This window comes from Pseudoalteromonas sp. GutCa3 (assembly GCF_002836155.1).
Taxonomy (GTDB): domain Bacteria; phylum Pseudomonadota; class Gammaproteobacteria; order Enterobacterales; family Alteromonadaceae; genus Pseudoalteromonas; species Pseudoalteromonas arctica.
This window is the reverse complement of the sequence record NZ_PJBK01000047.1, coordinates 57,672-115,342: the sequence shown is the minus strand read 5'-3', so window position 1 is coordinate 115,342 and position 57,671 is coordinate 57,672. Positions and strand designations below refer to the sequence as shown.

Genomic DNA, 57,671 nt, shown 5'->3' with positions numbered 1-57,671 from the left:
CTCAATGATGAGCTCAGCACATTGATCTCTTTCTTGTTGATCAACCTCATACTGCAATAACTGCGCCGCTCCGCGAATTCCACCTAAAGGATTTTTAATTTCGTGAGCTAACCCTCTAATTAGGTTTCGGGCAGCTTGATATTGATGCATTTGATTAGACGCTTGGTCGTGCTTAATTTCGTCATCGGTTTGGCGCCACTCAAATAAAATATAAAGCGAGCCATTAAACTTAATTTGTCGTGTACTTACGGCTACTTTTGCATGGCGAGAATCGCTAAAAACCACGTCAGCTCTATGCTGCTGGCAATCTACGCCTTCAACTAATGAGTATTGTTCTATACGCTGTAAATCGATTGAATGGTAGTTAAAAAGGCTATCAAACGGTTGATCTAATAGGCGCTTATTACCAAGGCCAAGCAGCTCGCTAGTACTAGTATTGGCATATACAACGGTGAAGTTTTTATCAAGTAACATGATAGCGGTTGTTTGATTTTGCCAAATGGCATCGAGTAGCTCAGGGCTAAAGTTTTTATTATTAATCATAGCTGCACCATTTTAGTGCGTGGATGTTTGCAAGCAAGTTATATGGTTAAATACACTGCTGCACGTTTAGTAATGCCCTAATTTAGTTGCCTAGGTTTAGCCCTTTTCGGTGCATAAAAAATATGCAGGGTTCGCTTGTAGCAATAACTTGGTTTTTACTATTAAAAAGCTTTAATTGTAGTGTGTGCTGACCACGTTCTACATCTCTAATTGCAAAGGTTGAGCTGTCACTGGCTGGGCCGTGTGCTTTACCATCAATAAAAAGTTGTATAGTAAAACCAGTTTCAAAGCGTGGTTTTATTCGGCTAGTTACATAAACAGTGCCGGTATTTTCACGAATAGTCTGGTTATGATCAGGTGAGGAAATAGCAATACTAAAGGCCGCTTGTTGAGGCTGAGGTTGCTCGTCAAAAATGTCAGTATTTGTTGCAGGCATATTAAGATCTTGGCTGGTGAGCTTTACCTCTTGAGCCCCTTTATGAGGGGTGTCTGAGAACACTAATACGCCATTTTTATCTTTCCAAGCGTATATTTTTGTTTCACCGGCATAACCATAATTACTTAATCCTAAAGTAATTAATAGTAATAAAATCTTGTTATTCACTCTGCAGCCCTGCATTTTTATCGGTAACTTAACTTTAGTGGAGATTGACTAATTTTACCATTAAAAAAGCCCGCAAAGCGGGCTTGAGAACACACATATTTTTTACAGCTTAATTAACAGCTGTAGTACATTTCAAACTCAACTGGGTGAGTTGTCATGTTAAGTTTTTCAACTTCTTTAGACTTAAGTTCGATGTAAGCATCGATTAAGTCATCAGTGAATACGCCACCTTGAGTTAAGAATTCACGGTCTGCGCTAAGTGCAGATAGTGCTTCGTCAAGTGATGCTGCAACAGTTGGAATTTCTGCTGCTTCTTCAGCTGGTAAGTCGTATAAATCTTTATCCATAGCATCGCCAGGGTGGATCTTGTTTTTGATACCATCAAGGCCAGCCATAAGCATTGCTGAGAAAGCAAGGTATGGGTTAGCAGTTGGATCCGGGAAGCGTACTTCAATACGACGACCTTTTTCAGATGGAACCACTGGGATACGGATTGATGCAGAACGGTTACGTGCAGAGTATGCAAGCATAACGGGTGCTTCAAAACCTGGTACTAAACGTTTGTACGAGTTAGTAGACGCATTTGCGAAAGCGTTAATTGCTTTAGCATGCTTGATGATGCCGCCAATGTAGTAAAGTGCATCTTCAGAAAGACCGCCATACTTATCGCCAGCAAAAAGGTTAACACCGTCTTTAGCTAAAGACTGGTGACAATGCATACCAGAACCGTTATCACCAACAACTGGCTTAGGCATAAACGTTGCTGTTTTACCGTATAAGTGAGCCATGTTATGGATAACATATTTCATTTCTTGAATTTCATCCGCTTTTAATACCATTGTATTAAAGCGAGTAGCGATTTCGTTTTGACCTGCTGTTGCTACTTCGTGGTGATGTGCTTCTACTACTTGGCCCATTTCTTCTAGAACTAGACACGTAGCTGAACGCCAATCTTGGAAGTCATCAACTGGAGCAACTGGGAAGTAACCGCCTTTAACACCTGGACGATGACCAGTGTTGCCATCTGCATATTCTTTATCTGAGTTCCAAGCAGCTTGCTTAGAATCAATTTTGTACATAGAACCAGACATATCTGATTTGTATTTAACATCGTCAAATACGAAAAATTCTGGCTCAGGGCCAAATAAAACAGTGTCTGCAATGCCTGTAGAACGCATGTAATCTTCAGCACGCTTAGCAACAGAACGCGGGTCGCGCTCATAGCCTTGTAGTGTAGAAGGCTCTACTACGTCACAACGTAAAATTAATGTCGCTTCTTCAGTGAAAGGGTCTAGTTTGATTGACTCAGGAACTGGCATTAATACCATGTCTGATTCGTTTATGCCTTTCCAGCCTGCAATTGAAGAACCGTCGAACATTTTACCGTCTTCGAAAAAATCTTCATCAACTTGGTGATGAGGAATCGATACATGTTGCTCTTTACCCTTAGTGTCAGTAAAGCGTAAATCAATGAACTTGACGTCATTTTCTTTAATAAAATCTAAAACCGATTGTGACATGTGTCCTCCAACTATTGGGTTTTGTTATTGCTGCATAATTGCTTTGGTATTTACTAAGCTGATTTTGTGCCATTATTGTAACTGGCTGTTTATAAATTAAAAAAATATCATTGCATCAAAATGGAATATATAAACGCACCATCTTGGTGCGTAAATATTCCATTTCGGTGCAAAATTTACAGAGCGTAATTTGTTGTTAATTTAATCAGCTGAAATTAGCATAACCTAAATGTAAAAGAGTAACAAAAAGATCGGAAAAATAGCCAAAAAGACTGTTTTTCAAAAAAATATTGAAATTTAATTCATATAATTGTCATATATAAAACAGATACTTAGTAAAAGTATTGAGAAAGTTTTAAAATATGTATTGGATAAACTTTCATCCATGTCATTAATGAGGGATAATATGCGCCCTTTTAAATCCTATGCTGGGACATCTCGCGAAAGCGTGGATGAGTGCGTAGATCTTGCAGGATCATTGAGAATTTAATTTCTCTGAGTAAATATATGAGCATCGAAAAGTTAAGAAATATAGCGATTATCGCGCACGTTGACCACGGTAAAACAACTCTGGTTGACAAACTACTTGAGCAATCAGGTACATTAGAAACACGCGGCGGTAACGAAGAGCGCGTGATGGACTCAAACGACATTGAGAAAGAACGTGGTATTACCATTTTGGCTAAAAACACAGCCATCTCTTGGAACGACTACCATATCAATATCGTAGATACTCCGGGACACGCCGATTTCGGTGGTGAAGTTGAACGCGTACTTTCGATGGCTGACTCAGTATTATTACTTGTTGATGCTCAAGAAGGTCCAATGCCACAAACGCGTTTCGTTACGCAAAAGGCATTCGCGCAAGGCTTAAAGCCAATCGTAGTTATCAATAAAATTGATAAGCCAGGTTCACGTCCTGATTGGGTTATGGATCAAATCTTTGATTTATTCGACAACCTTGGCGCAACTGACGAACAGTTAGATTTTAAAGTAATCTACGCTTCAGCTATCAACGGCTGGGCAACACTAGATTTAGACGAGCCATCAGACAACATGGAACCTATGTTCAAGATGATCGTTGACGAAGTATCACCACCGGATGCAGATCCTGAAGGTGACTTCCAAATGCAAATTTCTCAACTAGATTACAACTCTTATGTTGGTGTAGTTGGTATTGGTCGTATTAAACGTGGTTCTGTTGCTCCTAACCAACAAGTTACTATTATCAGTGCTGATGGCACTACACGTAATGGTAAAATTGGCGCAGTACAAAGCTACCTAGGTCTTGAACGTATCGAAACTGATAGAGCTTACGCTGGTAACATCGTAACTGTAACAGGTATTGGTGAGCTTAAGATTTCTGATACAGTTTGTTTCCCAGGAAACGTTGAAGCATTACCACCACTAAGTGTTGATGAGCCAACTGTAACAATGACATTCTCTGTAAATAACTCACCTTTCTGTGGTAAAGAAGGTAAGTTTGTAACGTCACGTAATATCCGTGAACGTTTAGACAAAGAATTAGTACACAACGTAGCACTTCGCGTTGAAGATACTGGTAGCCCAGATAGCTTCCGTGTTTCTGGTCGTGGTGAATTACACCTAGGTATCTTAATTGAGAACATGCGTCGTGAAGGTTACGAGCTTTCAGTTTCTCGTCCAGAAGTTATCTTACGTACTGTAGATGGCGTTCTAGAAGAACCGTTTGAAACAGTTACTATTGACTGTCAAGACGAGCACCAAGGTTCTGTTATGGAACAAGTTGGCCTACGTAAAGGTGAACTTACTAACATGACTCCAGATGGCAAAGGCCGTATGCGTTTAGATTTCATGATCCCTAGCCGTGGTTTAATTGGTTTCCAAACTGATTTCATGACGCTTACTTCGGGTTCTGGTCTTATGTACCATACGTTCGATCATTACGGTCCTCACAAAGGTGGCGACATCGGTGTTCGTAAGAACGGCGTAATGATTGCAAACGCAACTGGTAAAGCACTTACTAACGCATTATTCAACTTACAAGAACGCGGCCGTTTATTCATCGGTCACGGTGTTGAAGTATACGAAGGTATGGTTATCGGTATTCATAACCGTGATAACGACCTTACAGTTAACGCCCTTAAAGGCAAGCAGTTAACTAACGTACGTGCATCTGGTACTGATGAAGCGCAAACGCTTTCTCCACACCTTAACTACTCACTTGAGCAAGCGCTTGAGTTCATCGATGATGACGAGCTAGTTGAAGTAACTCCACTAAACATTCGTATTCGTAAGCGTTACCTTACTGAAAACGAGCGTAAACGTGCAGGTCGTGGACCTAAGTCATAATCTATTAATTTAGAATAATGATTTTAAAAGCCGCTGTATTGAAAAATACAGCGGCTTTTTTGTGTTTGGAAACAAGAGCTGTAGGCTATAAGTCGTCAGCTGACAGTATTTAGCTTAAAATTATATAGCTACCGTTTTGTTATGAAATTTCCATAATATATTTACCTCTAAAAGCGCAGCGCCTCTTAACCTCTTTGTGAATAATTTATTTAAAGATTTTTTGCACAAGGAGAAGGGAATGAGAAGAGGGAAAGTTGAAACAGCCGATAATGCAAAGTATCAGTGTTTGTTGGTGGGATGTTTTTGCGTTGGGTTTCGCTTCGCTCAACCCAACATACGTGTTCAATTATTTTATTGGTAGTAACTTACTTTTTAGGAAGTAGGGTGATTTTGCCAAATACGTCGGCATCTATAAAACCACGGTTTCTGTCGCCATTTACTGGCTGTACTTCGTGTGAGCCCATAAAATGCTCGCGCACGTCACTGCCATCGTTATCGCAATACGCTAACATAAAGCCTATTACTTGTTTTTCGCTAAGTGTAAGTGGGGTGTTTTTAGCCCCTTCTTTATAATCATTAGGGTAGAGTTTTATCGCTACTTCCCAGGTAATGTTAAAGGGCGCGGTGGTGTTACGCTTCCAGTTACTCACTAGGTGGTCGGTATACAAATGGGCTTGTTTATCAGGTCCGTAATCGGCGGCTTGGTTATCAAGGCCAATATGGTACGCCAAAGCGGTGTGATTAAATTGATGATTTCCGCCTGATGCATCGCTATCAATAAATACTTCAAGCGCATCGTCATCCCAATATTTATAGGTTGGGTCGGGGTGTGTATCTATTAAAACGTCATCCACAATATCGGCTTGTAGGTATAAATAGTTTTGATCCCACAGTAAGCGATAACGCCCTTTAAAGTCGGCATCGTTTGATGGCAGTGTGCCATCCATTAAATAAGGCATATCGTGCCAAGCGGCTTTATCCCACGCACTTTCTGATACGCCATCAATAGTAATTGGAGTTGATGTATGTTCAACATCAATAGCCATTGCTGGCGTGCTTAATAAAAAGCTTAAGGCGAGTGCTAATTTTTTCATTAATTTCTCAATTTTATTGTGGATTTGTCTTAATGTAATAACAATCTTAAAACAGCTAAGTAAATAGTTACAGTGAAATACTTTCGCCTTCGTTTAAAATATACAGCGGTGTTTTAGCATCCATTTTTTTAACCATGTGTAATAAACGTAGCAAAGCAGAGTGGCTAGTATGGTCGCCCATTTTCCAACTTGAGTTACCGTATCCCCACGGTATCATTACTTTGCAGTTAAGTTCTTGTGCTGCGTTAAGCGCGTCTTCTGGTGTGGTGTGAACGTAGCGATAAAATTTACCACTTTCTTTACTGTAGTAAGATGCGATTGGTATTAAGCACACATCTATATCGCCATATTTTTGCTGTATGTCTTTAAAGTGTTTTGAGTAGCCCGTATCGCCTGCAAAAAATAAGGTACTGCCGTTTTGTTCAAGCAGCCAGCCATTCCATAAGTCTTTATTGTTATCTTCGTAAATAAGGGGCACCAATACACGAGCGCTAAAATGATGAGCTGGCACGGCATTAATAACTAAGTCGTCAATGTTGGTTGTTGAGTACCACGGCATTTCGCTAATACTAAAACCGCCGGTGGGGAAGTTGTCGGCCATACCGAGTGGTGTTAAATAGCGAGGTTTATTGCCAATGTTTTGTATGTCGGCCTTATTAAAGTGATCGTAATGAATATGCGAATACATTACCGCATCAATATTTTCCAGTTCTTGCTCACTAGGCCAAGCCCCTGCTTTACGATAAATACCGCCGCCGAGTTTAAAGCCAAGTGCGACTGGAGAATCAAACTGATTTTTTACCGGATCAAACAGCACACTTTGCCCATTTGGAGTGTTAATTACAAAACTAGCGTGGCCAAGCCAGCGTACGGTATAGCCGGTACTAAGTTGTGGTTTAGTTTGCTGGCCTTGGTACTGGCAGTTTTCGCTGCCGGTTTTGCATAGTAAGTCTGGGTGGGCTGGGTAGCAGTTTTCAGTACAGGTAGTGGGATATGTTTTTTCACCTGTGTATAAATTTTTATAACGACCGTTCTTATCATTAATAACAACAACTGAGTCAGAGCTGGTAATACGATTAATATTATTAGGTGCACCGCAGGCAGTTAGTATACATAAGAGCATTGTTGCGGTTAAAAAGCGTTTCATTGTAAATCCCTTTTAGCATGCCTTTAACATAAAAAAGCCTGCAATTAAGCAGGCTTGTTAAAGTAACAAATAATTAGCCAGCGCTATTCATTTGTTCAATAAATTTGTTTGAATCGGCAATCGATTTGTTCATGTCGTTCATCAACAATTGAATATCGCGCTTAAGGTTAGTGAATTCACCTTTAATAGCCGATACCGCTTGTGCATTTAAGTTATGCTTTAGGTATAAAACGTTATCATGAAGCGAGGTTAATACTGGCTCCATTTTACTCTCTGCGCTGCGCATTGAGCGTAATAGCTGATCAAATTGACGCTTAGTCGCGGCTAGCTTTTTGCTGCTTTCACGCTTAAGTGATGCGCTTTTGTATTGCTCTAGCTCATCGCCCCACTCATCAAATAGCGCTTCTGCCACGTCTTCTACTTTATTGATGTTAGTTGACACTTCGTTAGCGGCATTTAAGCTCGACTCGTAATCATCGTTTAGTTGATTGTAAGTGTCTTGTAGTTCGCCACCATTAAAATCGATTAGAGTAGTTAAGCGCTCTAGTGCCGATTTAAATTCTTCTTGTGACTCTTGTTGCGAGTCTTTGGTTTCTTCTACGCGATCAATAAGAATATCGCGTTTGTGAACACCCACTTTTTCCATCGCAGAATAATAAGCTGATTGGCAGCCAGTTAAAGTAAGTGTTACTACAAGCATTGAAACACTGAGTAATGTTTGTTTTTTCATTTGAATTCCTGTTTACGAGCGTTAGTGCTGTAAATTATGGCGCTGATTGTTATTATAATCAAAACTATATAAGCACAAGTCAATTGTATGAATGATAAGCTCTCACATTACAAACAGCAAGTTAAGTCCTTTATACGCCAGCAACCTGGTTGGTGGATGCAGTATTTTAATCGTTGTATAGACGATCAAATAACGGTTAATGCAGGTTACCTTGCTTACGTAACCCTTCTTTCTTTAGTGCCATTAATTGCGGTGGGTGTTGCTATATTTTCAGCCTTTCCGGGCTTTGAATCTACTCGCATGGAAATTGAGAGCTTTTTGTTTACCAACTTTGTCCCTACCTCTACCGATGTTATTAGAGAGCATATTAGCTCCTTTGCGGGCAATGCCAACCAAATGACGGCGGTGGGTATTGGCTTTCTAGCTGCAATAGCCTTACTGTTAATACGCAATGTAGATGCCACATTAAACCGAATTTGGCGAATTAAGAAAAAGCGCCCAATGATGATCTCATTTGCTGTGTACTGGATGGTTTTGAGCTTAGGGCCTATGTTGCTCGGTGCCAGTATTGGTGTTACCTCTTATATTGTATCTTTGGTGTCGTTTGCTGATCAGGGAATTCCGGGGTTTAGTGGGTTTTTGTTAAAGTTATTGCCGTATGGGATTTCGATGGTGGGCTTTATTATGCTCTACACCTTAGTGCCTAATACGCGGGTGTCGTTCAGAGCGGCAATACCTGGCGCTTTTTTTGCGGCACTTTTATTTGAGCTGACCAAAAAAGGGTTTGCACTTTATATTAGTCATTTTCCGTCGTACGAAGTTATTTATGGCGCAGTAGCAACCATTCCTATTTTGTTTGTATGGGTGTATTTGTCGTGGGTAGTTGTTTTGCTTGGCGCTGAATTTACTGCGTGCATTAGCCCAAATGATATTCCAGAAACACCAGAGCTTGAACTAGAAGATGATGAACCAGCAATAAAGGACACAGTTTAAATGCTAGGTTTAATACAACGTGTAAAGCATGCCAAAGTAGAAATTAACAACCACGTGGTAGGCGAAATTAGCCAAGGTATATTGTTGTTGCTGGGCGTTGAAAAACACGACGACAAACAAACGGCCGATAAGCTTTTACACAAGGTAAGTAATTATCGTATTTTTACTGACGAAAACGACAAAATGAACTTAAGCCTTAAAGATATTAAAGGTGAGTTACTTGTTGTTTCGCAATTTACGCTAGCGGCTGATACTAAAAAGGGTATGCGCCCTAGTTTTTCATCTGCGGCAACGCCAAGCCAAGCTAACGAGCTTTACGAATACTTTGTAGCTCAAGCTAAAGAGTTGGGGCTTACAATAGCCACAGGTGAGTTTGGTGCTGATATGCAAGTAAGCTTGTGTAACGATGGGCCCGTTACGTTTAACTTATCTGTTTAAGTTTTTGGTTACCACGACAATATGATTTACATAGCCCGTAATTTTTTGCGGGCTAATATTACAACCAAATACATCGAGTAATAGCTGCTGAAGTTGCTTTAATTGCGACTCATGCTGCGATAAAAAGTTAATAAATAGCACGCCGTTGTTATTTAAAGCCGAGTAGATTTTTTTATAAAATGCCTCTTCAAATAAAAATCGAGGCGCGTCTATTTGGCTAAATAAATCTAGAATAATCCAATCAATATTTTGCACACTTTCTAAAATCTGTTGCGCATCGGCGCACAGCAGTTGCTCATTCTTATTTGACGAAAAAAACTGGGTATAGCAATCAATAATATCGGCGTTTTTTTCAACCGATGTTATTTGTGCTTTAGGGTATTTGTGTTGTAAATAGTTACGAATTGCACCGCCGCCAAGGCCGAGTTCTAACACTTTTTGTGGCGCGCTAAGAGCTTGCCAGTGCTTATCTAGGTACAATAAGTGTGGAAAAAGTAATAAATCCGGGTTATTTAAATCAATAACAGATTGAAGAGTGTCGTTAATAAGTAACCAGCGTAACTGCTCGTGCTCACGTACTTGAATGTGATCGCCACTGCATTTATGCCAATAGATTAACTGACCAATGCTGTGGCTATTTTCAATAAATTGATCGCTTAGCAAACCCGTCAGTGAATTTATATAATTGATTTTTTCAGTCATATTCTCAGCATAAACTAGCAACGTTAAAGCGCAATGGCCTTTGTCATTATTTTTTTACGTTATTTTACAGCCATCACCAAAGTCGTATTTGCAGTTTTTTTAAGATGGAGTATGGTATTTGCCATAATAATGCCAATCAATTTAATTATTTTATTTTTTTAGCTTGGTAGATAACCAATACTATTAGTATAGCGCCGTAGCCTTTTTTTTGACTTTTATTTACGGCTTATATAACAACAGGAGTATGTATGTTTCAGGTAAGCACCCCACAAAGTAGCGAAGATTGGCAAGCGTATTACCAATTGCGTTGGCAGGTATTACGCGCGCCTTGGGGCGAGCCTCGTGGCTCTGAACAAGACGATATGGAACAAGACTCTGAGCACCGCTTTATAAAAAATAAAGAAGGCGAAGTGCTAGGTGTAGCACGTTTGCACTTTAACAATCATGAGCAAGCACAAGTGCGCTACATGGCAGTTGCAGAGGGGAACCGTAATCAGCATATTGGTAGTCGTTTGCTTCATGAGCTTGAAAAAATAGCATGGACACAAAATGCCGATGAACTGGTTTTGTTTGCACGCGAACGTGCGCTTGAGTTTTATAAACGCCACGGTTACGAATTAAAAGAAAAAGCGCACTTAGCGTATGGCGATGTACAACACTTTAAAATGGTAAAGCAAAAACCGTGTGAGCCAGGCTGGTTCCGTCATCCAAATTGGACGCAAGTACTACAAAATACGTGGCGTGAGTCTATTCCAATTAGTGACGCGATGGGTATTAAGGTAGAAAGCTATACCGATTGGCAATTTACAACCAGCGCCGACCTAGACGCTAACTTAAACCTACATAACACCATGTTTGCAGGCTCTATTTATAGCTTGGCCACGCTAACAGGTTGGGGCGCTACGTACTTAGCGCTTAAAGAAGCTGGGCTTGAAGGTAATATTGTATTAGCCGATGCTAACATTAAGTACTTAAAGCCGCTTACTACCGACCCACGTGGTTGTGTTGATATACAAACCTGTAAGGGCAAGTTAAGCGATTTAGAAACCGACGGTAAAGCAAGTTACGTAGTGCCTGTAACTATTTACGATGGTGATAACGTGGTTGCAGAATTTGAAGGGCAGTTTGTAGTAAAAAAATAACTGTTTAGCTGTTCAAAACACAAAAAAGCCAAGCGATGCTTGGCTTTTTTGTGTGTAAAACTTAGAGAAGTATCACAGCAGATCGGTTAATAATATACCTACACCAATACGTTCTACATCCGCATTGTAATCAATTAAGCTTTCGCCATAACCGTTAAAGTATTGTGCATAACCACGAACGCGGCCCCATAAAGGAAACGACCAGTCGAGTTGAATTGCACCACGATTATCTGAATTTAAGTTGTTACGTGTCATAAAGCTAAATTCATGGTCATGAAAACGATACGCGCCGCTAAACTCAAAGTAACCCATGTATTTATATATGTCTGGGTTGTCGTCGCCATTGGCTTCTAAAATATCTTCTTTTTCGTCCTCAGCTATTCGGTACCAAGGTTTAAAGCTAAAAACAAAGCCTCTGTTTTCCCAGATAAAGTCTGCATAAATACGGTTCCACGAACGTGAGTTTGGTTGGCTTCGACCATTTGACTGATGCGAAATACCTAAAGCAATTGCCATTTCGTCGCCCCATAATACGTTTTCTGGGTCGAGGTAATTTATCCAAAATATCTCTGGTTCGTAGTTAGTCTCACGAAATGGAGAAGAAATTTCTGAGTTATAAAGCTGCCAATATGATTGCAGTGTAAAGCCAAAAAATATGGCTTGGTCTTTATCCGAAAAATCATCGTAAAGAGGTACTTTTATCGATAGCTGGTATTTTGCTTCTAAGTTGTCGAGCGGTTCACCGTCGTTGTCGTCGGTTAGTGCGTCAAAGCCATCAAATGGGCGATCGTTTGGGTGTGATACGTACGAAAGCGGTAAAATATAGTTACGCTTATGTGGCGTAATTACATTTCTATTTTTTTTACCTACTTCTTCACGAGCTTGGCGTTTATCAAGCGCGGTAAGTTGTTTGTCTTCTTCAAGAGCTGAACACTTTTTACGAAGATCGTCTAATGTTTGTTTACCATCTCCGCCAATTACCTCATTTAAAATACACTGCTTTACAAGTTCGATGTCGTTGTCTTGCTCATTTGTAGCAACTTCTTCTTGTGCGAAGGTAGCTGTACTTATTAAGGCAGAAAGTGTGATCCAGTGGCGCCAGCTCATTGTAATTCCTTGTGGGTTCGGGTTGTGTTGTATGCGTTAATTTAATTATAACGTCTTTTTACATATGTAACGGTGAACTTTTACTGAATTTGTATTTATAACAAGGACATTACGTATACAAAGTAAATATAGATCAGAAAAAAAGCGGCCTAGGCCGCTTTTTTAATGCACATTAACTATGTGCTCTCACGCAATGAGAAGGGTGAGCTAAAGCTCAAATATGTTAGTAAAAAACTTATAAAGTTCGGTGCCTTGGTTAACACTCGCCGAGGCAAAGTGCAAAATGGCAATTGCATCGCAATCGAGAGTAAGTGTTTGCAGTGGTTGCTCGCTTAAGTAGCGCTCCATGCGTAAAATATTAGCAATAGGCTCACCGGCTTTAATGTGCCCACCAAGTGGGGCTAAGTATTCAACCATGCCGCCAATAGGGGCGTAATAAGCAAAGTAGTCATCTAAATTACATGCATAGCGAGTCATATTGGCTGGCGTATGCGGTGCGTTTTGTAATACGCCTTTGTGATTTAAGTAACTTAAAATGCTGTTAGCATCGTTTAGTGCTTCTTTTAAGTCTATTTTTTCTTGGCTGCCTAGCTCTACAGTAAATGCTTCTACAGGTATTGATAATTCACGACCTTGCTCGCTAAGTGCATCACTCAAATGCCACCATGGGCAAAAGTTAGCTTCATCCATAGCACCGTCAAAATCACTAGGAATAAGCAATACATGCTCAATATTAAAGTAACGCGCGCTGTCGGTTGCATAGGTTGGGCAGTACAAATGCTTGCTTGAAATAGGACCTGTGTGTAAATCGAGTACTATATCAGCCTGATGAGCGAGCTTTTGTAGGTTAAGTGCAATGCGTTTACCCGTATTAAGTAAATAAGCAGGGCCGTTAAGTTTGCTGTCTACTTCGTCAATAAGCGCCTGTTTGAAGTTACTTTTTAATGTAGCGTCGTCATACTGGGTATGATTTTGTGAAAACTGTGCCACTAAATTTTTATTGTAGTGATACATGCGATTCCAATTAGTGCCCGTAATCGGATCGAACCTGCCAAGGGTAAACTCGCCAGATTTTTGATTACAACCAATTGGGTTAGCATAAGGTACTAATGTAATATCGCCATTAAGGTTTAGGTGTTTTAATTGCTCAAGTAGCTGAAAAATAACTGCGTTACCTTGCACTTCAGCGCCATGCATATTGGCCTGAACATAAACACTAGGCCCTGTGCCATCGCCTTTTAAGCGATAAACAGGAATTGTAAGCGGTAAGCCGTTTGCAACTTCCCCTACTACAATGTTCTCTTGGCCGATGTGTGTTGTATTACTCATGCTTATTACCTTAAGTAGTGGCTGGCATTTTCGGCTTGGCGAACACAGGTAAGTTCACCGTTTTGCAATGTGTACTCGCCGGCGAGCTCGTGGCATAAAAAATACGGCATACTTTCGGTAAAGCCGTAAGCACCGCATTGGCTAAACACTAGCCAGTCGTGCTCATTTAAATCGCTTGGCAGGTTATGCTCACCTAAGCAATCAAGCGCTGTACAAAGCGGGCCGTATAAAGTGACCGCTTGAGTTTTAGCACTGGATTCACGCAGTAACGCAGCAGGAAAATCTTGGCTGGTAACAGCAGGGCGTAATAAGTGGTTTATACCGCCGCTTAAAATTACTTGCTGTTGATTATAGTTTTGTTTGCGCTCTATTACTGGGTTTGCGTAATGACCACATTCGCCAACGGCATAACGACCAAGTTCCATCCATAACTCTTCTACGCCCGCATCATTTTTAATTTTAGCGAGTGCAGCTATTAAGTCATCCCAATCAAGTGTTGTTTCGCTTTGTGTATAAGGAATACCTAAGCCGCCACCTAAATCGAGAATTTTAAGGCTAATATTTAAATCGCTGGCAAGTTGGCTAAGTGGTGCAATCATTTGTGACCACAATTCGCTTAGCTTTTGCGTGCTAAGCATGTTGCCCCACTGAAAAATATGTAAGCCGTCAAACTTAAGTGCAGGGTAGTCGGTTACATTGAGTGCTTGCCACTCATCACAACCCAAACCAAATGGTGTGAGGCTGTCGCCGCCCAGTGGGTTTTTTTCACCTTCAGGCCAGCGTAATTGCACTCGCAGTAATACTTGTAACTGCGTATTTTGTAGTTGCGCTTGTTGGTTTAACCAACGTACTTGATTGAGGCTTTCGGCTACGAATATACGTACTCCGCGCTCAATAAAGTGTTTAATTTGTTTAGGGCTTTTTGCAGGCCCTGTGTTGAGCACGCGCTGTGAGCTAATACCTTGTGCTAGCACTTGCTCAAGCTCACCTTTACTTGCTACGTCAAAATTAAAACCAGCGTTGTCTAAGCTTTGAATAATTTTAGACAGTGGATTTGCTTTTACCGCGTACCACAGTTTTACATCGGTTTGCGCAACTAAACGTGCAAGATGCGCGTTTAGTTGATCTAGGTCGTAAACAAAAAAAGGTGTATCAAGTTGTTGTGTAATTGTATTTACAGCGGTTTTGATAGGCGTGCTCAAAAAGCTCATTATCGTAAAACCTCTTCAAGCAATAACGATGCATCGCTTTTCTCGTCGCGGTATTTAACAATTAACGCACACGACATGCTTAAGCCTTGCTCGCGCGCCCACTCGTTTGACGCAGGGCGAGAGCCTGGTATTACAATCGCGTATTCTGGGATTGGCTCGCCTTTATCTAGTTGGCGCTCGTTTACGCAGTCGTATACCGGAATAGTCGCCGATAAACGCACGCCTGGGGCAAGTACTGCACCTTTTTTAATGACTACACCTTCAACAATAATACAGCCAGCGCCAATAAAGGCGTCGTCTTCTACAACTACTGGGCTTGCACCAATTGGCTCAAGTACACCACCAAGCTGCACTGCAGCACTTAAATGTACGTTTTTACCTACTTGTGCACACGAGCCAACTAATGCGTGGCTATCTACCATTGTGCCTTCGTCGATGTATGCACCAATGTTTACATACGCTGGTGGCATAATAATCGTGCCTTTAGCAACATAAGCACCACGGCGAACACTAGAGCCACCCGGCACCATACGTACGCCATCGTCAGTACTAAATTCTTGCGGAGCTAAGTTATGTTTATCAACAAAACCACCTGCAAACTCAGTATTAGTGCCATTTTTGAAGGCATCCAAAATGCCTTGTTTTACTTCTACGTTAGCTTGCCATTGGCCGCTTTCGTTTTGTGATGCTGCGCGTACTGCGCCCGATTCTAAATTATTTAATAGTTCTAACCAGCTCATTATAAAAACCTGTATTTAATGCCAAGATAAAATGGTGTTGTTTGCAGTTGTGATGCAATCGGTTTGAGTTAACTCAAGGTGTGTTAAAGGTGGACGAAGTTGCGGGCTGCTTAAGCGGCCTTGCAAATGCATCAATACCTTTACGGGAATAGGGTTTGCGACAGCAAATAAGCTATTAATAGCGCTTGACCACTGGGCAAATAAATTAGGGTGTTGGCCACTTAAGCTGCGTTTAACAAACTCGTGAGTTTGTGCGGGCCATGCATTTGCAGCTACCGACACTAAACCTTTTGCGCCAGCTTGAGCAAAATAAGGCATCAGCGCATCGTCGCCACTAAAAATAGCTAAATTAGGCGCAGCTTGGCGGTAAGCTTCAAACTGAGCAATGCTGCCGCTCGCTTCTTTTAACGCCCATAAATTTTTATTATTTTGTAAGTTTTGAATTGTTGCCGTTGGAATGCTAACAGCACTTCGACCCGGTACGTTATAAAGCATACACGGGTGAGCACTTGCATTAAGTAGGCTTTCAAACCAATGAGTTTGACCTATAGCGCCGGGCTTTGCATAAAGCGGTGAGCCAAGTAAAAAGCTATGAATTGGGAGTGTATTACAGTAGTTAACCCACTCAATTTGTTGCTTTAAGTTACTACCGCCCACAGCAACCATGAGTGGTACTGCTGGTTTTAGTTGGCATACGTGTTCAACAATGGCTTGTTGTTCTTTTAGCGTGAGTGCTAAACCTTCGCCCGTACTGCCAAGTAGTAAAATACCGTTATGCGCTGCTTCTTGCTCGCTAACCAGCTTAGTTAACGTGTTGTAGTCAACATCGCCGTGTTGATCAAATGGCGTTACGAGCGCGGTCCACAATGAGTAGTCGTTTAAATTGAAGTTGTTGATCATCTCTCACGAACTTATAATTTGTACCAACTTTATTAAAAACGTGATCATTTTAGCGATAACTAATTTAATGCAATTGATATTATTCGAAGAGTTAAAAAGCTTTATGGAAGGAGCCGCATTAACGTCGTTCGAACTAATAATTCGAAGAGCGAATGGGCTTAAAATAATAGGGCGCACGGCCTTAATATTTAAGACCAGAAGCTCTCCACCAAACTAATAAGCTGCTTTTTATAAGCAGCTATTGGTGACAGTCGCTAGGGTTCAACCTAGTCGCCCGAAATAAACACCTCGCAAAAGTGGTTACTTCTCGGCGTTAATTCCCCTCACGTATGCTCACTGGAGTTTGCGCTCCTAACATACGCTACCTGAATAACGCACCTCTTCTAGCCCTTTGCACCTGTTTGTAGAGTAAAACTTACAAACCTGTGCAATTTAAATAGGGTAATTACGGCGATTAAAGCATTTTAGCCATCTGGGTGTCAAGCTACTAAATACAGATTAATTCACCGAAAAGAGGGGTGGTTACGTATTGGGTGCTTTTCTCGTACACTAGACCCATAGTAGAAGTAAGGTATTAATCAGATGGAAAAATTTAGCGATATTTATAAGCGAGCGGTAGAGCGAAAAGGCTCTGAAAAAATGCTTAAGTTATTACTCGCAAAACCGCTATCTAAAAAACAACTAAGCACGTTAAGTGACGACGATTGGCTTGAGGAATTTACTCGAAAAGTATTTCAAAGTGGCTTTTATTGGTCAGTCATTAATAATAAGTGGCCAGGCTTTAGAGAGGTTTTTTGGGATTTTAGCGTTGATAAGTTATTAATGATGCCACCTGATATGCTGGAACAAAAAGCAACGGATGAGCGAATTGTTCGTAACTATAAAAAAGTAAAAACAATTACCGAAAATGCTTACATGATCCACGAAATAGCAGGGGAACATGGCAGTTTTAGTCAGTTTATCGCTAATTGGCCAACAGACGATATTATTGGTTTATGGGCGTATTTAAAAAAGCATGGTGCGCGTTTAGGCGGAAATACAGGGCCTTATGCACTGCGAGCACTTGGTAAAGATACTTTTTTACTATCACGCGATGTAGAGAATTATTTGCGTGCCCATAAAATTATAGACGGCGGCTTACAAACTAAAAAATCACTGAGTGCAGCCCAAGCCTTTTTTAACGAAATGCAAAAGCAAAGTGGCTTAAGTATGCAAGAGTTGAGCTTAATTGTGGCCTATGGCGTAGGTGACAACCGTGTTGGTATAAGTCAGCAATAATAGGAATTACCATGAAATTAGTGCCAAGATACACAGACATTACGGAAAACTTTGCGATAGAAGATTTCCCTGCAAGTGTTGCCTTTCCTCAGTTATTACTGTGGAACGAGAGCTTAGCAAAAGAGTTTAATATTAACGTTGCAGCTGATTTGCGTGCTAGCACTTTTAGCGGTAACGAAAAACAGGCGATTCCTGCAGTAGCACTTGGTTACTCTGGGCACCAATTTGGACATTTTTCACCACGTTTAGGCGATGGGCGAGCGCATTTACTGGGCGCTATTAATGATGATAAAAACCAGTTGTGGGATATTCAATTAAAAGGCTCTGGTGCTACTCCTTACTCAAGAGGGGGAGATGGGCGTTGTGCTCTTGGTCCTGCTATTCGTGAATACGTAATGAGCGAGGCAATGCATGCACTAGGCATTAAAACCACACGCTGCTTAGCGGTTGTTGGTAGTGGTGAAACGGTTTATCGTAATCCGCCACAAGCAGGCGCCATAGTGACTCGTTTAGCAACGAGCCATATTCGTGTTGGCTCGTTTCAATATTTAGCGACGCAAGGCGATGTTGAAGGACTTAAAAATTTAGCCGATTTAGCTATAGAGCGACACTACCCAGAAATAACAGATACAGGATCGCAGCGCTATTTAGCATTTTTAGGCGCTGTGATTAAAAACCAAGTTAAGCTAGTTGTGAGCTGGATGCGTGTTGGCTTTATTCACGGAGTAATGAATACCGATAATACGCTAGTAAGCGGAGAAACCATTGATTACGGCCCGTGTGCCATGATGAATAGCTTTGACTTTGATACTGTATTTAGCTCTATCGACAAACAAGGTCGGTATGCATTTGGTAATCAACCTAATATAGCTAACTGGAACTGTGCTCGTTTAGCTGAAAGTTTAATACCGCTTATCAGCGATGATGACGAACAAGCTGTTTCGTTAATGACGCCATACATTAATAGCTTTGCTGAGCAATTTAATACTGAGTTTACGGCTATGTGGGGACAAAAGCTGGGTTTAAATGAATCTTGCAATAGTAGTGGCGAGTTAATCGCAGAGTTGTTAGCACTATTAAAAGATAATCAGCTCGATTACACCAATACCTTCGATGCGCTTACTGAATCTTTAAAAGAAGAAACAGTAATACCTGAGTCGCTAATTGAATGGAGAGCTAAGTGGGTAAGCTTAACCGACGATAATAGTTATGAAATAATGAGAGCTGCAAATCCTCGTGTAATACCGCGTAATCATGTGATCGAAGAAATAATTGCACAATATAACGCTACAGGGTCTAGTGAGTTACTACAGCGCTTTATAAAAATAGCCAGTAACCCGTATTCTGACAGTGAAAAATTATCAGAATTTCAGGCTGCACCGATAAATGATAATGATTACCAAACTTTTTGTGGTACTTAATACTTAACTTTGAGTATAACTACATGATTAAAAAGAGTCATTTTTTAATCAAATATGTGCATATACCTAGGGTAATGTTAATTCTGGTGGTATTATGCGCCGAATTAAAGCCAAGCAATATTTCTTTGCATTTATAAGTGCATTTAATTTAATTGCTCTTACATTCCTTGCTAAGTACTAATTTACAACAAACTACTATATTTATTTTTCAATAAAGTTTTAATTTCGCCTATAGTAAGTGGATGTGTGTTGTGACGAGGCATAGAAAAAAGTTATAAACTTTATTTTTCGTTAAGTATTGATTAACAAAGGCTCAGTTAGTCTATATAAAACTGATTGAGCTAGTATCGATTAGCTACAATTTAAAATTGTTCAAATGGGAAGAAAACAATGAAATTAAAATCACTTACAATTGCAATCGCGTTGGCTGCAACTAGCGCATCTACATTCGCTGCTGATAAAGAAGAAGGTTTCTACATTGGCGCATTTGGCGACTATTATGACGCATCTTGGAAAAACATGCGTGCTCAAGCTGGTCTTGATGTAAATGAATCAACTGGCTGGGGTGTTGAAGCCGGTTACCGTTTCAGTGATTACTGGAGCGCACGTCTTGAATATGCAGATATGGATTTTAATGCTTTTGATAAAGTTGCTGGCAACCGCAACGGTATTGATGGCGAGCGTTACGGTATTGATGCTCTTTACCATTTAAATGGCGGTCCTTTCTACGGTCTTTTCGGTATTAAAGAAATAGACGTAGTAGATGACAATACATTCTTAAATGCAGGTGTTGGTTACCAACATTTCATTACAGATGGCTTATTTGTAAATGCTGAAACAGCTGTATACCAAGGTCTTGACCGTGGTTACACAGATGTAGGCGCTAAAATTGGTATTAACTACTTATTTGGCCAAAATTCAGCTCCTGTAGAGCCAGTTAAACCAGCTCCAGAGCCTAAGGTAATTGAAGTAGCTGTAGCTCCTACAGATAGCGACAACGACAACATTCCTGATGCAGATGATAAGTGTGCTAACACACCTATGACTGATGCAGTTGATGGCACTGGTTGTACTTTATATGAAGATAAAGAAGTGACTGTAAGCTTATTAGTGACTTTCCCTAACAATGCTTCAGCAGTATCTACTCAGTACTTAAACGATATTGAAAAAGTATCTGCATTCTTAAAAGATTACCCAGATACAACAGTACTTTTAGAAGGTCACACTTCTTCTGTAGGTAAAGCAACTTACAACAAATGGTTATCTAAAAAACGTGCTGATGCAGTAGCTAAGCAATTAGTTACTGATGGCATTGCTAAAGACCGTATTACTACAGTTGGTTTAGGTGAAGAGCGTCTTAAAAATGATGCAAACACTAAAGCTGCAAACGCAGAAAACCGTCGTGTAGAAGCGCATATCAAAACTATCAAAAACGTTAAAGTTTTACGTTAATTAAATAGTTTGTAATAAAAACCCAGCCAAGTGCTGGGTTTTTTTATGCCTGTAATAAATTAGTATTGTTTAATGGTAATGATTCTTACTTAACAAGTATTCATGAAAATAGTTTTTACTACAACCACTATTCATAGTATTTATAATCGGTATAATCAGTTGCGTAACTGGATGGATTTTCATCTATCCATAAAAGCTTTATAATTACGCGTTAGAATACTATAAGTATTGGGTAACTTATTTGCGCTTGAAGCGCTACCGGATACTTTCACGTCACCAAGAGGGCAATATTGTGCTACAAGAATATCGTAAACACGTAGAAGAACGTGCCGCGTTAGGTATCGTACCAGCGCCATTAGATGCTCAGCAAACTGCTGATCTTATTGAATTAATCAAAACTCCACCTGCAGGTGAAGAAGAATTCATTTTAGATTTGTTCATTCAGCGTATACCAGCAGGTGTTGATGATGCTGCTTATATTAAAGCGGGCTTCTTAGCAGCTGTAGCTAAAGGTGAAACTAATTCTCCACTTGTTTCTAAAGAAAAAGCGGCAGAATTATTAGGTACAATGTTGGGCGGTTACAATATCGCACCAATGATTGACCTACTTGATGACGAAACACTTGCACCAATCGTAGTTAAAGGCCTTTCAAATACATTACTTATGTTTGATGCGTTCTACGATGTAGAAGAAAAAGCAAAAGCAGGTAATACATTCGCTAAGCAAATTATTGAGTCTTGGGCAAATGCAGAATGGTTTACTAATAAGCCAGCTGTTGCTGAAAAGATCTCAGTTACTGTATTTAAAGTAACTGGCGAAACAAATACTGATGACTTGTCTCCTGCACCAGATGCATGGTCTCGTCCAGATATCCCACTTCATGCTTTAGCAATGCTAAAAATTGAACGCGATGGTATTACACCTGATAAAGCGGGCGAAGTAGGTCCAATTACTCAGATTGAAGAATTAAAAACTAAAGGTTTACCACTTGCTTACGTAGGTGATGTTGTTGGTACGGGTTCTTCTCGTAAGTCTGCAACTAACTCTGTACTTTGGTTTATGGGCGATGATATCCCATTCGTACCAAACAAGCGTGTTGGCGGTGTATGTCTAGGTAATAAAATTGCTCCAATCTTCTTCAATACAATGGAAGATTCAGGCGCATTACCAATCGAATTAAATGTTGATGAACTCAACATGGGCGAGCAAATCGACATTTATCCGTACGAAGGTGTTGTTAAGCAACATGGTACTGATAAAGTGATTTCTACTTTTGAGCTTAAATCTGATGTGATTTTAGATGAAGTTCGTGCTGGTGGTCGTATTCCACTAATTATCGGTCGTGGTTTAACTGACAAAGCGCGTACATCTCTTGGCTTAGGTGCAACTGATACATTTAAAGTACCAACAGCAACAGAAGTTTCTGATAAAGGCTTCACACTAGCGCAAAAAATGGTTGGTAAAGCATGTAACGTTGCAGGTATTCGCCCAGGTCAGTACTGTGAGCCTAAAATGACAACTGTTGGTTCGCAAGATACAACAGGTCCTATGACACGTGATGAACTTAAAGATCTAGCATGTTTAGGTTTCTCTGCAGATTTAACAATGCAGTCATTCTGTCATACATCAGCTTATCCTAAGCCTATCGATGTAAGCACTCACCATACGCTTCCTGATTTCATCATGAACCGTGGCGGTGTTTCACTTCGTCCAGGTGATGGTATTATTCACTCGTGGTTAAACCGTATGTTATTACCAGATACCGTAGGTACTGGTGGTGATTCACATACACGTTTCCCATTAGGTATTTCATTCCCAGCAGGTTCGGGTGCAGTAGCATTCGCAGCAGCAACTGGTGTTATGCCGCTTGATATGCCTGAATCTATTTTGGTTCGTTTTAAAGGCGAAATGCAACCAGGCATCACTTTACGTGACCTTGTTCATGCAATCCCTTACTACGGTATCAAACAAGGTTTATTAACAGTTGAGAAAAAAGGTAAAATTAACGAATTCTCTGGTCGCGTACTAGAAATTGAAGGCGTTGAGCACCTAACTGTTGAGCAAGCGTTTGAATTATCAGATGCATCTGCAGAGCGTTCGGCAGCAGGTTGTACTGTTAAGTTATCTAAAGAGTCTATCTCTGAATACCTAGAATCAAACATTGTTATGCTTAAGTGGATGATTTCTGAAGGTTACGGCGATGTACGTACGATTGAACGTCGTATTACTGCAATGCAAGATTGGTTAGCTAACCCAGAACTAATGGAAGCTGACGCTGATGCAGAGTACAAGCATATCGTTGAAATTGATTTAGCTGAGATTAAAGAGCCAGTTCTTTGTGCTCCAAATGACCCAGATGATGCGCGTCTTCTTTCTGATGTTGCTGGCGAGAAAATTGATGAAGTATTCATCGGTTCTTGTATGACTAACATTGGTCACTTCCGTGCTGCTGGTAAGTTGCTTGATGGCTTTAAAGGTCAACTTCCGACTCAGCTTTGGGTTGCTCCACCTACTAAGATGGACAAAGACCAACTTACAGAAGAAGGTTACTATGGTATTTTTGGTCGTGTTGGCGCACGTATCGAAACTCCAGGTTGTTCACTATGTATGGGTAACCAAGCACGTGTTGCAGATAAAGCAACGGTTGTGTCTACCTCTACACGTAACTTCCCTAACCGTTTAGGTAATGGCGCAAACGTATTCTTAGCATCATCTGAGCTTGCTGCAATTGCTGCAATCATTGGTAAATTACCAACAGTTGCTGAGTATCAAGAATATGCTGCGAAGATCAATGCAACGGCGTCAGATACATACCGTTACTTGAACTTCCACCGTATGCCTGCTTACACTAAAAAAGCAGACAACGTGATTATTCAACAAGCTGTATAATTTTTAGAGTTTGTTTAAAAACCCGCTTAGGCGGGTTTTTTATTGGCTAAAATAAATATTAGATAGTTCATGCTTCTTTTTTTATATTATTGTATTAAATCTAGTCTTAAGTTGCTTTTAAAGTAAGTAATCGCGCAAAAATTCCTATCAAAATGCATTAAAATCCTCATCAATATTCTCATTATTTTAGGCGAGATTTTATGACAGCATTAAACAACCAGAATTTACTGCAACTACGTTTTGTTAACCAAGCAAATATTGATTTGGTTAAGCCTTCTTTTGATAACCTGCCTGCAAATCCTTATGCAGATGGCGCCTTTCGTAAACGTCGTTACTCAGTAGTTAAAATGCAAAATGGTGAAATAAAGTTACAACAAACCAAAGCATTTGTTCAAGACGATTCAATTAATACTTTTCAAGGTAATGTAGAGCGTACTTACGAAAACCTAGAGCAAAGTTTACTTGAGTCAGAAGGCATGAAAAGCATTGTAAATGAGTTTCGCCAACTTACCGGTATTGATGAACAGCGTGATATTGAAATTCATCAGTTCCGTATGCTTGCAATTAACAGCGATACGCCGGCAGCGCCAGAAGGCGTGCATCAAGATGGTTTTGACCATGTATGTATATGCGGCGTTTCTCATGAAAACTTAGAAGGCGGCGAGCTACTTGTATACGAAAACAAGCAAGCTGAGCCTTGTTTTAAAATGGAAATAAAAGACGGCATGTTTGCATTAATAAACGACCGTGAAGTGTGGCACAACGCAACACCTATGAACAAAATTGATGCTAGCAAACCAGGTTACCTGGATTGTTTTGTATTAACGTCTTAAGGAATAAGCATGAACATAACGCAATTACGTGAGCAGTTTCCTGCATTAATGCAAAACGTTGATGGTAAATCGCCAATATTTTTAGACGGACCGGGTGGCTCGCAGGTACCAACATCGGTGCTTAATGCGATGACAGCTTATTTAGGTCATTATAATTCAAACTTAGGTGGCGCGTTTTTTTCAAGTGATAAAACCGTTGAATTGATGGCGAATGCGCGTCAAGCAGCCGCTGATTTACTTAATGCACCTAGCTCACAACAAATTGTGTTTGGTCCAAACATGACCAGCCTAACATTTAGCTTTAGCCGTGCTATTTCACGCGACTGGCAGGCTGGTGATGAAATAATTGTAACCAATGCCGATCATTTCTCAAATGTATCGTCGTGGCAACAAGCCGCAGAAGATAAAGGCGTAAAGGTAAATACAGCGCTTATTAACGAAGCAGATTGCAGCTTAGATATGGCGCAGTTTGAAAGCTTATTAAACAGCAACACTAAGCTTGTAGCGGTAACGTATGCGTCAAATACCACAGGTTCAATTAATAATATTAAACGTATTGTTGAGCTTGCTCACGCTGTAGGCGCACTTGTTTATGTTGATGCCGTACATTACGCACCGCACGAACTTGTAGACGTACAAGCACTTGATTGCGACTTTTTAGCCTGCTCTGCATATAAGTTTTTTGGCCCGCATTTAGGTATGGTTTACGGTAAAAAAGAACATTTAGACGGGTTTACGCCTTATAAAGTTGAGCCAGCTAAAGACGTAGCACCAGGTCGTTGGGAAACCGGCACACAAAGCTTTGAAGCCATGGCGGGTTTTATCGCGGCTGTTGATTACATTGCAGCAATTAGCGAACTTGACGATAGCCATTCACGCCGCGAAAAGTTAAGTGTGGCTTTTGCTAAAACTAAACAACACGAAATGGCGCTTAGTGAGCACTTTTTAACGCGCTTGGTAAACTACCCACGCATTAAGTTGTTTGGTATTGATGACTTTGATCGCTTAAATGAGCGTACACCTACTTTTGCTTTAATTTTTGAAGGGCTTGAGCCACGCGCCGTTTCAGAATTTTTAGGTAAGCAGCATATTTGTGTGTGGGATGGTAATTTTTACGCGCAAGGTTTGTGCAAGCAATTAGATGTGCTTGATAAAGGCGGTGTAGTGCGCATTGGTTGTATGCACTACAACACCATTGAAGAGCTAGATCAGTTGTTTAATTTATTTGATGAACTGCTCGGTTAAATAATACTGATTTTGGTGCGCTAACTCTTTGGCGCACTATATATTTGTTCTGCACGATTAAACAACACCCACGATGTTAAAATATACTTATCGTTTGATACTGGCTTATTGCCTCTATGAGTATGTGTAAAGTAGCCTGGGGCTATTACCATAGTGCCTTTTTTAGGGGCGATTTTACGGTTTTGATAGTAAAACTCCGTTTCACCGCCTTCATCAACATCGTTTAAATAAAACATAAATAACAACACGCGATGCAGTGCTTCATTATGCTGTAGCTGCGGGTAAACTTCACTATGCCAGTAAGGGTAGCCACCTTTATTTACTTCGTATTTTTGCGCTTGAATATTACCAAGTCTAAAAATTTGCTGAACTAGCAAAGGTAATTGCGGTTTACCCACTTCTTCAAAATTCTCTTGGGTTAAATCGACAACGTCACCTGTTTTTGGGTGATAGACCTTTAAGCCAAACGCCCCAATCATCATAAAAATATGTTCTTCAACATACTTAAAAACATGCTGTGCAGTCGTTTGTTGTATATGTTTTAATTGTTGTGCATATTCGGGGTGATTATTTAAGTGTAGGTCGTGACTGTCTTTTTTCTTTAAGTCGACACCGCCCGATGTTACCCCTTGTTTTACATGCGGGCTTTGCGCGAATGTGGTAATAAATTCATCGCAAAACTCATCGCTTAATGCGTTATCAACAACGCGTATAAAGTCCGTCATGGTTTACCTTTATATAATTATTATTGGATTTTTATGTTTATTGAAAAAGTGATGCCGCGCTTTAGCGAAACAGATGCACTCGGACACATTAACAATACCGTACTACCTGTATGGTTTGAAGTCGCACGTGGACCTATTTTTAAGTTTTTTACACCGGACTTAAATCCACATGATTGGAAATTGATTATCGCCAAAGTTGAAGTGTCGTTTGTGGGCGAATTATTTTATGGCCACGAAGTGACCGTAAAAACCTCTGTAGAGCATATAGGCACTAGCTCTTTTACGCTGAGACAGGAAGCATGGCAACACGATAAATGCTGCGCAATAGGTAAGGCCGTTATGGTGAGGTATGATTTTATTGCTAAATCAAAACAAGCGCTTAGCATTGACGAAAAAGCAGCGCTTAACGAGCACATTTACCAAAGCAGTTAACCTTACGAGGCTTATGTTTTACATAAGCCCATACTGAGCTGAATTATTGTAAATATATGATGGCAGCTGTAAATATTTGTCGAGAAATTTCAACGTATTTAGATTGAGTTACAGGCTTCAATTATATACTATTTATATTATATATTGTTGCGCCGTTATAACAGGAAATGTTAATTCGGTAATTTGATTGGAGAATGCGTGTGACATCTATTGCCAATAACCAACCTTTACAAGTTATTCAGCTCAGTGATGGTCAAAATTTAACAGCTGAAATTTTGCCATTTGGCGCAATAATAAAAAGCATTAAATTTAAAAAACAAGAAATGACGCTTAGCGTCGATGATCCTCAATACTATCTTGAAAACCCATTTTATCTTGGCGCTACAGTAGGTCGATACGCTAATCGCATTGCAAAGGGGCGTTTTAACTTATCTGGTACGCAGTATCAACTAGAAGCAAATAACGGCCCTAATAGCCTGCACGGCGGCGTTAAAGGCTTTAATAAAGTACTTTGGCAAGTAACCAAACAAACTGAAAGTGAAGTTGAACTTTATTATTGCTCGCCCGACGGCGAACAAGGTTTCCCCGGTGAGTTGCAGGTTTGGCAAACGATTAGCGCTAAAAACGGCGAGCTTACTCTGCACTTTAAAGCGCTAACCAATAAAGAAACGCTCGTTAACTTTACCAACCATTGCTATTTTAATCTTGATGGCAGCGAATCAATTAATGAACACCTTGTTCAAGTTAATGCCAATTACTATCTTCCTATTGATACAACTAGTATTCCACTTAATGAATCTGCATCAGTCACCGGTACCTGCTTTGACTTTACTAAGCCAGCTCAAGTTGGTGAGGCCTTAAGCGCCGTTCATCCTCAACTAGAAGCTGGAAATGGCTTTGATCACTGCTATATTTTTAATGATGACAGCAGTTTAAAGACGATGGCTACATTAACTTCGCCACACACGAACGTTAGTTTAACCCTTAAAAGTACGCAGCCAGGCATGCAGTTATACACCGCTAACTTTGTAGGTGCGCCTTTTAAAGCACGACAAGCTTTGTGTTTTGAAGCGCAAAATTGGCCAGATGCGCCAAATCGTGAAAATTTTCCAAAAGCTAATTTATTACCGGGAGAGGATTACGAACAGGTTATTATTTACTCTTTTTCTGAGTGAATACAGCATTCTAATGTTAATTTAAAGAAAATTAAAAGCAAAAATACAGTGATTAAATGCTATCCATAATTCAGGAAAAGGTTGCACTTTTTGCTGGTTTAAAGTATTTATAATATAAATAGTATTTGAAACTATATGCACTACCACAACGACACAACGACTACACACAATCAGGAGTTTTTAAAAAATGATAATTAACAATAAGTTATCGTTCAACAAGAAAACCGCGATCAGTATTGCTATCACAGGCATATTGGCAAGCGGAAACGTTGCAGCTCAAGGCGCTGAAGGCAATACGCCTACAGTAGTAAATGAAGATGTTGAAGTTATCGCAGTAACGGGTATCCGCAGCAGCTTACGTTCATCAATGTTAGATAAAAAAGCATCTAATGTTGTTACAGACGGGATTAAAGCAGAAGATCTTGGTAAATTTCCTGATTTAAACGTAGCAGAATCTCTGCAACGTATTACAGGTGTAGCAATTGACCGTAGTGGTGGTGAAGGCCAAGCGGTAACTATTCGTGGTTTTGGTCCACAATTTAATACTGTACTTGTTAATGGTCGTCAAATTGCGACAGACAGTGCAGGTCGTGAATTTAACTTTGATGTATTGGCTGCGGATCAAATCACCGGTGCTGATATTTATAAAAGTAATACAGCAACTCTTCAAGAAGGCGGCATTGGTGGTACGGTTAACGTAACTACAGCACGTCCTTTTGATTTTGGTGGTTTACATATTTTAGGTTCAGTTAAAGGTATGTACGAAAGCCTTTCTGAAGAAGTATCTCCATCAACATCATTCTTAATAAGTAATACGTTTAACGATGACAAGCTAGGTGTGCTTTTTGCCATCACTAATCAACAACGTAAACTTCAAAATAACCAAATTTTAACGGCTGGTTGGCGCGGTGGCCAAACAATTTCTAATCCAACGGATGGTGTATTGTTTGAAAATGCTTACATTCCTCGTAACTGGGACCAAGTAGTTGATGAGCAAGACCGCGAGCGTACAAATGCAAGTTTAGTACTTCAATACGCACCGTCTGACGATGTTACGATTACTGTTGATGGCATGATTTCAAAATTCGAAGTTGACTCAACAGTACGCGATTTAGCATCTTGGTTTGAACCAGACCGCGTAGGCAGTGCAACGATTGATCCAGAAACAGGCACTCTTTTAACTTTCTCTCAAGAAGTTGGTTTAGGCGCGCCAAGTGGCGACCCTGCAAGTGACTTTGTATCGCATACACGTAATTCACGTGATGTAACTAATAAAGCATTTGGTATTAACGTTGATTGGCAAGTAAACGAGTCATTAAAAGCTAAATTTGATGTATCTCGCTCAACAGCCGAAAATGACCGAGCAGGTACTGACCGTTTTAACGTTGTAGGTATTATTAATAGCTATACTTTTGACGGTACTGGCAGTATTCCTACTGTACAGCATGACGGTTTTGAAAATGGTTCATTGCCTGATCCAAGCCTAGCGAGACTTCATTACAACGAAATTGGTAATCAATTTACAGATGAAGATGAAATTACTGAAGTAAAAGCCGATTTTGAATACGTGCCAGATAAAGGCCCAGTTGATCGTATTAACTTTGGTGCTTATCGCCAAGAGCGTGAAAAATCAAGCTTTCAAATCTTTGGTAGTCAATGTCAGTTCTGTGGTTACGGTACACAAGCACCACTTGATGCAATTGATTTTGAAGCATACCAAGCAAGCAATTACTTCCCAGGCTTAATCGATACATTTTATAGCTACGACGGTGATAAAATGCTTGATTACCTAGCCGATCAAGGTTTCCCTGTAGAGCCAACACTACAAAATAACCGTTATACAATTAACGAAGACATCACTAGCTTATACATGGACTTTACGCTTGGTTTTGACCTTTCAGATATGCCCGTAACAGTTAACTTTGGCGCGCGTTACTCAGAAACTGATATTGAAGTTGCTGCAATACAAAGCTTTATTAGCGATGTAATACCAACATCTGACGCAACATTGTTTGCTAACGTATTTGGCCCGGCTACAAGCATTGAACAAGGTACTAGCTACTCAAACTTACTCCCTTCTTTAAATGTTAAGTTAGAGCTGCAAGATAACATGATTTTACGCTTTGCAGCGTACGACAGTATCACTCGCCCAACTATGTCTCAGCTATCTCCTGCGACAAACTTTAACGAGCCACGTCGTCAAAATTTAACGGCAAGTGGTGGTAACCCAGCACTTAAACCATTCCAGTCTGAAAACTGGGATATTTCTTACGAGTGGTACTACAACGATGCTAACTTATTTAGCTTTGCAGTATTTAGTAAAGAAGTAGATGACTTTATTGTTACCCTAACAGGTGCAGAAACATACGAAATGTCTGACCGTTCAGGTCCTGATTTTGCGTGTACTACATGTACAGACCAAACAGATGACGAACTTGTTGGTAGTTCAGAAGTTTACACTGTAAGTCGTCCTCAAAATGGTGAGTCTGCAACTGTAACCGGTTTTGAAGTCGGTGTTACTCACATGTTTGAAAATGGCTTTGGTTTTATTGCCAATGCAACTGTTGTGAATAGCGACATTAGTGTGGGTGACGATACTACACAAACATTTGCACTAGAAGGTCTTGGGGATTCACAAAACTTAATATTTTTCTATGAGCAAGATAACTGGCAAGCACGTGTTGCATTTAACAACCGTGAAGGCTTTTTACGCTTAGTTGATAACGGCTTTAACGGTGAACCAGTTAACGTAGAAACTTACGGTCAGTGGGATATTAGTGCAAGCTACGATATTAACGAAAACTTCACTATTTTTGCAGAAGGCATCAATATTACTGAAGAAGAGCTAGTACAAACAGGTCGTTTTGCTAACCAAATCTATTCAGTAGAAGATAATGGCTCACGTTACGCGTTTGGTATTCGCGGATCGTTTTAATTAATGATGGAGGCGTATTTTTAGCCTCTTAGTTTTCATTACAGCACCAAGGTGCTAATACCAATTAGGTTAATTTAGCAGTAATGTATATTAGTTAACCTAATTGGCTAAAATGAATACACATTAAATCAAAATGCCCTAACGGGCATTTGTTGTATAAAACGTTATTAAAAATACTCAAAGAGTAGTCCATTATGAATAAAGCAATAAAAACAGTAGCGGTAGTTGGCGGTGGTACAGCAGGATGGCTGAGCGCTGCAATTATAGCTTCGTATCACCAAGGTCAAAATGGTGACGGCTTAAAAGTGATGTTGGTTGAATCGTCAGACATTCCAACTATTGGCGTAGGTGAAGGTACCTGGCCCACGATGAAAAACACACTTCAGCAAATAGGCTTGCGTGAAGTTGATGTGTTTAAAGCCTGTAATGCTACCTTCAAACAAGGCGGGAAGTTTGTAAATTGGACTCATGGCAATAACGACTTTTACTACCATCCATTTACTGTACCGCTAGGCTACGGCCGTATAGATTTAGCCCCATATTTAGATAATGTTGAAGACTTTGCACAGCAAACTAATTTTCAACATGATATTTGCGAAGCAAGCTTAGCCCCAAGAGGTATAGCGCAGGGTGAATATCAAGGTAATTGTAATTACGCTTATCACTTAGATGCCGGCGCTTTTGCAGAAATGCTTAAACAGCATTGTAAAAGTAAGCTTGGCGTAGAGCATATTATTGGTACTGTTGATCAGGTAAAGCTTGATGGCGGTGGTGCAATAAATACGCTGACATTAAAAGATCAAACCCGCACCATAAATGCCGACTTATACATAGACTGTACTGGTTTTTCATCATTGTTATTAGGCCAAGCGCTCAACGTACCGTTTAAAAAAATGGACCACGTGCTATTTAACGACAGCGCACTGGCTATGCAAGTCCCTTACGATGAAAACGAGCAGCTTCTTGCCAGCCATACCATAGCAACAGCGCAAAACGCTGGATGGATTTGGGATATAGGTTTAACGCACCGCCGAGGTGTAGGGCATGTCTATTCAAGCAAATTTTTATCAGACGATGAAGCAGAGCAAAACCTAAGAGACTATTTAGGCGATGCAGCAAACGGTTTAACTGCCCGTAAAATTAGTTTTGAATCAGGATACCGTGAGAAGTTTTGGCATAAAAACTGTGTTGCTATTGGTATGTCAGCAGGATTTGTAGAGCCGCTTGAAGCAACCGCTATTATGCTTGTTGAAATTTCAGCACGCTTTGTAGCAGAGCACATGCCAGCAGACACACAAGTAATGTCTATTGTAGCTAAACGCTTTAACGAGCAAATGGATTACCGCTGGCAGCGTATTATCGACTTTTTAAAGCTTCATTACATGCTAACCAAGCGCTCAGAGCCTTACTGGCAAGCACATGTACAGCCCAATACTATTCCACAAACCCTGCAAGAAGATTTACTTCTTTGGGGAAGCCGTGGCCCACTTATTCAAGATTTTCATGGCGCATTAGAGTTATTCCCTGCTGCCAGTTATCAGTATGTTTTGTACGGTATGGGCTTTAAGCCTGACTTTACTAAACAAGCATATTTGTATTCACAACATGTGCAAGCCAAACAAATAATTGAACGTAACAGCCAGCTTACACAGCAGATGTTGCAAACTTTGCCACCTCACCGTGCTTTTATAGAGCAGTGGTTAGCAGCTAACCCAGTTTAAGGATGTGTAACTATGGCTATTAGTGAACTAGTAAACACCAAACACCAAACATTAAAAATTAACCCTAATGCCGCTGTTGAATACGCAAAAAAACAGCATTTAGTTAATTTAAGAGCAAATGAAATAGCAAAAGCAGCCTGCGACTTACCTGTTTTTTTAGCACGTAACGCACAAAATGGCAGCTATACCGTATCAGCGTTAACAAGCTTTAGTGCTGGGCAAAGTCTATTGGTAAATAACAACCAATGGCAGGCACTTTACACACCCGTATGCATGCAAACCCAGCCGCTTTACTTAATGACTCGAGAAGCAAATAGTAGCGATTATTTTATTGCGATTGATGAGCAAAGCTCAGCCGTAAACACCGAGCAGGGTGAGTCACTATTTGATGCTAAAGGTAACCCAAGTTTATTTTTAAGTGCACAGAAAAAGTTGTTAGAAAGCGATTTAAAAAATGATTACCAAACGTATCAATTTACCCAAGAAGTTGCGCGTTTAGGACTCATTAAAAACATAAATATTGTATTGCAGTTTGAACAAGGCGAAACCCAAACTATTCAAGGTTTGAGCACCGTTGATGAAGACAAATTGCAAACATTAGATAGCAATACCATTGCAGAACTACAAAAGCAGGGTTACTTAAGTGTGCTTAACAGTATGCTTATTTCTTTGTTTCAGTTAAATGCATTGGTAAAGCTGCATAACCAACGTCCCGAACTTATGCCTTTAAAGCAGATTAAGTTAGAACTAAGTCGAGATGCGCACGCGCTGTAGCGTACACTTTTTTATTACACAGACATTGCGCATAACGCGCAGGAGACACACACATGTCAGATAACATTTTACAGCTGGTGGTTTTTGTTTTTGTCACCGCTTTAATTGGTGGCCTTACTTATTGGAAATGCCGAGGCCAAAATCGCAATAACGGACAAAGCCAAACCAAAGAGTATTTTTTAGCGGGCGGTGGCCTTACTTGGATGTTTGTTGCAGGTTCAATCACATTAACTAATTTAAGTACTGATCAGCTTGTAGGTATGAATGGTAACCAAATGGCTTTACTGGTTTGGTGGGAGCTTGCAGCAATTATAGGTTTGATTATTTTAGCCAAAGTGTTCATTCCTGTTTATTACAAATACAACTGTACAACGACCACAGAGCTTTTAGAAAAGCGCTATAACAACAAACATATTCGCGCTGTTATTGGTGGTTTATTCTTTTTAGGTAATGCACTTATTTATATGCCAGCGGTTATTTATTCTGGCGCGCTATTTATGCAAACCATGTTTAAGGTTGATATTCCGCTAATGTATATCGCCACCGCATTTGCCATTATTGGTGCTGTTTATGCGTTTTTTGGCGGTCTGCGAGCAGTTGCTGTATCGGATACCTACAATGGCATACTTGTACTAGGCATGGCTGTTTTAGTCGTGTTTTTAGCACTTAATGCGATTGATTATGACTTTACGGGTATTCCTGAGGAGCGCTTAACACTCATAGGCGATGCTGACTCACCTATTCCGTGGCCAACACTTTTAACCGGTATGATCTTTATTCAAATGTATTACTGGGGTACTAACCAAACAATCACACAGCGAGCAATGGCAGCACCTAATGTTAAAGAAGCGCAAAAAGGTATATTTGCAGCTGCGGGTATTCGTTTTTTAATCGTCCCTGCAATTGTGGTATTACCGGGTATTATTTCGTTTAAACTTTATGGCGATATTGGCGACGCTGCTTATGGTCGAATTGTGGGTGATGTAATGCCAGCATGGTTAACCGGTGTGTTCGCAGCGGCAATGGCAGCAGCTGTGCTTTCTACTTACAACAGCTTATTAAATTCAGCTACAGCACTATATGTGTGTGACATTCACGAAGCGTACTTTAATAAAGAGCCAAGTGTTGTAAAGCTAAGTGGTTACGTAACATTGCTACTCACAAGCTTAACACTGGTACTTGTACCAATTTACCAGCAAGCAGATAGCATTATTAACTTACTACAGCAATTAAATGGCTTATTAAGTATGCCTATATTCTCAATTTTTGTAGTGGGCTTATTATTTAAAAATGTGGATGCACGTGCAGGTATTGCAGCAGTAATTTTAGGTGTTGTAATGTACGGCATGCTTACATTTGCAAACTCACCACTACATACTGACATTCATTACATTCACTTAATGCCAATTACACTGATTGTATGTGTAGCCTTTGCATTGATAGTAAATAAAGTGGTATTTGGTTTGAATGCGCAGTGGGCAGGTAAAACACCGGCACTTGATGACGCAGGACAAGTACAAAAATAGATTATAAATAGTTTAAGCTGACAAAATCGGTCATGGGGAAACTCTGGCCGATTTTTTATATGTATTAAAAGCAACATGAGAACTTCCAAGCGAAGGTTAGTTTAATACTTTTTATTACAGTGGTACTTCCAGTGAGTTTATCTGACTATTTGCGATGTAAAGACTATCAAAACCTAATTTGTATGATATATACTATTATTATTGAGTGTCACCATCTGATAGATTGTGGCTCAAGCAAAGAGATACATTTAGTAAATAGTGTAGCTTACTAATTTTCGTTATATTTATAACTCACACAATGAACAAGAGGATAGGAAAATCATGGCCGACACTAAATCATTTTATCGATTAGACAGTGTAAACAGCACCGTTATTTTCGACTGCCAGAGCAAAACACCGGCGTTACTGTACTTTGGTAAACGCCTATCTGAGCAAACAACAGAAACAATGCTAACTCAGCTTGCTACGCGTCAAGAAGTAAAATGTGCCGTGGTTGAAGAAGCGCCTATTTCTCTATCTCCGTTATTAGGCGAAGGCTTTACTGGTGCGCCAGGGCTTGAGCTAGTAAATGATTCAATCGCATGGTCAGTAGGGCCACAACTTCAAGAAGTTCGTCAGCCTTCAGCCGCAACACTTGAATTTGTAAGCGTAGATAAGCTTCGTGGTATTGAAGTCGTGCACAGCATTACACTTGATAAAAGCACTGACGTACTTAGCGCGCATACCGTATTAACTAATTTAGGTGACTCACCACTGGGCGTTAATTTTTGCGCCGCGCCAACATTTCAATTGCCAGATAGCGTAAGCAAAATAGTGAGCTTTGAAGGTCGTTGGTCAAATGAATTTCAACGTCAATCGGTTGATTTAGTCTTAGGCAGTTTTGTTCGTGAAAACCGTAAAGGCAAAACATCACACGATGTATTCCCTGGTTTATTAGTGCATAACGAAAATGCAGGCGAGCAGCACGGCGAATGTTACGGCTTTCATTTAGGTTGGAGTGGTAATAATAAACTACGCGCAGAGCTTTTAGCTGAAGGTCGTCGTTACGTGCAAATGGGTGAGCTATTACTTCCTGGTGAGCTTACGCTTGCTAAAGGTCAAACGTATCAAAGCCCGAGCATTTATGGCTCGTTTTCGAGTGAAGGTTTTAGTGCGCTTTCTCGTAATTTTCATCGTTTTGTTAAAGCTAATTTACTTAGCCAAGCACAGCGTGAAAAAACGCGTCCTGTGCATTACAACACATGGGAAGGCATTTACTTTGATCACGACGTAGATACGCTTAAGCAACTAGCCGACAAAGTGGCCCCGCTAGGTATTGAACGTTTTGTACTTGATGATGGTTGGTTTAAAGGCCGCCGTGGCGATAACGCTGGCTTAGGTGATTGGACAGTAGATTACAAAATTTACCCCGATGGTTTATCACCAGTTATAGATCATGTGAATAGCTTAGGTATGGAGTTTGGTATTTGGTTTGAACCAGAAATGGTTAACCCAGATAGTGATTTATACCGCGCGCATCCTGATTGGGTTTTAGGCTCTCAAAACAACGAACAGTTAAGCTTTAGAAATCAGCTAGTACTTGATTTAACGCGCTCTGAGGTTGTTGAGTACCTATACAAAGCAATTGACGATATTTTAGTTGAATACCCAACTATTAAGTACATTAAATGGGATATGAACCGCGATATTAACCATGCGGGTAATTTTGATGGTAAGCCAGCAGTGCACCAGCAAACATTAGCACTTTATCGTTTAATTGACCGTATTAAAGCGGCGCACCCAGGGCTTGAAATAGAAAGCTGTTCGTCAGGTGGTGCACGTGTAGATTACGGCGTACTTGCACACACAGACCGTGTATGGACGTCAGATTCAAACGATGCGCTTGATCGCCTTGAAATACAGCGTGGATGTTCGTTCTTTTTCCCATCGTCGGTTATGGGTGCACACGTAGGCCCACGCGATTGTCATATCACAGGGCGTAATGTAAGTATTGAAATGCGTGCTGCGGTATCAATGTTTGGCCACATGGGAATCGAAATGGACCCACGTGAACTGAACGATCACGAATACAATTCACTTAAGGCGGCAATAGCACTTCATAAAGAGCATCGTGACTTTATTCATAGCGCCGATTTGTACCGCCTTGATAGCGACGATTTATCAATTAACTTTGGTTTAATCGATGAGCAAAAAACAAAAGCGTTATTTGCGTATAACAGTGTTCGCGAAACACCGCGTACAGCGCCTAATAAATTACGTTTTGTTGGCCTAGATGCCGATGCGCAGTACACACTTAACTTAGTGTGGCCGGTAAAATTTGAAGAGTATCGCCCATCTTCTATTGCTGCGGTAAATGGTCAAACATTTACAGGTGAAGCGCTAATGCAGTTTGGTTTACAAATGCCAATATCATTCCCGCAAACATCGCTTATATTTGAGCTTAACAAAGCTTAAATTTAACTAAGAGCAGTGAAAGGCGCTAATCGCTTTTATGCTGCTTAGCTTAGATATCAGTAGTCAGCTCTATATTGTTTAGGGCTGGCTTTTTTATATCCTTTGTAAGCTAATTTAGTAAATTAACTTAGTAAACTCAAAAGTATCGAAAATAGAGTGGTTACGCTTGCGCGTAATTTTGCTTGTTACCCAACCAACGTTGAATTAGTGGGTCAACAACCTCTGGGTGTTGCTTAAGCATTTGCTGTGCAATCGGTCTAACTTGGTTAAGTATGTGCTTATCGCGGGTAAGATCGGCAATTTTAAACTCGGCTAACCCTGTTTGTTTTGTACCGAGTACTTCACCAGGGCCACGAATTTCTAAATCGCGCTCTGCTATCACAAAACCATCGTTACTATCGCGTAGTACACCTAATCGCTTTTGAGCAGTATGAGACAGTGGTGCGTGGTATAAAAGCACGCAATGCGATGCAGTAGCGCCACGGCCAACCCGCCCACGTAACTGATGCAGCTGTGCTAAGCCTAAGCGCTCAGGGTTTTCTATAATGATTAAGCTCGCATTAGGGACATCTACACCAACTTCAATAACCGTAGTGGCAACTAAAACATGTATATTACCTGCTTTAAACTCGCTCATAATGGCTTGTTTTTCAGCTGATTTCATTCGCCCATGTACTAAACCTACGTTTAGCTCTGGTAATGCTTCTTTTAACTGCAGTGCGCTGTCTTCGGCGGCTTGGCATTGCAGTACTTCAGATTCATCAATAAGTGTACACACCCAATAAACTTGGCGGCCTTGCTCGTTACACGCTAATTTAACGCGGGCAATAATATCGTCTCTGCGAGTATCAGGAAGTGCTACTGTTGTGATTGGCGTACGCCCAGGTGGCAGCTCATCAATCACAGAGGTTTCTAAGTCGGCATAGGCGGTCATGGCGAGCGTGCGTGGAATGGGTGTTGCGGTCATGACTAGTTGATGAGGGTAACAATCACCAAACTTACCTTTTTCACGCAGTGATAAACGCTGGTGGACACCAAAGCGGTGTTGTTCATCAATAACTATAAGCACTAAGTTATTAAACTTAACTTCATCTTGAAATAAGGCGTGAGTACCTACAATCATTTGCGCTTCACCAGAGGCTATTTTTTCAAGTGTTGCTACGCGCTCTTTGCCTTTTGTTTTACCGCCAAGCCAAGCAACTGTTATACCTAGTTGATTAAACCACGTTGTAAAATTAACACCATGTTGCTCTGATAAAATTTCAGTAGGAGCCATTAAAGCGACTTGAAAGCCCTGCGCAATGGCTGTTAGTGCACTAAGTGCTGCTACTAGGGTTTTACCAGAGCCTACATCGCCTTGTACTAAACGCATCATGGGATACGCGTGTTGCATGTCACCTTTAATTTCAGCAACTACGCGGCTTTGCGCATTTGTGGGTGCAAAAGGAAGTTGCTCTAAAAACTGGCTTTCTAATGTGTTTACCGGATTTAATGCCACGGCTTTAACTTGTTGCCCTTGCTCTCGTACTTTTAATAAGCTGAGGTTTTGAGCAAGTAACTCCTCAAATACAAGGCGCTGTTGAGCAGGGTGAGTACCTTGCTCTAATGCAGTTACATCAACATCATTTGGTGGGCGGTGCAGTAATAATAAGGCGTCACTTAACGGCATATTTGATGGCTGCCACTGTGAAGGCATTAGTTCTTCTACTGAGTATTTATTTAGTAAATCAATAGCCTGTTCGCTTAAAGCTCTAATCGATAGTTGCTTTAAGCCTTCGGTTGTTGAATAAACGGGCGTTAATGTTGTCGCTACCGGCTGCTCGTTAGAGGTATCGCTGATGCTGTATTCAGGATGACTCATTTCAAAGCCAACACGGCCACGGCGCACTTCACCAAAACAACGTATTATTTTGCCAGCGCTAAATGCGTTTTTTTGTGCGGCGGTAAAATTAAAAAATCGTAGTGTTAGCCTACCAGTACCATCATTGATTTGGCAAACAAGCATGCGCCTTTTTCCAAACGTGATTTGGCTTGTTTCAATTGTTGCTTCAACACTCACATGGCTATGCAGCGACAACTCATTAATCGCGTATAAGCGAGTGCGATCTTCGTAGCGAAGTGGCAAATGAAAAAGCATATCTTGCACAGTTAAAATACCTAGCTTTAACAAACGCTCAGCCATTTTTGGGCCGACCCCTTTGAGCTCTGTAATTGGGTATTGATTTAAGCTAGGTTTAGACAAATTATATCAATCTTATTATTTGTGAATAAGTTAAGTGTACTTACAGAGCTTTAGTCCATCAAGTATGTTTTAAAGTTTGCCAAAATTGCTCGTCAGCGACTATTTCGCCGTTTTCATCAAGTGCAGGATAAGGTAATTTTTTTTGTTTACACTGCCTTGCGATAATAGGGTGGCAGCCTTCAAAGTAAAGTGGATGTTTAACTTCGGCGCTCAACATATCTCTATTATATAAACCAGCCAGCTCGCGTTGGCGCTGTGCTTCAAACAATATTAGCGCAGCAGCAACTGAAACATTTAGTGATTGCACCATGCCTTGCATTGGAATAATAATATTTTGATCGGCATATTCTAGGGCTTTTTCTGATATCCCCGTTTTTTCTTGTCCAACAATAATAGCCGTTGGCTTGGTGTAATCTACTTCTCTAAAATCAACAGCATCTTCTGATAAGTGAGTCGCTAATATTTGTATTTCTGGATTGCGTTCACGCATTGCAGTAACGGCATCATCAATATTTCTATGTAAGTGCGTCTCTAGCCAGTTTTTACTGCCGCCTGAGGTATTGTTTGTTAGCCATTTTTGCTTTTCAGGCCATACAGCATGTACGTGATGGCAACCAACCGCATCAGCACTTCGTACTATTGCAGATAAGTTATGGTGTTTGTGCACGTCTTCTAAGCACACGGTTAAGTCTGTTTGACGGCGCGAAAGTACGTCTTCGATTCTTTGATAGCGAGTTTGCTGCATGGTTATCCTCTTTTTTCGGCAATTATACGAGATTTTTACAGTTAAGGCATTACCGTGCGGCTAATTGGGTTTTGTAGAGAAATTAGTGTTTCTGTTGATTGAATGGCTTCTATTGCCTGTATTTTATTAATCAGCACATCTTGTAAGTGATCAATGGACTTTGTCATTACCTTTATAAATATACTGTAGTTACCTGTTGTGTAATAAGCCTCTACCACTTCCTCCAATGCTTCTAGCTTTATAAGCGTTTGCGGGTAATCACGTGCGTTATTTAAATTAATACCTATAAAGCAGCATACATCGTAGCCCAGCTGTTTAGTATTAATCGTTAATTGGGTGCCTGTAATGATCCCTGCTTGCTTCATTTTTTCAATTCTTACGTGAATTGTTCCTGCGCTTACATTAAATCTTTTTGCTAATTCGGCGTACGCAGTACGGGCATTTGCCATTAACGCATGAAGTATCTGTTTATCGAGATTATCGATTAAATAATTTTCCATTATATTTTTCTCATAAAATTATCGAATATATGGTTTTTATACCACTTAATTGATGGTTTTTATATATTAAAGCTATTTTTGTTATGGGATGTTGAATTAATCCTTTAAATCGTTACATTAACTTCATTAGGGGCGTTAATTAGATCGCTTTTTATCAATTAAGCAAGTAACAATAACTGGGAATGAGGCCAATTATTATGAGTTCACACTATGTGCAGCAACAGCAGCAAATAAGTAAAGTTAAGCAATTTTTTTCACAACAACTAGAAACCCAACTTGGGCTGGTTGAGGTTCAAGCCCCAATTTTGGCTAAGGTTGGCGACGGCACGCAAGATAACTTAAGCGGCCATGAAAACGCAGTTGCTGTAAATGTGAAAGCGATTACAGATAGCCGCTACGAAGTGGTGCATTCGTTGGCTAAGTGGAAACGTAAAACACTGGCAACTTATGGCTTTAGTGTTGGTGAGGGTATTTACACTCAAATGAAGGCTTTGCGCCCAGATGAAGATTCATTAAGTCCTATTCATTCTGTATATGTTGATCAATGGGATTGGGAAAAAGTAATTAGCGAAACGACAGAGCGTTCGCTGGCAACACTAAAGCAAACTGTTCAATCTATTTATAAAGGGATAAAAGAGACGGAAGCTTTTGTAAGAGAGTCTTATGGCTTAACGCCTTTTTTACCGGACGATATTAAGTTTGTACACAGTGAAGAGCTACGTAAAATGTATCCTGACTTTAGTGCTAAGCAACGCGAAAAAGCCATTGCACAAGAATATGGTGCTGTATTTTTAATTGGTATTGGTGGCGCGCTTGGAGATGGCAAAATTCATGATGTAAGAGCCCCAGATTACGATGATTGGTCTACGCCAACATGCGATCAATATATGGGTTTAAATGGTGATATTTTAGTATGGAACCCAGTACTTGAAGATGCATTTGAAATATCATCAATGGGTATACGTGTAAGCCCTGAGGTTTTAAAAGCGCAGTTAAGTACAACTGGAGATGAAGACCGCTTAGAGTTTGATTGGCATAAAGCGCTACTACAAAGTAAATTTCCGCAAACGATTGGCGGTGGAATAGGGCAGTCGCGGCTAGCGATGCTATTGCTACAAAAGCAGCATATTGGCCAAGTACAAGTGGGTGTATGGCCAAGTCAAACTTATGATACGGTAAGTGGCTTACTTTAAATGTGAATAAATTTGAGTGCTCAATAGAGCACTCAGTTATTAGCTTGTTTTGAACTCTATTTCAATTTTGTTATTCAAAAGTTTAACGTTGCACGGAGGGTAATTGCGGATTGTTTTGAGTACTTTATCAAAAATATGAATCTCTACACCTGAATGCAAAACAGAATTCACCGTTAAATTAGCGTCGCTAAGTAAATCGTGTAAGTCGTGATCTAAGTTTGAAAGACGTTTTTCTAATAGCTCTGCTTGCTCACAGTAATGTTTCTGAGTAGCTCCAATTTTAGTAATTAATATTTTCTTCTTTTCGGCATCCTTCACTAAATCAGTTTTTTCTAGCGCTGCTTGCAGCGTATCTAATTGTGCATCTGTTTTAGCTAAGTCTTTAAAGCAATTATCAGTATCCGCTGTTATTTCAGCGCCAGAAGCCGCTAGGTTAATAATCATTTTAGCGCCTGATTCATTCCCTATTTCGCCAGCAATGAGAGTTGTTGCATCAAGTATTTCACCACCAAATATTTTACCCTTAGGTAAGTCTGATTGACCAACTTGCAGTAAGCGCTTAGCTTTTATTACACAATGGCTTGTTTGGCGATCAATAAAAATATTATTTGCATCGAGGTAACAATACTGCGAGTGAGATACATGAATATCACCTAGCGCAATTAGCTTGCAAGAAAGTGACTTACTATCCATTTTTTGATGGCCAATAATGCCTTGTTTAACCGTGATGTTTCCTCCTGCAGTAAGCTCGCCAGATTCAACCGTGCCAAATATAGTAATATCGCCTTTGGCAGTTACTTTCATCCCTGGGTCTATATTGCGAGTAACAATAACACTGCCTTGAAAGTCAATATGGCCGCTTTTTACATTTACATCTGAAATGGTAAAAATATCGTCGACACGCATACCATTATTAATTTCAACCGGAACACCAGCAATAGTAGAGACTAACTCAAGCGGATTCATTTTTGATATTTCAGTGCCTTCGCCTGCCACTAATTGTTTATTTTCTCCGGGCTTTGCGGGCAATATGTCACCTATTACGGTAAAGCCTTCTTTACCGGGGGTTGCTGGTTGCTGGCGAATAAGCACAGAGCCAGGTTCTACGCTTGCAAGCTTGCCAAAGTCGCGCATGTCCACACTGCCATCTTCTTTGAGCTTGGGCGCTTTTAAGCGGTCTTTTAAAGTCTCTACGGTTGTTATTAGTTTAGTGGCTAAACCATCGCTTGGGAGCCTACCTTTAGCTAATATCCCTTTAACTACAGATCCCGCAGAGTGTTCAGATTGTTTTTGTAGCAGCTGTTCTAAAAAAGCTTGTTTATACCCACGCACAATGCCTGCTTTAACGAGTTGTTTTTTTGCATCTTCTAAACTTAATAACTTTCCACCTTGGGCAATCGTTAGCTCGCCAATGGCCAGCATTTTATCGTCGCTAATTGTTACATTTAAAGTGGCATTGTGTTTTGTTGCTACAACGAGAGTTTGTTGTGTGTTTTCGTTTTTAAAAAAATCATTAATAGCGTCATGATCTATTTTACAGTCGCAAAAAGCTGACTTTTCGAGAGCCTCTAAAATAAATGCAGCGCTGGGAGGAATATGTTCTTTTACATCAAATAAAACATTTCCATTGTTGGCAAGCTTAAACACGAGTTAATCCTTTTTTACTACTTAAGTTAAGTTTGTTTTTTAAAACACAACTACAGATTGCTAGAAATTTACATTTGAGTCAAGAAGTCAGATAAAACGAAGTGCTTAGAGGAGAATAAAGGCTATAGAGAGGCTCTATAGCCTGTAATACTTAATTGGTAGAAGGTAATTCCATTATTCCGTCTATTTCAACTTGTGCACCTTTTGGTAGTGCACGAACACCTAATGCAGCTCTCGCTGGGTAAGGTTGTTTAAAGTATTGGCTCATCACTTCATTTACAGTGGCGAAGTTAGATAGATCAGTTAGGTAAATATTGATTTTAACTAAATCGTGAATTTTTCCGCCTGCTTCTTCACATACCGCAGCAATATTTTTAAATACTTGATGCGTTTGCTCGCTAAAATCTTCTGAAATCATTTCCATCGTTTCTGGAACTAATGGAATTTGACCAGATAAATAAACAGCGGTACCTACTTTAACTGCTTGGCTGTAAGTGCCAATAGCTGCAGGTGCTTTGTCGGTAGAGATAAATGCTTTATTCATGTGTTTCCTATTTTATTTTTTACGATAGACTTTTTGTACATCAGGCATAACGCGAATGCGGCGCATAATGTTAGCAACGTGGATACGGTTTTTAACGGTAACCCCTAAATCTATCACGTATAAATTACTTTCTTTTTCATCGGTGGCAATTTCGACAATATTGGCTTGGGTTGTAGCGACAACATTGGTTAGCTTAGCTAACGCGCCTTGATGGTTAATAATTTCAACTCTCAGAGCTGCAATATATTCTTTTTCTGGGTTATCGTCCCATTTTACAACTAAGTATTTAGAGCGCTCATTTTCCCAACCACGAATGTTTTTACATTCTTGGCGGTGAACGGTCAGGCCCTTACCTTGGCTTATATGAGCTGTAATGGCATCGCCTGGTACAGGTCGGCAACACTTAGAGTAATTCACTAACATGCCTTCAGTACCAATAATGGTCGCTTTAGCTTGGCTTGTTATATCAGTTAAATCGTCATTGTCATTTTGCAATAAGCGCTTGGCAATTAACATACTCATTAAGTTACCAGAGCCAATTTCTACAAGTAATTCAAGAAGAGTAGTTAGTTCGTGCTCTTCAAGTACTCTCGCTATATTTTCATCAGCAATGCTATCTAGTTTGTTTTCGCCTAATGCCGAATCAAGTAAACGACGTCCTAAAAGCATAGCCTCTTCATGATGCTGGCTTCTAAGGTAATTACGAACACCTAAGCGTGCTTTACCAGTAACAATAAAGTTTAGCCATGTTGCATTAGGGTGGGCACCTGAGCTTGTTATTATCTCTATGGTTTGCCCTGTATCTAATGGCCTACTTAAAGGATGTGGCTTGCGATTAACGCGAGCGCCTACACAAGTGTTGCCTACATCAGTATGCACTGCATACGCAAAATCGACTGCGGTAGCGCCCATTGGTAGCTCAACAATACGACCATCAGGTGTAAATACGTAAATTTCTTCTGGGAATAGCTCAGTTTTTACGTTTTCAATAAATTCAAACGATGAACCCGCACTTTGCTGAAGCTCTAATAAGCTTTGCATCCATTGGCGAGCACGTTGCTGCGAAGTATTACCGGCACCATCACCTGATTTTTTATACATCCAGTGCGCCGCTACACCTTTGTCGGCCATCTGATCCATATCGTGAGTACGAATCTGAATCTCAACAGGTATCCCGTGTGGGCCAACTAATGAAGTATGAAGCGATTGGTAACCATTAGTTTTTGGTACAGCAATATAATCTTTAAAGCGTGTTTCTATAGGCTTATAAAGACTATGAGCCACACCTAATACGCGATAACACGTATCCATAGAATCAACTGCAATTCTAAACGCGTAAATATCCATAACTTCGTTAAATAGCAGTTCTTTATTAAGCATTTTTTTATAAATACTATATAAATGTTTCTCACGGCCTGACACAGTCGCTTTAATGCCTGACTCTTCAAGACGTGCTTCTATTTCATGTTGGATATTAGTGATAACTTCTTTGCGATTACCACGTGCTTTAGCTACTTCAGATTTAAGTGCGCGATGACGCATAGGATATAAAGCTTGAAAACCTAAGTCTTCAAGCTCATTTTTAATATCGTGAATACCTAAGCGGTTTGCTATTGGCGCGTAAATCTCAAGCGTTTCACGTGCTATTCTGCGGCGCTTATCTGGGCGCAGTGCCCCTAAAGTACGCATATTGTGCGTTCTATCAGCAAGCTTGATTAAAATAACTCGAATATCCTGAGTCATTGCCATAATCATTTTGCGGTAGTTTTCAGCTTGGAATTCTTTTTTATCTTTAAAGCTGAGCTTATCGAGCTTACTTACACCTTCAACGAGTTCTGCCACAGTTTCGCCAAAAATTTCGGCTAAATCTTGTTGGCTAAAATCAGTATCTTCAATTACATCATGCATTAGCGCGGCCATGAGCGTTTCATGGTCAAGATGCATGCCTGCAAGAATTTGGGTTACTTCTACTGGATGAGTTATGTAAGGTTCGCCACTTGAGCGAGTTTGTCCTTCATGGGCCTCTCGGGCTACCACGTAAGATTTTTGAACCAGCTCTACATCAGCAGCGGGCAAGTATTCTGAAATTTTCTTTTTAAGACCTTCAAAAAGATACATTCACACTCCAATGTTCTAGTGAAGCAAATTAGGTAAGCTACGAATATACGATGAAATGAAAGGATTGCCAACGGCTATAGTAGAAATACTGCGCCGTTGGCTAAATCAGACCGGGAGGTCGATTATTGGTTGCCACCAACAATGGCAGCAACAGCAGCTAATTCTGCTGCTTCTTGGTGTTGTTGTTCTTCACGGTCAATTAAGTCCATTGAAGCGCTATCAACTAAACCTAATTCAATTTCACGTAAAGCAACTACCGTTGGCTTATCGTTTTCAGGGTCTACTAGTGGAGTTTTACCACCAACAGCAATTTGGCGGGCACGACGAGCCGCAACTAAAATTAAGTCAAAACGATTACCAACTGCATCTACTGCATCTTCAACTGTTACGCGGGCCATCACAGCACTCCAAAAATAATTTAAAAGCAAAGACGTAGTTTACTCCAAGGAGCCACTTTCGCCAATAGCCAGTGTTCAATTTTTATCAGTTTTACTTGCCTAAGCCTAATTTAAGTAAGCTTAAATTATTTAAGCAGACTATTTAGTAAAACTTGGTGACGATCTTCTTGCGCTTTTAGTGTTAAGCGCTGAGCCATTACAATTATTTCTATGTCGGCAAGTGCGCTCTCAAAGTCATCATTAACAATTACAAAGTCGTATTCGTTATAATGTGATGTTTCAGATTGTGCTTTTGCCATACGAGAGGCAATAATTTCAGCCGAATCTTGGCCACGGTTATTTAAGCGTTGTTCTAATTCTTCTTTTGAAGGAGGTAGAATAAAAATAGTTTGTACGCTTGGCATAATTTTGCGCACTTGCTGAGCGCCTTGCCAATCAATATCTAAAAACACATCAATACCGGCATCAAGTTGCGACTCAATAGCCTGCTTTGATGTGCCGTAGTAATTATCGAATACTTGAGCCCATTCAAAAAAGTCATCTTTGGCAATAAGCGCTTTAAATTCGTCTGTAGATACAAAGTGATAATGCACGCCATTTTCTTCACCTGGGCGAGGGGCGCGAGTTGTATGTGATACAGATACTTTCATGTCAGCGTGTTTTTTTAATAACGCATTGATTAAGCTTGATTTACCAGCACCAGAAGGGGCTGACAAAATAAATAAGTTACCGCGAGTTTGTGCCATGTTTTTCTCTACCTAAAAATAAACAGGCTTGGGTTACAAGTAAGCCAAGCCTTTAATTAACTGCATTGTACTTTAATTAGCTCACCTTGCTCAAGTTAGTCGTGCTCATGTTGGTCATGCCCAAATTGGCTCGGGAGTGTTTTACTAAGTTACGCTTTAAATAAAATTGCAGTTTAAAATTATTAACAGAACTAGCCGCTAGATATAAGTATTTGATAAGGTGAAGTATCACCTATTACAGGATCCGTCATGCTCAATAAAACTTTATTTACCGCACAACAAGTAAGAGATAGTGAAGCTTTAGCTGCTAAAAATAGTCATTGTGATTTATTTACCCTAATGCAGCGTGCAGGCGAGGCCATATATAAGCAATGGCAGTTATTTGATGCACAGCATACATTAGTTATTGTTGGCCATGGTAACAACGCTGGAGACGGTTACATTGTAGCTAGGCTTATTATGCAATCAGGTAAAGAGGTAACAGTATGCGCAGCTGAGCCTAATAAAGTATTAACCGGTGATGCAGCAAAAGCGCAGCAGTTATGGATTGAAGCGGGTGGGGTGGTTTCTCATTTTACAAAAGACACTCTTAATAAGTGCGATATAGTTATTGATGCGCTCCTTGGTACTGGCCTTAAAAACGCAGTGCGCGATAATTTTGCGAATATAATAAAAGCTGTAAATAACAGTGATAAGCCCGTAATAAGCATTGATATTCCATCAGGTATTGAAGCAAATACAGGGCAGCCTTTAGGATGTGCAGTACAAGCGACTTCAACCGTTACTTTTGTGGGCATTAAGCAAGGGCTCGCAACGACGGCAGGTAAACAATATAGCGGTAAGTTAGTATTTGATGATTTAGCAATTGGCGATGCGTTTACTTGTATCGCTCAATCTTCAGGAACCCTTGTTAATATCAATAGCTTTAAAGGAATAGCCACGCGGGCAATCAATAGTCACAAAGGAAGCCACGGTAAACTTTTATGTGTTGGTGGCAATCAAGGTACTGCAGGTGCAATTAGGTTAAGTAGTGAAGCAGCTCTTAGAACGGGTGCTGGCATGGTAAGAGTGTATACACACGAAAGCTCAATAACGCCTATTAGTATTGGCAGACCAGAACTTATGGTAAGCAGTAATAACTTACATCAAGCGCTAGAGTGGGCAAGCTGCGTTGTTATTGGCCCAGGGCTTGGGCAAGACGAGTGGGCACAACAAACATTCGATGAAGTAATGCAATATTGCCAAAACAATAAAATGCCATTGGTTATAGATGCAGATGCCCTTAATTTACTGGCTAAGCAAGCTTCATCATACACGTTAGAGCAATGCGTACTTACTCCACATCCCGGCGAAGCCTCTCGACTGCTAAGTGTTAGCACCAGCGACATAGAATCAGACCGTTTTAATTATGCTCGCCTTTGCTCCAAGCGCTATACCGCGACTTGTGTATTAAAAGGGGCTGGAACATTAATAGATAATGCTGAGCAAACGTGGGTATGTGAAGATGGCAACCCGGCATTGGCCGTTGGCGGCAGTGGCGATGTACTCACTGGTATTATTGGGGCATTGCTTGCCCAAGGTTTAACTATTGATGAAGCAGCACGCTATGGTGTAACACTGCATGCTAAAGCCGGTGATATTGCAAGTGAGCGAGACGGGCAAAGGGGAATGCTACCCAGTGATTTATTCGCAATTGTAAGAGAGTTAGTTAATAAAGTGACGTGAGTTTAAGCGTCACTCAACTATCAGTGTTCGGCTTTAAATTGTGGAACGTTATTGCATCCACTAAAAAGCATACACCTACATAAAGCCAAACACTGCTCGCTATAATATTCCACGTATCGGCTCGTATTAATGCAGGGATAATTATTAAGCTTCGTATGATACACAAGGTTGCAATAGCAGTTAAAGCGGTTCTAGTAAGTACTATGTTACGCACTAAGCCAATTGCTGATAAGGCAAATGCAGTACAGGCAAACATGAGTCCAGCTATTGCAATACTACCTAAAGGCGCAAGGAATGTACCTTGCTGTGATGATTCTATTATTTGTATTGGGGCGCGAGCAAATATAAACCAACTAGTGCCACTCCATATACAAAGTAAATGCCATACAGCCGCTGCAGATGCAATAACTCCTGCGCTTAATAAAAATTTTGCTTTTATATTTAACAGCATTTTATCTCACTGATTATTAAGCTGTAATAAATCCCATTTTGTACCATACAAGTCTTCAAAAACCGCTACGGTGCCATAGGGTTCTACTCTAGGCTCTTCGTTAAATGTAACGCCTTTAAAAAGCATTAAATTATAATCTCGCCAAAAGTCATCAGTATGCAAAAATAAAAATACGCGCCCACCCGTTTGATTACCAATAGCGCTGATCTGTTCGGGTGTTGTGGCTTTAGCAAGCAGTAGATTAGTCCTGCTCGAATTAGTCCCATTTGAACTAGCCCCGTTTGAATTTGGAGGTGAAATTAACACCCAGCGTTTACCCTCTCCTAAATCAGTATCCTCAACTAACTCAAAGTTAAGCTTTTGAGTATAAAACTCAATGGCATCGTCGTAGTCCTTAACAACTAATGCAATGCTGCCGATATGCTGTTGAACGTTAGTCATGTTTAGCTCACTCCGTACTATTAAATAAATGTGCTTTTTATCATATTTAGTAAACGATTACGCAGGTATATGCCCGCAGTATGTAATATGAATTAACTTACGAGTTCGTCTTCATCATCGGGTGGATCACCTGAGTCTTCTTTGCGTTTTCTTTGTTCTTGTTTTGCTTTTTGTACATTTTCGTATGTAGGCGGTGGGATAGGAATAATAGAAATAAGCGGAAAGAATGCTAAAAATAAATAAGCCCCCTTAGACATACTTTTACCCCACGTGACCATTTTGAGCATAGCCCAAACTACGAATGAAAATAACCCAGTCACAAGGGCAACAAAAACAAAGAAGATGAATATTCCGTTATTATTTAATAAATCCATTTAATATAAATCTTAGTTATACATAACTTAGATGTGGGTATAAATTAAACAATATCAATCTGCTTTATAATAAAAAGCAAAACCCAGCCGAGGCTGGGTTTACTTTAAATCGATTTTTAGTACTAAGTGCATAAAGTGTTTATCTGTGTAATTCACCAGCACGTTCTGGTTGATAGGTTACTTCTTTTATTTTTACCTTTATTAAGCCGCCACTCGGTTTAGGCCACTCAATTTCGTCGCCTTGGTTTAGCCCAAGTAATGCGCTACCAACGGGTGATAATATCGATATTTTATCGCCGCTAGAGTCACTGTTCTTTGGGTACACCAAGGTTAACGTAAATTCTTCTTTAGAAGACTCAACAATAAAGTTTACAGTTGAGTTCATCGTTACAACTGACGATGGCATATCTTTAGGTTCGACTATTGTAGCTCGTGCCAGTTCAGCTTCCAATTCTTCTTTATTAGCAAAGCTACCTGCAGGCAATGATTCCATTAAGTCATACAATCTATCTGCATCGAGTGATGAGATGATCAGTTCAGGTTTTTTATTCATCTTAATATCCTTAATAATTTTTAATAAATAAAATTAACTCTGAGTATGGCTTGGCATGCATTTAAGAAGCAAAGGGATACGCGAAGTCATTTTATTAATTAGCCACACCTGTGGCTTTTACTTTATTTGTGCCCAATAGCTAAAAACCCAGCCGAAGCTGGGTTTTTATTTGAGCTAGGTGTTTAGGGGATGATTACATCATTCCGCCCATACCACCCATTCCGCCCATGCCACCCATATCAGCGCCACCAGCTTCATCTTTTGGGATTTCAGCTACCATTGCTTCAGTAGTGATCATTAGACCCGCAATAGACCCTGCAAACTGTAATGCAGAGCGTGTTACTTTAGTTGGATCTAGGATACCCATTTCAATCATGTCGTTGTATTCGCCAGTTGCTGCGTTGTAACCAAAGTTACCGTCGCCGCCTTTAACTGCGTTAATTACAACTGATGCTTCTTCGCCAGCGTTAGTTACGATTTGACGAAGTGGCGCTTCCATCGCACGAAGTGCAACTTTAATACCGTGGTTTTGATCTTCGTTGTCGCCAACTAAATCTACCAGCTTGCTAGCTGCACGTACAAGTGCAACACCGCCACCAGGTACTACGCCTTCTTCAACCGCTGCACGAGTTGCATTTAATGCATCTTCAACGCGGTCTTTTTTCTCTTTCATTTCCATTTCAGTAGCAGCACCTACTTTGATTACTGCAACACCGCCAGCTAATTTAGCCATGCGCTCTTGTAGTTTCTCTTTATCGTAGTCTGATGTTGCTTCTTCGATTTGTGCTTTAATTTGTGAAACACGGCCGCTAATACCCGCTTCTTCACCAGCACCATCAATGATTGTTGTATCATCTTTAGTGATAATTACGCGCTTAGCTGTACCTAGGTCTTCAACTGTTGCTTTTTCAAGCTCTAAGCCTATTTCTTCAGAAATAACAGTACCGCCAGTTAATACAGCGATATCTTGTAGCATTGCTTTACGACGGTCGCCAAAACCAGGTGCTTTAACTGCTGATACTTTAACAATACCGCGCATGTTATTAACTACTAATGTAGCTAGTGCTTCGCCTTCAAGGTCTTCTGCGATGATTAGTAGTGGTTTACTTGCTTTAGCAACCGCTTCTAATGTTGGTAATAATTCACGGATGTTAGATATTTTTTTATCTACAAGTAGAATAAATGGGTTATCTAGCTCAACTGTGCCTTTTTCTGGGCTGTTGATAAAGTAAGGAGATAAGTAACCACGGTCAAACTGCATGCCTTCAACAACATCTAGTTCGTTTTCAAGTGATTGACCTTCTTCTACAGTAATAACACCACTGTTACGGCCTACTTTTTCCATTGCTTGTGCAATGATATCGCCAATCTCTTTATCAGAGTTAGCTGAAATAGTACCTACTTGTGCAATTGCTTTAGTATCAGAACAAGGAACAGATAACGCTTTAAGCTCTGCAACAGCAGCAATAACTGCTTTGTCGATGCCGCGCTTAAGATCCATTGGGTTCATGCCTGCTGCAACAGCTTTAAGGCCTTCATTAACAATAGACTGTGCAAGTACTGTAGCGGTAGTTGTACCATCGCCGGCTGCATCATTTGCTTTAGATGCAACTTCTTTAACCATTTGTGCGCCCATGTTCTCAAACTTGTCTTCAAGTTCGATTTCTTTTGCTACAGATACACCATCTTTAGTGATAACTGGTGAGCCAAATGATTTATCTAGTACAACGTTACGGCCTTTAGGACCTAATGTAACTTTTACTGCGTTTGCCAGGATGTTTACGCCAGTTAGCATTTTAGCGCGTGCGTCACCTGCAAAAAGTACTTCTTTTGCTGCCATGTTTTAAATTCCTCTAAATTCTTAAATGTTTATAAACGAAAAGTAGGTTTAGCCTACAATGCCTAAAATATTATCTTCACGCATGATCAGGTACTCTTGACCTTCGATCTTTTCAACTTTTTCAACATATGAGCCAAATAACACAGTGTCACCGGCTTTAACTTCTAACGCTCTCACGTCACCGTTTTCTAAAACGCGACCATTACCTACGGCTACAACTTCTCCGCGAGTTGATTTTTCAGCTGCAGAGCCAGTTAATACAATACCGCCAGCAGATTTTGTTTCTTCTTCTAGACGTTTAACGATTACGCGATCTTGTAAAGGACGAATGTTCATGTTTTTTAGTTCTCCTAACAGTTTCTGAACAGTACAGAAAAAAGCTTTTCTAATTTGCATTCATTAATGGGGGTAGAGTGAAAAATTCCAAGAGAAAAAACGATAAATTTTTAATCTTTTCTCTCATATTCACCATCAATAGTAGTTGGTCGTTCCATTTGCCCTTGCTCTCGTTCAGCATGTTGCTGCCCAGCAAACGGCGATGGCCCTTGTTGCATGCCTGCGCTCATTCTAACAGTTGCTTGGCTAGCAAGGCCTGCAGCCAATTTGTTACGAATTGCAGGGGTTAATAATAGTAGCCCAAATACGTCAGTCATAATGCCAGGAGTAAGGAGTAATACACCTGCAATTACAACGCATATTCCGGTAAATAATTCTTTGGCTGGCATTTGCCCTTGCGCCATTTGCGCTTGTACGTTTTGCAGCGCCCCCATACCTTGTGTTTTAACCATTTTGGCACCTAAAATCGCCGTAATAACAACAAGTGCAATTGTTGCAAATCCGCCAATCACGTCGCTTACTTGAATCAGCAAAGCGATTTCGATAATAGGGATGATAATAAACAACACAAATAAAAATCTAAACATAGCGCTCTCTAAATAATGACACTCAAAAGAGTTGATGAAATATAAATGAGGGTGACGAGGTCTCTTTTCAAGGTTAGGGCATAGGTATCGTCATTTTACTGATATTTTAGCGTCTACACATTGTATCGGCTATCAGATACTATGATGATAGACACTGTCCAATAAGTATAGGTTCATAATGACTACGCATTTTAAAATGATTTTTACGACCTGCAAAGACGAAGCAGAAGCACGCACACTTGCAAGGGCGTTGGTAGAAAAAAAACTAGCTGCTTGTGTAAATATTTTACCTAACATGGGCTCTATTTATATGTGGGAAGGCGAAGTTGCAGAAGCAACTGAAGCTAAGCTACTTATAAAAACGAAATCAGATAAAATGAACGATGTGTTTCTAACAATAAAAGAGTTACATAGCTACGAAGTGCCAGAGATTCAGGTTTTAGAAGTTTCTACGGGAAATTTGGCGTATTTTAATTGGATGGACGAGGTACTGAATTAATGCGTTTTTTCTTTTTATTGTTGGTTACATTATTAACCGTACCTGTAAAGGCTGCGACTAATAATGTGCTTGGTGATCTACTTGGGCCTCCTCAACACACTTTTTTACCTGTAGACCAAGCGTTTGTATTTGACTTTGACCAGCAAGGCAGCACCTTGTTTGTAGGTTGGGATATAGCGCCAGACTATTATTTATATAAAAAGAAAATAGAAATCATTGTCAAGGGCGCAAACATCCAAGTAGGTGATTCTGGTAGTGGCGAAATTATTGAAGATGAATTTTTTGGTAAAACAGAAGTCTTTTTTAATACCGCGAGCGTTGTTAGTAAGTTAAGTAATATTACTGAGGGAGCGGTTGTTAAAGTTCGCTATCAGGGCTGTGCAAAAGCAGGGCTTTGTTATCCACCAGAAGTGATTAGCATTCCACTTAGTGTAATTAGTGGCGGACAGATTAAAAATGTAGATCAAAATAGCGCTACAGATGAAGCGGCAACAGCGCAAAGTACATTTGCAGCACTCAACGAGCCAACGACTGAACCTACAACAAATTCGGATGATACCGAAAAAGAACTGACTTTTACTGAGCAATTAGCCAGTCAGGGCTTAATAACTAATTTACTCATATTTTTTGCTGTTGGTGTAGGCCTTGCTTTTACGCCGTGCGTATTTCCTATGTTTCCTATTTTGTCGAGCTTAATTGCGGGTCAGCAAAACCTTTCAACTAAAAAAGCGTTTGCGTTGTCGTTTGTATATATACAAGGCATGGCAGTTACCTATGCAGCGCTTGGCTTAGTTGTTGCTGCGCTTGGTGGGCAAGTGCAGGGGTATTTACAGCATCCATTTGTGTTAATCAGCTTTAGTTTATTGTTTGTATTATTGGCTATGTCGATGTTTGGTTGGTACGAAATTAAACTGCCAAGCAGTATGATGAGCAAGCTAACCCAAGTAAGTAACAACCAAAAAGGCGGCAACTACGTTGGCGTATTTTTAATGGGCGTACTGTCGGGGTTAATTGCATCACCGTGTACTACTGCGCCACTGTCGGCAGCGCTCTTATTTGTAGCACAAAGTGGTGATTACTTAGTAGGTGGTTTAACGCTATACGTGCTTAGTTTAGGTATGGGGTTACCACTTTTATTACTTGGTACATCTGGTGGTAAATTACTGCCTAAAGCCGGTGGTTGGATGGAGCAAGTTAAAACCTTGTTTGGTTTTGTGATGCTCGTTGTGCCGCTTATATTACTTGAGCGACTAGTAAGCGCCGACATTATATTATTAATGGCAGGTGTGCTTGCATTAGCAACAGCACTGTACTTACATCATTGGCAAAGTAGCCAAACACAAAGCAAGTTAAAAACTGCATTATGGTTTGCTGCAACTCTATTAGTTATTACAGGCTTTACGTTAACTAAAAACTACTTTTGGCCAGTTCAAGTACAAACAGTACAGGTAAGCTCACAAAATAATGAGTTTAAACAGGTTGCTGATTTAGCAGAATTAAAAGAAGCAGTTGCACAAGCAAACGACGAAGGTCGAATGGTTATGGTCGATTTATATGCCGACTGGTGTGTGGCGTGTAAAGAGTTTGAACATTACACCTTTCCTGATGCCAAAGTGCAAAGTGAGTTTAGCCACTATCAGCTTATTCAAATTGATTTAACTGAGAGTGATAATAAAACAATTGAGCTAATGGAAGAGTACACGGTGTTTGGTTTACCTAGTATTTTGTTTTTTAATACTCAAGGACAAGAGCTTAGTACGCAGCGCGTAACGGGCTTTTTAAATGCTGAGGACTTTGCTAAACACCTAGCAGTTGTGCGCGCCAGCGCACAATAATAGTGCAATAGTGCCACTTGAATTGACTAAGTGGCACCTTCTTAATTCTTCTTATATTTGTACCCACGACACTGATAAGACCAGTATTTTGCTGCTATTTACGTCGAAATCACTATAATAGTTGGTTAACGTGAGAAATTGTTGCTACATTGCTTTTTCTGCTTACTTAAAAGTGAAAAACTAGTTAGTAACCGCTTAACTCATTACTTATAGGATATATCGCGTATTATGGCTGCAAAATTTAACCTTTTAGTTATAAATGGTCCAAATTTGAACATGCTTGGCAAACGTGAACCGGATAAATACGGTTTTCAGACGCTGAGTGAGATTATGGAGGAGCTAACCAGTGCTGCTAATAGTCTAGATGTTGAGTTAACGCATTTTCAAAGTAATAGTGAGCAAGCACTCATCGAACGAATTCACGATGCTTGGCAAGCGGTTGATTACATAATTATCAACCCAGCTGCATTTACGCATACTAGCGTCGCATTACGTGATGCACTGTTGAGTGTTGATATTCCGTTTTTTGAGGTGCACTTAAGTAATGTGCACGCACGTGAAGCCTTTCGTCATCATTCGTATTTTTCTGATGTGGCACAAGGCGTGATATGTGGATTAGGCGCAATGGGTTATCACGCAGCATTGAATGCCGCTGTGAGCCGGTTGCAAAGCGCAATTTAATTTAAATTAACACACAAACTAACAGGCGGGTCGTGTAATGGATATTCGCAAGATAAAGAAGCTTATCGAATTAGTAGAAGAATCAGGTATTGCTGAGCTAGAAATCACTGAAGGTGAAGAATCAGTACGTATTAACCGTAACAACATGAGTGCAGGCCCAGGTTACCCGCAATTTGCTCCACAGCAATATGCACCAGCGCCAGCAGCACCAGTTGCAGCGGCTCCTGTAGCTGTTGAAGCAGCACCAGCTGAGCCTACGGGTCATCAAGTTAAATCACCAATGGTTGGTTCTTTTTACTCTGCTGCGTCTCCTGAAGCTCCAGCATATGTAGAAGTTGGTCAGCAAGTTAAAGTTGGCGATACACTTTGTATTATCGAAGCTATGAAAATGATGAACCAAATTGAATCAGATAAAGCCGGTACAGTAAGAGCTATCTTAGCTGAAAATGGCGAGCCAATAGAATTTGATCAACCTCTATTCATCATTGAATAATAGCGTAACCTAAAAGGCCAACTCTAATGTTAGATAAAGTAGTCATTGCAAACCGAGGTGAAATTGCACTTCGTATATTGCGCGCCTGCAAAGAGCTTGGGATCAAAACGGTTGCTGTGCATTCAACGGCAGATCGCGATCTTAAGCATGTATTGCTTGCAGATGAAACCATCTGTATTGGTAGACCATCAGCAACTGAAAGTTATTTAGATATTCCGCGCATTATTGCTGCGGCTGAAATAACTGACGCTGTAGCGATTCATCCTGGTTACGGTTTCCTTGCAGAAAATGCTGATTTTGCCGACCAAGTTGAGCAAAGTGGTTTTGTATT

At 40.3% G+C, this 57,671-nt stretch carries 52 protein-coding genes and 1 riboswitch (2 of these 53 cut by a window edge); of the genes, 24 read left to right on the top strand and 28 right to left on the bottom strand.

All coding sequences use genetic code 11. The features are described from left to right. From glnL to glnA, 3 genes are all read right to left on the bottom strand, one after another. Positions 1–543, bottom strand: the 5' portion of a protein-coding gene (gene glnL, locus CXF64_RS09005; protein WP_010554790.1) for a nitrogen regulation protein NR(II). The gene continues 528 nt to the left of window position 1, outside the view; the window shows 543 of its 1,071 coding nt (coding positions 1–543); its start codon is at positions 541–543; the stop codon falls past the left edge of the window. An 82-nt stretch (positions 544–625) separates the two neighbouring features. Beyond that, positions 626–1,147: a DUF4124 domain-containing protein gene (locus CXF64_RS09000; protein ID WP_024589531.1), complete on the bottom strand. Its 522-nt coding sequence runs from the start codon at positions 1,145–1,147 to the stop codon at positions 626–628. Between the two features lie 113 nt (positions 1,148–1,260). Then, positions 1,261–2,667 carry a glutamate--ammonia ligase gene (glnA, locus tag CXF64_RS08995; protein WP_010554792.1) on the bottom strand — a complete coding sequence of 469 codons (1,407 nt, stop codon included), beginning with the start codon at positions 2,665–2,667 and terminating at the stop codon, positions 1,261–1,263. Positions 2,668–3,174: 507 nt separating this feature from the next. Between glnA and typA the strand changes: the two genes are divergently transcribed. Next, the gene (typA, locus tag CXF64_RS08985) at positions 3,175–4,998 is read left to right on the top strand and encodes a translational GTPase TypA (RefSeq protein ID WP_010554793.1); all 1,824 of its coding nucleotides are present in this window, start codon (positions 3,175–3,177) and stop codon (positions 4,996–4,998) included. A 365-nt stretch (positions 4,999–5,363) separates the two neighbouring features. On the opposite strand, the gene CXF64_RS08980 is transcribed toward typA, so the two are convergent. The 3 genes from CXF64_RS08980 to CXF64_RS08970 all read right to left on the bottom strand — a co-directional run bounded on the left by CXF64_RS08980 (position 5,364) and on the right by CXF64_RS08970 (position 7,969). Then, the gene (locus CXF64_RS08980) at positions 5,364–6,092 is read right to left on the bottom strand and encodes a CBM9 family sugar-binding protein (protein WP_101216846.1); all 729 of its coding nucleotides are present in this window, start codon (positions 6,090–6,092) and stop codon (positions 5,364–5,366) included. A 67-nt stretch (positions 6,093–6,159) separates the two neighbouring features. Continuing rightward, the gene (locus tag CXF64_RS08975) at positions 6,160–7,239 is read right to left on the bottom strand and encodes an MBL fold metallo-hydrolase (RefSeq protein WP_101216845.1); all 1,080 of its coding nucleotides are present in this window, start codon (positions 7,237–7,239) and stop codon (positions 6,160–6,162) included. Between the two features lie 73 nt (positions 7,240–7,312). Next, entirely contained in the window at positions 7,313–7,969 is a 657-nt protein-coding gene (locus tag CXF64_RS08970) for a DUF2959 domain-containing protein (protein ID WP_010554796.1), read from the bottom strand. A gap of 87 nt (positions 7,970–8,056) precedes the next feature. Between CXF64_RS08970 and CXF64_RS08965 the strand changes: the two genes are divergently transcribed. Both CXF64_RS08965 and dtd read left to right on the top strand, forming a co-directional pair. Beyond that, the gene (locus tag CXF64_RS08965; protein WP_024600023.1) at positions 8,057–8,962 is read left to right on the top strand and encodes a virulence factor BrkB family protein; all 906 of its coding nucleotides are present in this window, start codon (positions 8,057–8,059) and stop codon (positions 8,960–8,962) included. Beyond that, on the top strand, positions 8,963–9,400 hold the full coding sequence (gene dtd, locus CXF64_RS08960; RefSeq protein WP_101216844.1) for a D-aminoacyl-tRNA deacylase: 438 nt from the start codon (positions 8,963–8,965) through the stop codon (positions 9,398–9,400). It begins immediately after the preceding gene. Here the strand turns inward: dtd and CXF64_RS08955 are convergent. Next, positions 9,389–10,102 carry a spermidine synthase gene (locus CXF64_RS08955; RefSeq protein WP_101216843.1) on the bottom strand — a complete coding sequence of 238 codons (714 nt, stop codon included), beginning with the start codon at positions 10,100–10,102 and terminating at the stop codon, positions 9,389–9,391. The two genes, dtd and CXF64_RS08955, sit on opposite strands and share 12 nt — an antisense overlap. 248 nt (positions 10,103–10,350) lie before the next feature. Between CXF64_RS08955 and CXF64_RS08950 the strand changes: the two genes are divergently transcribed. Further along, positions 10,351–11,244 carry a bifunctional GNAT family N-acetyltransferase/hotdog fold thioesterase gene (locus CXF64_RS08950; protein WP_007582148.1) on the top strand — a complete coding sequence of 298 codons (894 nt, stop codon included), beginning with the start codon at positions 10,351–10,353 and terminating at the stop codon, positions 11,242–11,244. 72 nt (positions 11,245–11,316) lie between these two features. On the opposite strand, the gene CXF64_RS08945 is transcribed toward CXF64_RS08950, so the two are convergent. The 5 genes from CXF64_RS08945 to dapA all read right to left on the bottom strand — a co-directional run bounded on the left by CXF64_RS08945 (position 11,317) and on the right by dapA (position 16,531). After that, positions 11,317–12,351: a phospholipase A gene (locus tag CXF64_RS08945; RefSeq protein WP_101216842.1), complete on the bottom strand. Its 1,035-nt coding sequence runs from the start codon at positions 12,349–12,351 to the stop codon at positions 11,317–11,319. A 207-nt stretch (positions 12,352–12,558) separates the two neighbouring features. Next, positions 12,559–13,680 (bottom strand): succinylglutamate desuccinylase/aspartoacylase family protein, encoded by a 1,122-nt coding sequence (locus CXF64_RS08940; protein WP_101216841.1) that lies wholly within the window; start codon positions 13,678–13,680, stop codon positions 12,559–12,561. 5 nt (positions 13,681–13,685) lie between these two features. Continuing rightward, positions 13,686–14,891 (bottom strand): PLP-dependent decarboxylase, encoded by a 1,206-nt coding sequence (locus tag CXF64_RS08935; protein WP_101216840.1) that lies wholly within the window; start codon positions 14,889–14,891, stop codon positions 13,686–13,688. Continuing rightward, a complete protein-coding gene (locus tag CXF64_RS08930; RefSeq protein ID WP_007376223.1) occupies positions 14,891–15,631 on the bottom strand; it encodes a 2,3,4,5-tetrahydropyridine-2,6-dicarboxylate N-succinyltransferase in 741 nt (246 codons plus the stop codon). Before CXF64_RS08930 ends, CXF64_RS08935 begins: the two co-directional genes overlap by 1 nt. Positions 15,632–15,646: 15 nt before the next feature. Continuing rightward, positions 15,647–16,531, bottom strand: a complete 885-nt coding sequence (gene dapA, locus CXF64_RS08925) for a 4-hydroxy-tetrahydrodipicolinate synthase (RefSeq protein ID WP_101216839.1) — start codon at positions 16,529–16,531, stop codon at positions 15,647–15,649. Between the two features lie 190 nt (positions 16,532–16,721). Then, positions 16,722–16,922: riboswitch (Lysine riboswitch) on the bottom strand. A gap of 191 nt (positions 16,923–17,113) precedes the next feature. Here dapA and CXF64_RS08920 point away from each other — a divergent pair. The 6 genes from CXF64_RS08920 to CXF64_RS08895 all read left to right on the top strand — a co-directional run bounded on the left by CXF64_RS08920 (position 17,114) and on the right by CXF64_RS08895 (position 25,650). Next, positions 17,114–17,809, top strand: coding sequence for a DNA-3-methyladenine glycosylase I (locus CXF64_RS08920; RefSeq protein WP_008167263.1), 696 nt, complete (start codon positions 17,114–17,116; stop codon positions 17,807–17,809). 11 nt (positions 17,810–17,820) lie between these two features. After that, positions 17,821–19,230, top strand: coding sequence for a protein adenylyltransferase SelO (locus CXF64_RS08915; RefSeq protein WP_101216838.1), 1,410 nt, complete (start codon positions 17,821–17,823; stop codon positions 19,228–19,230). 390 nt (positions 19,231–19,620) lie between these two features. Beyond that, positions 19,621–20,682, top strand: coding sequence for an OmpA family protein (locus CXF64_RS08910; protein WP_024607656.1), 1,062 nt, complete (start codon positions 19,621–19,623; stop codon positions 20,680–20,682). Between the two features lie 292 nt (positions 20,683–20,974). Beyond that, positions 20,975–23,572 (top strand): bifunctional aconitate hydratase 2/2-methylisocitrate dehydratase, encoded by a 2,598-nt coding sequence (gene acnB, locus CXF64_RS08905; protein ID WP_007579986.1) that lies wholly within the window; start codon positions 20,975–20,977, stop codon positions 23,570–23,572. 200 nt (positions 23,573–23,772) lie between these two features. Beyond that, positions 23,773–24,405, top strand: coding sequence for a 2OG-Fe dioxygenase family protein (locus tag CXF64_RS08900; protein ID WP_024589546.1), 633 nt, complete (start codon positions 23,773–23,775; stop codon positions 24,403–24,405). 9 nt (positions 24,406–24,414) lie between these two features. After that, a complete protein-coding gene (locus CXF64_RS08895) occupies positions 24,415–25,650 on the top strand; it encodes a cysteine desulfurase-like protein (RefSeq protein WP_024589547.1) in 1,236 nt (411 codons plus the stop codon). A 20-nt stretch (positions 25,651–25,670) separates the two neighbouring features. On the opposite strand, the gene CXF64_RS08890 is transcribed toward CXF64_RS08895, so the two are convergent. Beyond that, positions 25,671–26,375, bottom strand: coding sequence for a 2OG-Fe(II) oxygenase (locus tag CXF64_RS08890; RefSeq protein ID WP_101216837.1), 705 nt, complete (start codon positions 26,373–26,375; stop codon positions 25,671–25,673). 33 nt (positions 26,376–26,408) lie between these two features. On the opposite strand from CXF64_RS08890, the gene CXF64_RS08885 reads away from it, so the two are divergent. The 7 genes from CXF64_RS08885 (at position 26,409) to CXF64_RS08855 (ending at position 37,392) form a co-directional block, all read left to right on the top strand. Continuing rightward, positions 26,409–26,807 (top strand): acyl-CoA thioesterase, encoded by a 399-nt coding sequence (locus CXF64_RS08885; protein WP_024589549.1) that lies wholly within the window; start codon positions 26,409–26,411, stop codon positions 26,805–26,807. Positions 26,808–27,007: 200 nt separating this feature from the next. Continuing rightward, positions 27,008–27,982: an aldose epimerase family protein gene (locus tag CXF64_RS08880; protein WP_101216852.1), complete on the top strand. Its 975-nt coding sequence runs from the start codon at positions 27,008–27,010 to the stop codon at positions 27,980–27,982. A 187-nt stretch (positions 27,983–28,169) separates the two neighbouring features. Next, complete coding sequence (locus tag CXF64_RS08875) at positions 28,170–30,917, top strand: TonB-dependent receptor (protein WP_101216836.1); 2,748 nt, start codon at positions 28,170–28,172, stop codon at positions 30,915–30,917. A gap of 194 nt (positions 30,918–31,111) precedes the next feature. After that, the gene (locus tag CXF64_RS08870; RefSeq protein WP_101163265.1) at positions 31,112–32,638 is read left to right on the top strand and encodes a tryptophan halogenase family protein; all 1,527 of its coding nucleotides are present in this window, start codon (positions 31,112–31,114) and stop codon (positions 32,636–32,638) included. 12 nt (positions 32,639–32,650) lie between these two features. Further along, on the top strand, positions 32,651–33,412 hold the full coding sequence (locus tag CXF64_RS08865) for a SapC family protein (RefSeq protein ID WP_101163264.1): 762 nt from the start codon (positions 32,651–32,653) through the stop codon (positions 33,410–33,412). A 53-nt stretch (positions 33,413–33,465) separates the two neighbouring features. After that, positions 33,466–34,938, top strand: a complete 1,473-nt coding sequence (locus CXF64_RS08860; RefSeq protein WP_024589554.1) for an SLC5 family protein — start codon at positions 33,466–33,468, stop codon at positions 34,936–34,938. Between the two features lie 321 nt (positions 34,939–35,259). Continuing rightward, positions 35,260–37,392 (top strand): alpha-galactosidase, encoded by a 2,133-nt coding sequence (locus CXF64_RS08855; RefSeq protein WP_024589555.1) that lies wholly within the window; start codon positions 35,260–35,262, stop codon positions 37,390–37,392. A gap of 160 nt (positions 37,393–37,552) precedes the next feature. Here CXF64_RS08855 and recG read toward each other — a convergent pair whose 3' ends face one another. From recG to asnC, 3 genes are read right to left on the bottom strand one after another with little or no spacing between them, the layout of a single operon-like run. Beyond that, positions 37,553–39,634: an ATP-dependent DNA helicase RecG gene (gene recG / locus CXF64_RS08850; protein WP_101216835.1), complete on the bottom strand. Its 2,082-nt coding sequence runs from the start codon at positions 39,632–39,634 to the stop codon at positions 37,553–37,555. A gap of 58 nt (positions 39,635–39,692) precedes the next feature. Then, positions 39,693–40,379, bottom strand: a complete 687-nt coding sequence (gene trmH, locus CXF64_RS08845; RefSeq protein ID WP_002958821.1) for a tRNA (guanosine(18)-2'-O)-methyltransferase TrmH — start codon at positions 40,377–40,379, stop codon at positions 39,693–39,695. A gap of 41 nt (positions 40,380–40,420) precedes the next feature. Continuing rightward, positions 40,421–40,879, bottom strand: a complete 459-nt coding sequence (gene asnC, locus CXF64_RS08840) for a transcriptional regulator AsnC (RefSeq protein ID WP_002958822.1) — start codon at positions 40,877–40,879, stop codon at positions 40,421–40,423. Between the two features lie 197 nt (positions 40,880–41,076). Here asnC and asnA point away from each other — a divergent pair, with 197 nt between their 5' ends. Further along, the gene (gene asnA, locus CXF64_RS08835) at positions 41,077–42,072 is read left to right on the top strand and encodes an aspartate--ammonia ligase (protein WP_101164414.1); all 996 of its coding nucleotides are present in this window, start codon (positions 41,077–41,079) and stop codon (positions 42,070–42,072) included. Between the two features lie 39 nt (positions 42,073–42,111). Here asnA and CXF64_RS08830 read toward each other — a convergent pair whose 3' ends face one another. The 5 genes from CXF64_RS08830 to gmk all read right to left on the bottom strand — a co-directional run bounded on the left by CXF64_RS08830 (position 42,112) and on the right by gmk (position 47,525). After that, positions 42,112–43,719 carry a DUF342 domain-containing protein gene (locus tag CXF64_RS08830; protein ID WP_101216834.1) on the bottom strand — a complete coding sequence of 536 codons (1,608 nt, stop codon included), beginning with the start codon at positions 43,717–43,719 and terminating at the stop codon, positions 42,112–42,114. Positions 43,720–43,870: 151 nt separating this feature from the next. After that, a complete protein-coding gene (locus CXF64_RS08825) occupies positions 43,871–44,263 on the bottom strand; it encodes a RidA family protein (protein ID WP_007580015.1) in 393 nt (130 codons plus the stop codon). 12 nt (positions 44,264–44,275) lie between these two features. Beyond that, positions 44,276–46,381, bottom strand: a complete 2,106-nt coding sequence (gene spoT / locus CXF64_RS08820) for a bifunctional GTP diphosphokinase/guanosine-3',5'-bis pyrophosphate 3'-pyrophosphohydrolase (RefSeq protein WP_007580016.1) — start codon at positions 46,379–46,381, stop codon at positions 44,276–44,278. A gap of 122 nt (positions 46,382–46,503) precedes the next feature. Continuing rightward, on the bottom strand, positions 46,504–46,779 hold the full coding sequence (rpoZ, locus tag CXF64_RS08815; protein WP_007378835.1) for a DNA-directed RNA polymerase subunit omega: 276 nt from the start codon (positions 46,777–46,779) through the stop codon (positions 46,504–46,506). A 125-nt stretch (positions 46,780–46,904) separates the two neighbouring features. After that, positions 46,905–47,525 (bottom strand): guanylate kinase, encoded by a 621-nt coding sequence (gmk, locus tag CXF64_RS08810; RefSeq protein ID WP_024589559.1) that lies wholly within the window; start codon positions 47,523–47,525, stop codon positions 46,905–46,907. 249 nt (positions 47,526–47,774) lie between these two features. Between gmk and CXF64_RS08805 the strand changes: the two genes are divergently transcribed. Continuing rightward, the gene (locus CXF64_RS08805) at positions 47,775–49,250 is read left to right on the top strand and encodes an NAD(P)H-hydrate dehydratase (protein ID WP_101216833.1); all 1,476 of its coding nucleotides are present in this window, start codon (positions 47,775–47,777) and stop codon (positions 49,248–49,250) included. Positions 49,251–49,263: 13 nt separating this feature from the next. On the opposite strand, the gene CXF64_RS08800 is transcribed toward CXF64_RS08805, so the two are convergent. The 7 genes from CXF64_RS08800 to CXF64_RS08770 all read right to left on the bottom strand — a co-directional run bounded on the left by CXF64_RS08800 (position 49,264) and on the right by CXF64_RS08770 (position 53,832). Continuing rightward, positions 49,264–49,701 (bottom strand): hypothetical protein, encoded by a 438-nt coding sequence (locus CXF64_RS08800; RefSeq protein ID WP_101216832.1) that lies wholly within the window; start codon positions 49,699–49,701, stop codon positions 49,264–49,266. A 6-nt stretch (positions 49,702–49,707) separates the two neighbouring features. Further along, positions 49,708–50,142, bottom strand: coding sequence for a VOC family protein (locus CXF64_RS08795; RefSeq protein WP_024607667.1), 435 nt, complete (start codon positions 50,140–50,142; stop codon positions 49,708–49,710). A gap of 92 nt (positions 50,143–50,234) precedes the next feature. Then, entirely contained in the window at positions 50,235–50,399 is a 165-nt protein-coding gene (locus CXF64_RS08790; RefSeq protein ID WP_007375928.1) for a hypothetical protein, read from the bottom strand. A gap of 256 nt (positions 50,400–50,655) precedes the next feature. Beyond that, positions 50,656–51,069: a nucleoside diphosphate kinase regulator gene (gene rnk, locus CXF64_RS08785; RefSeq protein WP_010555031.1), complete on the bottom strand. Its 414-nt coding sequence runs from the start codon at positions 51,067–51,069 to the stop codon at positions 50,656–50,658. 193 nt (positions 51,070–51,262) lie between these two features. Further along, positions 51,263–52,909, bottom strand: coding sequence for a chaperonin GroEL (gene groL, locus CXF64_RS08780; protein ID WP_007580030.1), 1,647 nt, complete (start codon positions 52,907–52,909; stop codon positions 51,263–51,265). Between the two features lie 48 nt (positions 52,910–52,957). Next, positions 52,958–53,245, bottom strand: a complete 288-nt coding sequence (locus tag CXF64_RS08775; protein ID WP_007580032.1) for a co-chaperone GroES — start codon at positions 53,243–53,245, stop codon at positions 52,958–52,960. Between the two features lie 110 nt (positions 53,246–53,355). Further along, a complete protein-coding gene (locus tag CXF64_RS08770) occupies positions 53,356–53,832 on the bottom strand; it encodes an FxsA family protein (RefSeq protein WP_007580034.1) in 477 nt (158 codons plus the stop codon). Between the two features lie 178 nt (positions 53,833–54,010). On the opposite strand from CXF64_RS08770, the gene cutA reads away from it, so the two are divergent. From cutA to accC, 5 genes are all read left to right on the top strand, one after another. After that, on the top strand, positions 54,011–54,331 hold the full coding sequence (gene cutA, locus CXF64_RS08765) for a divalent-cation tolerance protein CutA (protein ID WP_007580036.1): 321 nt from the start codon (positions 54,011–54,013) through the stop codon (positions 54,329–54,331). Beyond that, complete coding sequence (locus tag CXF64_RS08760) at positions 54,331–56,166, top strand: protein-disulfide reductase DsbD (protein WP_101216831.1); 1,836 nt, start codon at positions 54,331–54,333, stop codon at positions 56,164–56,166. Before cutA ends, CXF64_RS08760 begins: the two co-directional genes overlap by 1 nt. 228 nt (positions 56,167–56,394) lie before the next feature. Beyond that, the gene (gene aroQ / locus CXF64_RS08755) at positions 56,395–56,847 is read left to right on the top strand and encodes a type II 3-dehydroquinate dehydratase (protein ID WP_007580040.1); all 453 of its coding nucleotides are present in this window, start codon (positions 56,395–56,397) and stop codon (positions 56,845–56,847) included. 37 nt (positions 56,848–56,884) lie between these two features. After that, positions 56,885–57,340 carry an acetyl-CoA carboxylase biotin carboxyl carrier protein gene (accB, locus tag CXF64_RS08750; RefSeq protein ID WP_024589567.1) on the top strand — a complete coding sequence of 152 codons (456 nt, stop codon included), beginning with the start codon at positions 56,885–56,887 and terminating at the stop codon, positions 57,338–57,340. Between the two features lie 26 nt (positions 57,341–57,366). Next, on the top strand, positions 57,367–57,671 hold the beginning of the coding sequence (accC, locus tag CXF64_RS08745; RefSeq protein ID WP_007580045.1) for an acetyl-CoA carboxylase biotin carboxylase subunit. Its footprint extends 1,036 nt past the window's final position; 305 of the gene's 1,341 nt are visible here — the first part of the coding sequence; the start codon lies at positions 57,367–57,369; the stop codon falls past the right edge of the window.

Bases quoted from the DNA above. Each gene is read 5' to 3' on its own strand.
- spoT (WP_007580016.1), bottom strand. From the start codon at position 46,381: ATGTATCTTTTTGAAGGTCTTAAAAAGAAAATTTCAGAATACTTGCCC.
- CXF64_RS08800 (WP_101216832.1), bottom strand. From the start codon at position 49,701: ATGCTGTTAAATATAAAAGCAAAATTTTTATTAAGCGCAGGAGTTATT.
- CXF64_RS08770 (WP_007580034.1), bottom strand. From the start codon at position 53,832: ATGTTTAGATTTTTATTTGTGTTGTTTATTATCATCCCTATTATCGAA.
- gmk (WP_024589559.1), bottom strand. From the start codon at position 47,525: ATGGCACAAACTCGCGGTAACTTATTTATTTTGTCAGCCCCTTCTGGT.
- dapA (WP_101216839.1), bottom strand. From the start codon at position 16,531: ATGATCAACAACTTCAATTTAAACGACTACTCATTGTGGACCGCGCTC.
- asnC (WP_002958822.1), bottom strand. From the start codon at position 40,879: ATGGAAAATTATTTAATCGATAATCTCGATAAACAGATACTTCATGCG.
- CXF64_RS08790 (WP_007375928.1), bottom strand. From the start codon at position 50,399: ATGTCTAAGGGGGCTTATTTATTTTTAGCATTCTTTCCGCTTATTTCT.
- CXF64_RS08915 (WP_101216838.1), top strand. From the start codon at position 17,821: ATGAAATTAGTGCCAAGATACACAGACATTACGGAAAACTTTGCGATA.
- CXF64_RS08920 (WP_008167263.1), top strand. From the start codon at position 17,114: ATGGAAAAATTTAGCGATATTTATAAGCGAGCGGTAGAGCGAAAAGGC.
- trmH (WP_002958821.1), bottom strand. From the start codon at position 40,379: ATGCAGCAAACTCGCTATCAAAGAATCGAAGACGTACTTTCGCGCCGT.
- CXF64_RS08865 (WP_101163264.1), top strand. From the start codon at position 32,651: ATGGCTATTAGTGAACTAGTAAACACCAAACACCAAACATTAAAAATT.
- CXF64_RS08860 (WP_024589554.1), top strand. From the start codon at position 33,466: ATGTCAGATAACATTTTACAGCTGGTGGTTTTTGTTTTTGTCACCGCT.
- CXF64_RS08940 (WP_101216841.1), bottom strand. From the start codon at position 13,680: ATGAGTAATACAACACACATCGGCCAAGAGAACATTGTAGTAGGGGAA.
- CXF64_RS08900 (WP_024589546.1), top strand. From the start codon at position 23,773: ATGACAGCATTAAACAACCAGAATTTACTGCAACTACGTTTTGTTAAC.
- CXF64_RS08795 (WP_024607667.1), bottom strand. From the start codon at position 50,142: ATGACTAACGTTCAACAGCATATCGGCAGCATTGCATTAGTTGTTAAG.
- CXF64_RS08775 (WP_007580032.1), bottom strand. From the start codon at position 53,245: ATGAACATTCGTCCTTTACAAGATCGCGTAATCGTTAAACGTCTAGAA.
- CXF64_RS08955 (WP_101216843.1), bottom strand. From the start codon at position 10,102: ATGACTGAAAAAATCAATTATATAAATTCACTGACGGGTTTGCTAAGC.
- accB (WP_024589567.1), top strand. From the start codon at position 56,885: ATGGATATTCGCAAGATAAAGAAGCTTATCGAATTAGTAGAAGAATCA.
- CXF64_RS08885 (WP_024589549.1), top strand. From the start codon at position 26,409: ATGTTTATTGAAAAAGTGATGCCGCGCTTTAGCGAAACAGATGCACTC.
- CXF64_RS08930 (WP_007376223.1), bottom strand. From the start codon at position 15,631: ATGAGCTGGTTAGAACTATTAAATAATTTAGAATCGGGCGCAGTACGC.
- glnA (WP_010554792.1), bottom strand. From the start codon at position 2,667: ATGTCACAATCGGTTTTAGATTTTATTAAAGAAAATGACGTCAAGTTC.
- CXF64_RS08875 (WP_101216836.1), top strand. From the start codon at position 28,170: ATGATAATTAACAATAAGTTATCGTTCAACAAGAAAACCGCGATCAGT.
- CXF64_RS08825 (WP_007580015.1), bottom strand. From the start codon at position 44,263: ATGAATAAAGCATTTATCTCTACCGACAAAGCACCTGCAGCTATTGGC.
- rpoZ (WP_007378835.1), bottom strand. From the start codon at position 46,779: ATGGCCCGCGTAACAGTTGAAGATGCAGTAGATGCAGTTGGTAATCGT.
- CXF64_RS08855 (WP_024589555.1), top strand. From the start codon at position 35,260: ATGGCCGACACTAAATCATTTTATCGATTAGACAGTGTAAACAGCACC.
- CXF64_RS08975 (WP_101216845.1), bottom strand. From the start codon at position 7,239: ATGAAACGCTTTTTAACCGCAACAATGCTCTTATGTATACTAACTGCC.
- CXF64_RS08965 (WP_024600023.1), top strand. From the start codon at position 8,057: ATGAATGATAAGCTCTCACATTACAAACAGCAAGTTAAGTCCTTTATA.
- CXF64_RS08870 (WP_101163265.1), top strand. From the start codon at position 31,112: ATGAATAAAGCAATAAAAACAGTAGCGGTAGTTGGCGGTGGTACAGCA.
- CXF64_RS08945 (WP_101216842.1), bottom strand. From the start codon at position 12,351: ATGAGCTGGCGCCACTGGATCACACTTTCTGCCTTAATAAGTACAGCT.
- CXF64_RS08890 (WP_101216837.1), bottom strand. From the start codon at position 26,375: ATGACGGACTTTATACGCGTTGTTGATAACGCATTAAGCGATGAGTTT.
- CXF64_RS08950 (WP_007582148.1), top strand. From the start codon at position 10,351: ATGTTTCAGGTAAGCACCCCACAAAGTAGCGAAGATTGGCAAGCGTAT.
- cutA (WP_007580036.1), top strand. From the start codon at position 54,011: ATGACTACGCATTTTAAAATGATTTTTACGACCTGCAAAGACGAAGCA.
- rnk (WP_010555031.1), bottom strand. From the start codon at position 51,069: ATGAATAAAAAACCTGAACTGATCATCTCATCACTCGATGCAGATAGA.
- CXF64_RS08970 (WP_010554796.1), bottom strand. From the start codon at position 7,969: ATGAAAAAACAAACATTACTCAGTGTTTCAATGCTTGTAGTAACACTT.
- CXF64_RS08935 (WP_101216840.1), bottom strand. From the start codon at position 14,891: ATGAGCTTTTTGAGCACGCCTATCAAAACCGCTGTAAATACAATTACA.
- CXF64_RS08760 (WP_101216831.1), top strand. From the start codon at position 54,331: ATGCGTTTTTTCTTTTTATTGTTGGTTACATTATTAACCGTACCTGTA.
- groL (WP_007580030.1), bottom strand. From the start codon at position 52,909: ATGGCAGCAAAAGAAGTACTTTTTGCAGGTGACGCACGCGCTAAAATG.
- typA (WP_010554793.1), top strand. From the start codon at position 3,175: ATGAGCATCGAAAAGTTAAGAAATATAGCGATTATCGCGCACGTTGAC.
- CXF64_RS08805 (WP_101216833.1), top strand. From the start codon at position 47,775: ATGCTCAATAAAACTTTATTTACCGCACAACAAGTAAGAGATAGTGAA.
- asnA (WP_101164414.1), top strand. From the start codon at position 41,077: ATGAGTTCACACTATGTGCAGCAACAGCAGCAAATAAGTAAAGTTAAG.
- aroQ (WP_007580040.1), top strand. From the start codon at position 56,395: ATGGCTGCAAAATTTAACCTTTTAGTTATAAATGGTCCAAATTTGAAC.
- CXF64_RS08895 (WP_024589547.1), top strand. From the start codon at position 24,415: ATGAACATAACGCAATTACGTGAGCAGTTTCCTGCATTAATGCAAAAC.
- CXF64_RS08980 (WP_101216846.1), bottom strand. From the start codon at position 6,092: ATGAAAAAATTAGCACTCGCCTTAAGCTTTTTATTAAGCACGCCAGCA.
- dtd (WP_101216844.1), top strand. From the start codon at position 8,963: ATGCTAGGTTTAATACAACGTGTAAAGCATGCCAAAGTAGAAATTAAC.
- CXF64_RS08910 (WP_024607656.1), top strand. From the start codon at position 19,621: ATGAAATTAAAATCACTTACAATTGCAATCGCGTTGGCTGCAACTAGC.